Here is a 56,485-nt window from a genome sequence, read left to right as displayed (position 1 = left end):
AAGGAAGCATAATGACCGGCCAGAATTTATAGGTAAATAAAACATAATCGTAAAATCCATGGAGCGTGACAGGCAGGATGATGCTTAACAGAAGCCATTTCATTTTATAGCCTGAATGGTTTGTAAACTTGGTCTTTCCAAGATAATAGCCCATGATGACTCCAAATAGCGCGTGACTGGATACGGGGAGCAAAGCTCTTCCGATCGCAAACTCCAAGCCGTTTGAAAACAAAAAAAGAATATTTTCGAGAGTTGCAAAGCCCAGTGAAACAGCACTTCCATAAACAATCCCATCATAATGCTCATCAAAATGCACATGGGGGTAAATAGCCACGATAAAAATAAACCACTTGAAAAATTCCTCAAGCAGGCCGTAAGAAAAGAAGATCCGGTTAAAGTCGTTCGCAAATACCTTTTCCGTCTCAATTATGTATTGGATAAACATTAGAGGAAATACGAGGATCATTCCAAAAACAAACGCGCGAATCACCATATATACCGGCTCTGATTCGTATTGATCCTTCAAGTAAAAATAGCATAGTATTGCCAATCCAGGGGCAATTCCTGCCGATATTGCCGCTAGCATAAAGTAAGCCTCTTTTCAATTTTTGTCAATTGTCTCTTTTAATATCCTACCACGGAAAGGGACAATTGAACATGCCTTAGCCCTTTAGAAATTCTCAAAATCTTCCTGATCAGCACCACCCTTGCCTGCCAACAGAACACTAAGCTTGATCCTTGCTTTTTTACTGTCATAATCACCGCCAAGCAGGACTCCTTTTCTTTGAAGATCTTCAGCACTGCCTGCATAGCTGTAAGTCGGATGGACCTTCCCTTCTTCTGCGCTTGTCGTGACCACAATGGTGACACCTTTATCAAGTGCCTGTTCGATGGAAGGCATCATAAAGGGTGTGACCTGCCCTCTCCCAACCCCTTCAATTACGATTCCTTTCGCCCCCGCTTGAAGGGCAGCATGAATAAACAAACCGTCCTGTCCGGTATGCGATTTAATAATATCCACCCTCGGCAATGGATGAGCCAGTTCATGCTGATCTCTGCGGATTGGCTTTTGATAAACAAACACCCTGTCATTATCAATGATTCCCATATAGCCGTAGCCGAAGGATTCAAATCCCTGCAGGTTTGAAGCGTGCACTTTTTTTACGTATTTTGCGGAATAAATCCGCTCATTAAAAACTACTACGGCCCCCGCATCACAAAGTGCATCACTCGCAGCTGCATATATTGAGTTGCGCAGATTAGAATACACGTCTGTTCCAACATCATGGGGGGCTCTTTGAGAACCGGTTATAACGACCGGACGCTGATCTTTGATCGTTAAATCCAGGAAATAGGAAGTTTCCTCCAGACTGTCAGTACCGTGGGTTACAACAATCCCTGATACGTCCGGATCTTCAAATTCATCTTCAATGACTTCCTTTAAATCCATCATCTTTTCCAGCGTGATATGCATGCTCGGAAGCCTCATGACGTCGATGACTTTCACTTCAATGTCCTCGGGCAGCCTGCATAACGCCGCCAGTTCTTCACCAGAGAGCTCACCAGAAGAAAGCAGGCCTGCTGAAATCTCTTTGCTTGCAATGGTTCCTCCCGTTGTCAGAAGAAGTACTTTTTTCTTCATTTCCTAATCCTCCCTCTTAATGATTCTGCTATTAAGCCGCCGTGAAACCGGCCGTTTTCGATAAATATTTCATTTGCATTGTTTCCGGCAGCAAGTACACCCGCTATAAAGATCCCTTTCACGTTCGTTTCCATTGTATCCGGATCAAAAACCGGCCTTCCTGATTCCGCATCGACTTCCACACCCATGTTCCTCAGAAATTGATGATCAGGATGATACCCTGTCATAGCAAACACGAAGTCATTGGGAATGCGCAGTTTTTTCCCGCCGGCCACATATTCGATTTCGGATTCCGTAATTTCTGTGGCACAGGCTCCAAATTCCATATGGATGGTGCCATTTCGTACGAGCGCATCAAATTCTGGAAGGATCCAGGGTTTTACGCTTTTTGAATATTCGGTCCCCCTGTAAAGAACCGTTACGTTCGCCCCTGCTTTGACTAGCTCCAGGGCCGCATCTACACTTGAATTTTTGCCTCCGATAACCGCTACATCCTGGTCAAAATATGGATGTCCTTCAGAAAAATAATGAAAAACTTTCGGGAGATTTTCCCCTGGAATGTTCATGTAGTTTGGGTGGTCATAGTAGCCTGTTGCTATAATGACGGATTGGGCATTGTATTTATCTTTGGACGTAGATATAACAAAGGAGCCATTTTCCATCTTCTTAATCTCTTCTGCCTTTTCAAAAGGGTGAATCCGAATCTCTTTTCTTTTGACAACAGATCTGTAATAGGCAAGGGCCTGGTTCCTGACCGGCTTGCGGTTCTCTGTAATAAATGCGACATCTCCTATCTCAAGCTTTTCACTTGAACTAAAAAATGTCTGATGGGTAGGATAGCGGTAAATGGCATTTACGATATTTCCTTTTTCAATGACCAGCGGGTCCAATCCGATATTTTGCATGGCGATTGCTGCTGCCAGGCCGCATGGTCCGCCGCCGACAACAATCACATCTTCATTTCTCATCCTTTTCACTCCAGTGCTATACCTTTAGCGATACGTAATTGCTGAAAACAGCTGTCATAAAACATTACTGTTTTCCTTTTAATCCTCCCTGATTTCGACGCCGGCATATTCTTATTTGCTGGGGGAACCCCTCAGATGTAAATCTGCAGCCAGACGTTTAAAAATCTCCTATCTAATGATAGGAGATTTTTAAACCGTGTGCAACGGATTATATCCAGCCTCTGAATCTGCTCGCTTCAGCGGTCTTACGAACCCCGACCATATAAGCAGCCAGCCTCATGTCCACCCGCCTGTTCTGAGACGTTTCATAAATATTATTAAATGATTTCACCATTACTTTCTCAAGCTTCTGTTCTACTTCTTCTTCTGTCCAGTAATAACCCTGATTGTTTTGCACCCACTCAAAATAGGAGACGGTCACTCCTCCGGCGCTCGCCAGCACATCGGGCACGAGCAAAATTCCCCGGTCATTTAAAATCTGCGTTGCTTCCAGTGTAGTCGGGCCGTTTGCAGCTTCTACCACTATGGAGGCCCGGATATTATGGGCATTCTCTTCTGTAATCTGGTTTTCAATGGCTGCCGGAACGAGAATATCGCAGTCCAGCTCAAGCAATTCTTTGTTCGTGATGGTATCGTTGAATAATTTGGTCACTGTCCCAAAGCTGTCTCTGCGGTCAAGCAAATAGTCAATATCCAGCCCGTCCGGATCATACAGACCGCCATAAGCATCGGAAATTCCCACAACGACAGCTCCGGCGTCATGCATGAACTTAGAGAGGAAGCTTCCGGCGTTTCCAAACCCCTGTACAACGACACGCGCTCCCTGCAGGGAAATGCCTTTCCTTTTTGCTGCTTCATGTATACAAATGGTTACCCCTTTTGCTGTAGCAGACTCCCGTCCGTGAGATCCTCCGAGAACCAGAGGTTTTCCTGTAATGAAACCGGGTGAGTTAAATTCATCAATACGGCTGTACTCGTCCATCATCCAAGCCATGATCTGCGAGTTTGTAAATACATCCGGTGCCGGAATATCCTTAGTTGGCCCGACTATCTGGCTGATTGCCCTTACATACCCTCTGCTCAGGCGCTCAAGCTCCCGGAATGACATGTCTCGCGGATCGCAGATAATGCCGCCTTTTCCTCCGCCGTATGGAAGGTCCACAATTCCGCATTTAAGGCTCATCCAAATTGAAAGCGCTTTAACTTCTGTTTCTGTTACGTTTGGGTGAAAACGTATGCCGCCCTTTGTCGGACCAACCGCATCATTATGCTGAGCCCGGTAACCGGTGAAAATCTTGACGGATCCGTCGTCCATGCGTACTGGAATTTTTACAGTCATCATTCGAATCGGTTCTTTAAGCAGTTCATAAACTTCTTCAGGATAGCCCAGTTTCTCAAGGGCTTTATGTATCACCGTTTGGGTCGCTATTAACACATCATGTTTCCCATGATTGTTCTCGGTGTTTTTCTCGGCTACCATTAGTAAACCTCCTAATGTCAATCAATTGATATAGACGGCCTTTCAGACAATAGTATACACCTTCAATGTTGTTATGCAAAGCCATAATGGCTGTTTTAAGGGTAAAATTTGACACAGTGTGAAATGGGCCTTAATCAACAAATCAGGCTGCGTTTTTAAAAGATATCGTATGGATCTCATTCGGCCGGAGAGAGTGGCCGCTGATAAGGCTGTCTATACTTTTAAAAGAAAATCTTCCGCGCTGCCAGCGACTGTGCGGGCCGCAGCGTTAACTTGTTTTCTGCCGCACCTCCCTCAGCTGCAAAGGTTTGTTTTGAGCGCTTTCAGGCTTACCCCTTTAACAATCTGTCAAATCCATATAATCCCCTGTCTGCAGAGCAAGCAGTACGATAAAGTAAAACCGGGAAAATCCTATTAGGATTTTCCCGGCAGAATCTTAATGAAAATAAGAAGTAAGCTGCTGAATGGCATCTTCCTTCATAATTGGTTTTCCATATTCCTGAAGTCTGTGAAGAGTAAGGGTTGTAGAACTGCCGAACTCAGCCAGGACTGCGATGAGCGTCTCAATCGGCGCTGGAGAGTAGTCATCCATGTGAAGAAAATACTTCTGGTTAAAGAAATAGACCGATCCCTGGGTCAGTCCCATCTGCTTGAGGGCCTTAGATAATTGAATCAAATCTTCAAATGATTGAAATTCATAAACAACATCTATGCTTTCGTCCAGTTTGACCTGCATTTCAATGTAGTCATCTGTGTAATCTTCTTCTTCTTCATCCATCTCTTCATTGCTTTTAGTTACAATAACTACCATCCCTTGTGCCTGGAGAGAAAACACTTCCACAGCAAGAGATCCGTGAGCCTCAAAGCCTAGTTCAAGGCTAGCTTCATTCATCATATCCTTGAAGAGCTGATGCACCTTGAATGAATCTTTCCAGAGGTCTTCTTTCGTAAGACCGCGATCCATAAGATCGTCAATCGTTAGAAATATCTTGATTTTATTATAATTAAGGCGCTCCAAACGCATCTCTTTCCCTCCTGCCGTAAAACCCTTACCATGTAATTATTGTATGATTTACAAGTAAGATGGTTCGTTATTTTGTTAACAGTTTACAACGGCAGATGAAAATAGACAAGCTTATTACACTGCTACATGGCGAGCTTTTCCTTAAGCCAGATTTCCCATTCATGGTTGGACGCGCCAAGAAGTGCATTTTGATATAAGCGCTTTCTCTCCTCTTCCATATCCATAAATGCTCCCCCTCCGAGGCCAACCTGGAGCTCCGGGAACCTTTCATTAAGCTCGTCAACCGCTTTGAGAGTCTTATCAATATTATCCTGAAGCGTACATGACATAAACAAAAATTTGGGATGGACCTCATCAAGCACAACCGGCAGATCGCTGTCTGCTATGCTTGATCCAAGGTAGATTACTTCAAAGCCTCTTCTTCTCAGGAAAAGAGTAAAGATCAGCAAACCCATTTCATGCCATTCACCTGGACCGCACACGGCTACAGCCTTGGGAAGAAGGCCGTTGACAGGCAAAGTATGAAGAATCATTCCAATTCTTGACCTTAAAAACGAGGTGGCGAAATGCTCATGTGCCGTTGTAATTTTTCCTTGTTCCCATAAATCCCCTACTTTAGAAAGAACCTGGCCTAGAATATCAATCATCACTTTGTCAATCGAATACAGACTAAAAGCCCGGTTCATCAATTCATGAGCAAGATTCTCATCAAATGAAAGCAGCGCCTTCAGCAAATCGTCCATTAATTCAGCAGAACGGTCTCCCGTCTGAGCAGCTTCTACCGGCCCATCATCCACATTCAGTCCTGTATCTTCAAGCAAATGAACTGCCTGACTAATTGAGAATCCTTTATTTACTTTGTTTATCAGCCACTTTAAGATCCGGACATGATCCTCGGTGTATAATCTGTGCCCTGATTCATTCCGTACAGGGGCAATCATCTGGTATCGTCTTTCCCATGCCCGTAATGTGCCGGGCTGGATTCCCAGCATTTTTGAAACTGCCTTAATATTGTATTTACCTTCTTCAGCATTCGGCATTGTCTTTATCCTCCATCGCAAGCCATTAAACCTGCATGCAAAAAGCTTCTTTTTTAAATTATATCGAATTGAACACCTTGTGTAAACTTTGTATAAGTATTGTTAATCATTTTTTACTAGAAGTGATGGTTAGAAAATGAGCTTCTGCAGGTGCGCCAAGCCTTAATGGAAGCTGCGTTGTTCCAAAGCCGTTGCTGATCAGCAAATCTCCAAATGGTTTTTTATGAATTTTTCCTTTCTCATACAATCCGAAACCCAGCATGCGTATTTGTCCGCCGTGAGTGTGCCCGGACAAAACAAGTCGTATTCCGGTTTCAGGAGTGAGCTTCTTCGCGATCTCAGGATTATGGCACAATAGAATCCGGAAGTCTGATTCTTGAGATTCCCGCAGGACTAGATCCAGCCTGTCCCACCCAAATTTCATCTCATCAACTCCAAGGAGGCTGATTTGTTTGCCGGAACGGGAGGGAATAGGAAAGGTTTTATTTTTTAAAAGGGCTGCACCTTCTTCCTCCAGCAGGTGCTCAAGGGAAGACAGGCCTGCTTCAGGGTCGTTATTGCCTAAAACCATTACAGTCCGGGCTGTTTCGCATAATCTTTTTACATTCTCCCTTGTTCTTTCAATGGGCACCCCTTTTTCGGTCAAGTCCCCTCCGATGCAAATAATGTCCGGGGCAGCCGGCAGGTTAGCCAGCAGGTTATCGGAAATTTTTCTTCTATGAATATCCGATATAAAGAATATTTTGAGTTTCCCGTGATCAGGGGGGAAATCGGAATAGGAAAGATTTTGAATGGTAATTCTAGAGCGAAACGCGCTGGAGAGCATGTATGCCGCTAAACATAGCGCTCCCAAAACAGCTCCAATTAAGAAAATTGTCAATGGATCACCTTATTTCTGTTCATTTGCTTTCATAAAAAAGATTAATATCAAACTCAGCCTTCATCATTTGATAGACTGAAATCCTTTTTTTCCAGTGATAGGGCTGTGGCCATAATTCACCGCTTTTGCGGATGACTTCGCAGCGCAATGTATGAAATTCAGTTTCCGCTTTTGTCTCTTTCTTTTTGTAATATAAAGCAGTTGCATATGTCCCTGCAATGGCAATAATGAAGTATAAATGAAACGACACATCTACAAAACGGGAAAGTACAATGGATAAGCTATTATCACTGGTAAGAACAATCCATTTGTAAAAATAAAGCATAAATGCCAGCATACAGACAAAGGATACAAGCTGCAAAGTCAAAACCTTGCGCTTAAACCGGTCATATTTTCTTTTTTTATCCACCAGCCCCTGAAGCATTCTCTTCGTTGGTTCATCTGTAGCCGAATTCAGATGCTCAATCGCTTTTTCCAAATTTATCACCCTGCCTTAACCCTTTATTCATTTATATTCTGAAAAAGGACAGGGTATGTAAAAGGATACAAAAAATCTCCGTTCTCTTGAACGAAGATTATCACTGCTTTAATGGAATTTCAAGTACTTGTCCGGCGTAGACCTCATTAGCTGAAAGCTGATTATGGTCTTTGATGATTTCTTCTCCAACTCTGCTTTTAAAATACTTTAAAGATATACGGTATAAGTTCTCTTTCGGTTTTACGACATGCTTTACTACTTGTACAGACGGCTTAGGAGGTTTGGCCTTTTTATCCTTTTGAAGCCCGGCTTCCGTTTCTTCTTTGCCGGGTGAGTCTTCCTTGGCCGCTGACCGGGATTCATCTTTCTTTTCCGGTGCAGGGGAACCTATTTCTGACTGCTGTTCCACAGCCGCTTCTGCTGAAGAATTATAGCTGCTTTTATCAGGGGAACTTTGTTCCGGCTCTTCCGGACGGATATCCTCCGCTGCATCACTGCCTGTTCCGGATTCTGCAGGTTCCGCTTCCCGGTTATTATCAATAATGATTGATTCATAATCTTTAAGATTTTGCCCGTTGTCCAGCGGGGTGCCATCTTTATCATAGTAATAAGTCACAAAAAGAAACAAAACCGGCAGCAAGATAAAGCACAATGCCAGAAAACTGATCAGCGGATATTTCAGCTTTACTTTTTTCTTTTTATCCTTTGCCCGGTATCTTGATTTATGAACTTCGCTTCTCGATGGGTACTGTCCATACTGTTCTTTATCCGGAATCATCTGGTCTCTCAAATTCTCAGCCTGATCAGGCGGATTTTTTTGATTTCTCATGGGGTCAGGTTTCACCTCGATTTACATACTTTACTCTTATTTGAATGCCAAAAATGAAATCAATAAGAAAGTGAGCTGTCATGACGGCAAAGAGATTATCTGTCATTTCATATAGCAGACCGATAAGCAGGCTTACAGCAGTTACCATTGCAAACAACAGCGGTTTAGTCAAATAACGCAAGTGAAGAATAGAAAAGATGAGGCTGGCAGCGAGCAAACCAAATTCAGTCTGCAGCACTCCTCTGAACAGCCACTCTTCCGTGAACGCGATAATAGCTGCCATAAGAGCGATGTGAGGAATGGAACAGCTTCTAAACAGCTTTTCATTTACGCCTCCATCATCGTACCATCCAGCAGGCACCTTATTCGTTACCGCATAGTCAGCAGCAACAGCCAATCCAGCAAGACCTATGCCTGATAATAGAGCCGGCAGTGTGACAGAAAGCTTTTCTGCAGGAGCCAGAACATCCCCCAAGAACAGCCAGGACCCTGCCAGTCCTGCAGCGGCTAGTACGGTTTGTGTCATATAAAGCTGTTGGATCATTTGCCGGTCGGTCAGACTATGGATCAGATCAATTTGATTTTTGAACAAGAGGTTCACTCACTTTAAACATCGTTTTAAGTTCGTTTTCCCAATCCATCGCTTCATTGATACTTGGAGAATGACCGGTATTTCCGTAATAGCTGCTTTCTTCCATCCCGCAGTAGTCACAGCAATAGCGTGTGAAAGCAGGGGAATCACTTTTTTCACCGAAATGTGCCAGAATTCCGCTTCTTCTGCAACCATCTGTCGAATACCATTTTACCATATCCTTCAGCTTTTCGGACTTAATTTGCTGGCGCTGCTGGATCTTTTTCCATATAGCTTCTGTTTTTTCTTCCGCGTCAACCCCATGCAGACTTGTGGCATAATGATCGATAAACCGCTGATGCGTCTCTTCCAGCTCGAGCCGGTATGGGCTATCTTTCGCCAAAGATCTCAAATATGCGCGAATGTCTTCCCGCTCTGGAAATTCTCTCTCTATCATAAATAAAGGGAGCTGAATATCCGCTGAATCAAATAGAGTAACCGCAATAGCGGGCAGGCCATCACGTCCGGCCCTTCCGATCTCCTGCATATATGAATCCATCCTGGCCGGCATATGGAAATGAAGGACAAACCGGATATCATTCTTGTTTACACCCATTCCAAAAGCATTTGTACAGCACACCAAGTCAAGCTGTCCGTTGAGAAACTGCTGCTGGATCAGCATCCGCTGCTCATTTTCCATGCCCCCATGATAATAAGCGGTTCTGGTAAGTCCATGATCCTTTAAATAAGCGGCTGTCTTTTCAGTCCATTGCCGCCCGGCGCAATAGATCAGGCCCGGTCCTTTTAGATGGCCTGCGAGAGACACCAGTTCTTCAAGCTTTTCGTTTAGTCCACTCATCTTCTTTACAGCCAATGAAATATTCGGTCTGTTAACAGAGTATAAATGATGTTCCGCATTTTCCATTTGCAGAGATTCTTTGATGTCGCGGATTACCTCTATAGTCGCCGTGGCCGTCATTGCAAGACAGGGTGCCTTGTTCAATTGCGCCCTCGCTTTTCCGATCATCGAATAGTCAGGGCGAAAATCATGACCCCACTGAGAGATACAATGGGCTTCATCCACAGCAAACAGAGAAACGTTTACGGATTTTAATGCAGACATGACCCTGCTGTTTCTTAAACTTTCAGGTGAGAGGAAGATAAAACGATATTCGGATAGATGATCAAGAACTGTACTTCTCTCATGAAGGGTTAAAAAGCTGTTCAGGGCAACAGCCTTTTTCTCACCTGCCATTTTCAGCTGGGCCACCTGGTCCTCCATCAGTGCAAGCAGAGGGGTTACAATGATGACCGATCCATCTTTTATATAGCCGGGAAGCTGATAGCACATAGACTTTCCTCCACCCGTAGGCAGCATCGCGATGGTGTCCCGTCCTTTCAGCAAATCTTCGATAATCTCACATTGTCCTTCACGAAAGGAATCAAAGCCAAAATACTTTTTCAGCGCAGCCTTTGCTTCTCCCAAATCCGGTTACCTCCTTGCCGCAGCCATTCCAAGCCGTATTTGAAAATATGTATATTTATGATCCAGATACTCTTTAATTTTTTTCAGCTGTCTTGTTTGCAGCACATGAATCGCCTGAATGATTTCCTCCTTTTCCTCCGGGAGAAAGTAAGGGCTGAAATCAAACCGATGATCATGCATCGCTATTTCTACAATGTGATCTTCAATGGTGCTTTGCTTTAAATTCCTGACCTTCCCTGCCGACTCCCTGTCCATACCCTGCATGAGCAGACGATACGTTTGCCGGGCCGATTGCGTAAGAGGAAGAGAGTCAGTATTGCCGTTTTTCAGATTTGAAAGAACGGAAAATTCATACTCGGCCGATTGTTCTAAAAGCTGGTGCATCATACTCCAGAAGCATACTTCCAGATACACCGCATCGCGGTCAAGCCTCTCCTCCAGCTGAAGATAGGTTAAACCGGCACGGCCTGGAGAGGTTAGCCGAAAAACAAAAAGCTCCGACATCCAATCAGGCTGGTCTGATAAAAACTTATGTAAATCCCGGAACACGTTCTGAGCCAGTCCGCTTCTGCTCCATTCCGCCTGTTTTAAGCATCCTTTAACCCACTTCTGTGCTTCTTCATTTGAGGTAACCGGCAGAAAACGGTTTTTTCCATCAGCAAAATGAGTGGCTGTTTGTACCAATAGTGAAAGCTTCTCCCATGCTTTTCTTGCTTCCTTTCCATGCTTCCAGCTATCCAGATGCAATGGCATCGGCATATCTTTCTTTAACGAGCTCAGCACATTGCCACCTTCCGCCGTCAGTTTTCCTTCCCGGTCAATGTAGTTTTGAGACTCGAGGTGCTTACAGGCCTCCTCAACAGTCTCTCTGCTGATCTGCGGAAATAGGGAGAAAAAATTGGACAGGCTGAAGAGCTGTATATCCTGAAGGGTTTGGGAGGTCTTTTTCCCTCTTAAAAGATGGAAAATCGCCGAGAAAGAACGTTCTCCTTTAAAACGGTCCAGGCACAGGAGAGAAAGATAAGAATATCCTGATACAGTCATTACGAATCACCAGCACTTTTCATAAGCTAATCCATCTGTTTTTATTTTAACAGATTTTTCACAGGAGACAGATGTTTAAAGCCTCACTAAAAGGGTACGGTAAGAACTAGAAACGTTGTTATGATAAGCATTCTCAGTGGATTTTTTTATTGAAAAGTTCAAACAACATCTATACAATAGGTATAAGTTAAGGACTTTACACCAAGCGGGAAAGATTAAATTTGTACATTCATCCGTTCAGTCCTAAGAATGATCAGGAGGTTTTTTTATATGGCTAAGTATACAATCGTTGATAAAGACACTTGCATTGCCTGCGGTGCATGCGGTGCAGCTGCACCCGACATTTACGATTATGATGATGAAGGGATTGCATTCGTAACCCTTGATGAAAACCAGGGAATTGTTGAGATTCCAGAAGTGCTTGAAGAAGATATGATGGATGCCTATGAAGGCTGCCCGACGGATTCCATCAAAGTGGCAGACGAGCCATTCGAAGGCGATGCATTGAAATTTGAATAGCCCAAAAAAATACCCCCGGCCTTGCAGGCAGGGGGTATTTTTTATGGGTTCAGGCGAGCAGACCCCACTTCAAATTTTCGCAAGGAAATTAAGTGGTGGTAATTTAAATGCTTCTGCCGGCTTGAACCGATTTTTGCTCAAACCATGCTTTCATTCTTATATAAACCATTGTAAAGATTACCGAGATCAGAATCCCTTTAATCAGGTTAAACGGGAGAATTCCCAATACAATAAATTGATAAATTTGTTCTGTGTTCATTTGTTCCATTCCAAGGAAAAATGTGTAGGCCGGTAAAATCACATAATAATTAAATATGGACATGATCAGGGCCATTGCAGCCGTACCTGCACCAAGTCCAAGCAGGAGGCCTTTTAACGTTTGGTTTCTTTTATATATTAACCACAATGGCAAAATTAGAACGGCAGCTGAAACAAAGTTTGCTGCTTCGCCAATCGGCACGCCTGTACCGCTTCCCTGGATTAAATAATGAAGCACATTCTTAAGCGCTTCGACAGTCAGGGCCGAACCCGGTCCAAATAAAATAAGAGCCGCGAGCGCTGGAAGATCACTGAAATCAAATTTCAAAAAAACACTTCCCGGATAGGGAATTTCGAGCATCATCAGCAAATAGGCGATGCTGCTCAATACGGCTGTAATAACTCTTTTTCTAATGCTGCTTTGTAGCATAGCTGTTCTCTCCTTTTCATGATCGGTCTCTTGAAAAGAAGGGCTGTCCCGATCTGCCAAAAAACCCTCTGCCATGCTGGCAGAGGGAGTTGATGTGCATTCCGAAGAAACGCAGAAAAAGGATCTTTTCAGCGCTTAGCCACCATCTTCTCCCATCCAGACTATACTGTCGGCTCTGGAATCGCACCAGATCCTGCCCTTACAGGCTCGCGGGCTTAAGGACATTTGCCCTATCACCGCCGGTAGGGAATTCCACCCTGCCCCGAAGAATGATCTATTATTTTGTATTCCAAGTAATTATATAGGGTATTTGGCTTTTTGTATAGAAAAATGCATTTATATCCACCTTTTACCTCATTAAAAAAATTATTAGTCAAGTAACCGCTTTCACCCTTTACCGCACTGAATACTATTGTTAAACTATTCTCAATATGATAAATTATCTAACAAAATTGACTGGAGGGATGTTTGATGTTCAGAGTTCTTGTTTCAGATCCAATCAGCAAAGACGGGCTTGAACCGCTGCTAGAAGCGGAAAATATTGAGATCGTTCAGAAGAATGTTCAAGAGGAGACTGACTTATCAAGCTATGACGCTCTCTTTGTCCGGAGCGCCACGAAGGTTACGGAAGAATTGATGAACACTATGCCTAATTTGAAAATTGTGGCCAGAGCCGGAGTCGGGGTAGATAATATTGATGTCGAGCAGGCCACCCGAAGAGGCATTATCGTAATCAATGCACCTGATGGGAATACCATTTCTACTGCAGAACACACCTTTGCCATGATCGCCTCCCTTGTCAGGCATATCCCCCAGGCCAATATGTCAGTGAAAAACAGGGAATGGAAACGTTCTTCATTCGTCGGAAGTGAGCTGCACGGCAAAATGCTTGGAATTGTAGGTCTTGGAAGGATCGGGACTGAGCTTGCAAAACGAGCGAAAGCTTTTGGAATGAGAGTAGCTGTATTCGACCCGTTTTTGACAAAGGAGCGTTCCGAGAAAATCGGAGTAGAAAAGCATGATTTTGAAGAGCTCCTGTCAAACGCGGATATCATAACGGTACATACCCCGCTGACGGAAGAGACAAAAGGACTGCTGAATGATGAAACGATTGCGAAGACGAAGAAAGGGGTCTATCTGATCAATTGCGCTCGCGGCGGTATCATTGATGAGAGCGCGCTATGTGCACATCTTGAAAATGGGCATGTCCGGGGAGTAGCACTCGACGTTTTTGAGGTAGAGCCCCCTGAACACACCCGTCTTCTTGAATTTGACCAGGTGATCGCAACTCCCCATCTTGGAGCATCAACGAAAGAAGCGCAGCTGAATGTCGCCTATCAAGTATCTAAAGAGGTTCTTCTTTTTATCCAGGGCAAACAGGTTACGACTTCCATCAATCTTCCCGCTATGTCTGATGAAGAGTACCAGGAAGTAGCGCCTTTTGATTCTCTTGCTCAAAAGATTGGGTCTTTTATGTCCCAGTATATGAAAGAGCCGGTTCAGAGCATCACTATTGAATATGAAGGAAAAGCAGCTGAAATTGAATCTTCATATGTAACCAAAAGCATGATTGCTTCCTTTCTGAAACAGCGAATGGATATCAACATAAATACGGTGAACGCCGGAGTGCTTGCCAGGGAGAGAGGCATACAGTTTATTGAAAAAGTATCCGGCCGTAACTCCGGATATTCCAACAGCATCACCGTTTCCATTCAAGGGGAGCAGCGGACTTCTGAAATAAAGGGAACCGTGATTCCGCATTTTGGAGAACGGATCGTAGCTGTTAACGGATTTTCCATCGACTTTAACCCATCAGGCCACCTGCTCTACATTCAGCATACCGATGTTCCCGGAGTAATTGGAAATGTTGGAAGAATATTAGGGAATCACGCTGTAAACATTGCAACAATGCAGGTGGGACGAAAAGAAAAAGGCGGCGAAGCGATCATGATGCTTTCGTTTGACAGGCCGCTCGACCAAGTCATTTTAGGTGCGCTTTCTGAGCTTGAGGAAATTGTGTTTATCCATGCCATTGAGCTCTGAATCAATCGTGCGGATGGATTTGTTCCACAATTAACCTATAATTCTTTTAGGGAAGCCTGTTCATGAGAGGCTTCCCTGTTTTTTAAATCAATCTTTGAGCCGAGAGCCACTGTTTAAATTTTTCAGCTCCATAGTGACTATTAAGCTCGTCCTTATCAATGGAGAAGATCCACATGGCACCGTCTTTAAGCCGGGTCCTTAGAACCGGCTTACTCAAACCGTACTGCTCGAAATCAAAGAAAATGTCCCACGTTTCTTGTGATTGACGTTTATAAGCAATTGCCTCAAAATCCTCCCCGTTTTCATAATAACCTACGTGCAGATGGTACCGGTCATCATATAACACATCTAACCCCTCATCTCATTGTTACTGCAGTGTGCGTTTGAAGAGCTCGCTGCTATTTTCAAGCGCTACTACCGCTGCAGGCTTTGCCCCTTCAGCACCTTGCATTATTAAACCATAAGAAAGTCCGTTTTAATGCTTTTTTTTTGGTTTGTTCTGGCTGATTTTCTTTCCGGGCTGTTCAGCAGCCGGCGGGGCTGGGAGTCTTCTTTCGGCTCAAAAGCTTGGGGTGAAGCAGCATAAACGACATTCACAACGAAAATCCCCGGAATGCCTTGAGCATCCCGAGGGTTTCCATTCCAATATTTTCTCTCAGCATGATTTTCCATACTTCTATCAATAAGTTTATCTTGTGGGTTGATCTAAGGCCGGTTTTTACATAGCCTTTTTAAGGAAACCTCTCTATTATCCAAGGGGAACTGCTTTTCTTTCTCCCTTCGAAAAAGTCATAATGGTTTCATACCCTGTTTTTCTGGCCAAAGAAACAGCTTGACCGTAGTCTGCACCCACATCCCCTGGAATATGGGCATCTGAAGACAGGACGATCGGAACCCCTTTCTGATAGCACATTTTCAGCAGCCTCTCATCTGGATACAGCTCCCCGGTTGGTTTTCTTAAACCGGCCGTACTAATTTCCACGCAAGTCTTGCTTTTGGACAGAGCCTCCGCTGCTCTTTCATATTGCTCCAGCAGGAATTCTTCGTTTTCAGGAATGTAGTTAAAGATCTTTACCAGGTCCAGGTGCCCGACAATATCGAACAGATTGGATTCCGCCAGCGTCACTACCTGATCAAAATACTTTTTATATGTATCATAGACGTCTCTTTTATCCCATTCATGGATAAATTCCTTCAGGTCAATGCCAAAGCCGCCGATCCAGTGAATTGAACCAATCACATAATCAAAGTCATACTGCCGGATAAACCGCTCCATTTCTTTGTGCTTACCGGGGGTGTAATCCATTTCAATCGACATTTTAACATCGATGCCTGCTTTTTCAGCCTGACTGAAAAGAGCCGTGTAATCCTTCATATCATAATACCGTCTCTCTTCCACCCATGAATTGCTCAGGATATCTGCTGTCTGATAAAAGTGATAGGCATGCTCGGAAATTCCAAAATGGTCAATGTTTTTACGCTTCGCTTCATCTGTAAATTCCTTCAAATATTCCAGCGAAAGCGTCCCGCGTTCTAGATGATTATGGTAGTCGGTAAGCATAAATATCCCTCCCTTATCTAGTTAAACTTTATCATATTAAAGCAAGAGAGTTAAGGGAAACGATGAAATTTTTCGACAATTTACAAGGAAGGGCATTTTCTGCCCTTATTTATTTTCAACAGGGACCGGGTTAGGTCCAAAAGGGACCTTTACCGGTTTATTCATCTCAATTTTCCCAATTTTTTCTGCTTTCGCATCCCGGAATGTTACGGTTTCAAAACCAAATTCTTTCGCTGTGAGAAGCAGGCCTTCCAGCATAAAAATAAATTCTTCATCATTTTTCATATCAGCAGGTTTAAATGTAAGAATAAGTTCTTTTCCTTTTTCTTTAACGGATTCAATAGATACCCCCTTGGGAATAATAGAAAGAAGGGTTTCGTCCTGGTCACGGTACATATTTTGGAAAGCTTCACTAACCGTGGAATAGGATTCTTCTGAATAAACAAAAAGAGGCTGGCTGTTTTTTGATACATATTTATAAAAAGCTTTTTTTTCCCTCTTCTTGAGATCCAGTTCTTCAACAAGGCCAAGCGGCCCCATCTCGATTCCCGGTTTTTTTCCGGTAAAAAGCCTGGCTTTTTCAAATCCCTTGCCGCTGAAGGATTCTTTAATCATTTCAGCAAAATGCGCTTCTGATGAGCTTTCGAGCTCTCGTGATTCATCCATATGAATTTCAATTATTTCGGGACTTTCTGATTCTCTGATTTCAATATTTTCAAAGTAGTTTGTTAATCCAAGTTTATCCTCTTGAAAGGCGGTCACCATCCCGCCGTACTGACCGGCTGAAACCGGTCCATTTTCAGAGACAAGGGTTACAGGAATCGTATACCTTACATTAGGATCCGAGTAAGCCATTACCAATGATTGCTCCTGCTTGCTTTCTTCCGCTAAATAGGTCACCGTCTCCCCGTCATTTTCGGGAGCATCGTCTTCAGGCACTGCTTCTTCCTTTGCTGCTTCTGTCTGGTTTTTTTCCTCGGGAGGTGTGTCCGGGGATTCTGTTTGATCGGTCATCTTTTCTCTTGGAGCAGGTGCCTGTGACTCCTCCTCCGGCTGTGCAGCCGGCCGTTCTTCTGCAGATTCCGCAGGTGCCTGATCCGGTTCAGGCAGATCCAGTGCTATGTTTTCTTTCACACTGTTCCCCTCTGGCGTGGTGCCCAATTCTTCCAGCCAGAACGGGGAAATCAGTGTAAGGATCAATAGTGCGGCGAAGCTCGCCAATAGAGGCCCGATCCATATTTTTTTATGTCTTGCCGAACGGCTTCTGGCTAATCCTCTGTAAATTTCCTCACGGGACCGCTTATCTTTTAGAGTGGGAAGCTGTGACAGCAGTTCCTGCAGCTGTTCATCATTATACTCGGACCTTTTCATGCTCTGCTCCCTCCTTCCCGCTGAGATGAGCCATGCTTTTCTTCAAAGCTTTTATCGCTCTGTGCTGAGTTGTTTTCACTTTGCTTTCCGACCATTTCAGTGCCCGGGCTGTTTCCTGAATGGAATAGCCTTGTATGTATCTCATAATCACTACACTTTTCTGATCGATTGTACATGCATCCAGAGACTGATAAATCCACTGAACTTGCTCGTTTTGGAGAGCAATCTCATCCGGCAGCGGAGACTCGTCCCTCACTTGATTCTGATCCCAGTCAAATTTCTCAATCAGGCGCTGCTTAATCGTTTTCTGCTTTCGAAACCAGTCGATGGCCACGTGCCTGGCGATTGAAAACAGCCACGTCTTTTCAGAGCTTCTGCCTTCGAATTTTTCATAGGATTTCAGTACGCGTATATAAACCTCTTGAACAAGGTCTTCTGCCTGTTCGCGGTCTTTCACCATATAAAACAGGAATTGAAATAGATCCTGATGATAGTTTTCATATAAAGTCTGGAAGGCTTCTTCCATGGAAACCCCTCCGTTCATCTGCTTAGTCGTATCAGACTTTTCAAAGGTTACAGATACAGTCCTTTTTTTCTGACCTGCCTTAAGCAAACTGCAGGCTTAATAGAAATTATACCTTCGAACACAAAAAAAAAGGAAGGTGATTCCTTCCTTTTTCACAAAAATTTACGATTCTTTATTTTTTCTTCCAAACACGATGGCACTTCTCTCATATTCTACATCTTTCGTTCCAGAGCGGTAATTAATGACTCTGGCTACGGCAAAAAAGTAGTCGGACAGCCTGTTTACATATTGAAGGATATTTTCATTCACTTCAGAATGCTTCTGAAGCGTGACGATCCTCCGTTCAGCTCTTCTGGCCACCGTTCTTGCGAGATGGATAACGGCTGCTGCCTGAGTCCCTCCCGGAAGGATAAACCGCTCGAGCTCCGGAGCTTCCTTCACATATTCATCAATTCTTTTTTCTAAAAAACCGGTCATTTCCGGAGATGCTTTATCTTTGCGTTTTTCCGGACTCAGCACAGAGGCGAGGTCTCCCCCGCAATCGAACAGCTCATGCTGAATCTTTTCGAGTTCCTGATAAATGTCCCTGTATTTATCATCTTCCAGCAGCGACATCGCCTGACCTGTGATTGCATTCAATTCATCAAGCGTTCCATATGCCTCCACCCTGATGTCATCCTTATCTACCCGGCCTCCGATAAGACTGGTCTGTCCTTTGTCACCGGTTCTTGTATATAAATTCATCATTCTTTACTCCCTTCCATAAGCTTTTCGTCAATCTTAGATAAATAAAACGTAAACGTGGTTCCCTCATGAATTTTGCTGCGGACAGTGATCGTCCCGTGATGAGCTTCTATAATATTCTTTGCTATAGCAAGACCGAGTCCGGTGCCGGATCTGCCTCTTGTCCTTGCTTTATCTGCTTTATAAAACCGCTCAAATACAAACGGAAGGTCTTCCTCCGGAATGCCTGTTCCAGTGTCTGTCACATCGACTTTCAGCCCATTATCTGCTGTACGGACCGTAAAAGTGACCGTTCCGCCTTCATCGGTATGGCGTATGGCATTGTCGACAAGGTTGGTCAGGACTTGCTCGATCTTGTCCGAGTCCATAATGAACCAGTCGTTCTCCACATGGACGGCAGAGGATAGAATGATGGATTTCTCCCTTGCCATTCCCTGGAACTTACGTGATATCTTGGCAATCAGTTCAGAAACCTGAACTCTCTCATAAAGGAGAGTCACATGGCCCGCTTCCATTCTTGCAAGGTCTAGCAATTCATTGACGAGTCTCCCCATTCGGAGAGATTCTTCGTATATGACTTTGGAAATTTCCTTTTTCTCCTCATCCGAGCTTGCAATATCATCGACAATCGCTTCACTGTAGCCCTGCAGCAGGGCAATCGGCGTCCTCAGTTCATGGCTTACATTGGCGATAAAATCCTTTCTGAGTTTATCAAGCCGCCGTTCTTCTGTCATATCTCTTAAAACGGCTACCGCTCCCCGAACATAATCCTGATCATAAAGCGGGCCCATTACCATAACCCAGAAACGGCCCTGCAGCGTCATCTCAATTACCTGTTCTTTCTCAGTGTGAACCACCCTCTGAAAAAGCTCCTTCGCTGCCGGCGGAAGTTCTTCCCCGCTCTTAATATTCATTTCCTGCTCATAATACCAGGCTTGCAGAAATCGCTCAGCAGGAGGATTGGTTACGAGAATGGTTCCATCAATATTAAGCGTAATTACACCGTCAGCCATACTGCTCAAAATACTGGTCAAATGTTCCTTTTCCTGATTTAAAGCATTGATATGATATTTGAGCTGTCTTCCCATCTGATTGAACGCAGCGGCAAGCTCCCCTATTTCATCTCCGGTTAGAATCGGAACTTTTTTATCAAACTTGCCTTTTGTCAATTCGAGGGCAGCTTCTCTCATTTTTCTGAGCGGATACGTGATCCTTGTGGAGAGAAAAAAAGCAAAGATTGTTGTAAGGATCAGCCCGACCGCAGCGCCGATAAACGTATACCGGGTCGTACTGCTTGCCGCTTCTCTGATTGCAGCCAGGGACTGAGAAACAAACACAGCTCCATGTTTACCATTCGATAATTGATAGGGCACTCCCTGAAGGAGAACCTTCTCTTTTTTCGGACCGTTCTTATCATCAGCTGTTATGGTTTTCATGCTCTCTTGCTTGCCATTTAAAACAGCTGCCAGTTCTCTGTCATTCTTAATGGTCTGAAGGCTGATATACGGCTGGCTGCTGCTGGCTCCTTCGGAAGAATACCAGGGCTTTCCGTTTTCATCAACAATCATAATTCCGGTTTTCTCATCTGAAAGCTCTAATGCAATTGAACGGGCTAGTGCAGGAGAGTCGTGAATATCATCGTGGTTTTCAAGGATGCTTGAGATTTTTCCTGCAAGCTGAGAAAGCTCACTCTCTGCCTGATTCGTCTGGTAGTTCTCAATAAATTCAAACCATAGAATGGTGAGAACAAGAAGAACGAATGCTACCAGCAGGAGAATGGTGCCCCAAAGCTTGCCTACTACACTCCGCCAAAGCCTCATTCATTGCCAACCTCAAACTTGTAGCCTACTCCCCATACGGTGACAATCATTTTTGCTGCATCCTGCGAAACTTTATTCAGTTTTTCCCTCAGCCGCTTCACATGAGTATCGACAGTACGGAGATCTCCGAAAAACTCATATTGCCATACTTCCTTAAGCAGCTGCTCCCGGTCGTACACTTTATCAGGAGTTTTTGCCAGGAAATAGAGCAGCTCGTACTCTTTCGGGGTCAAGCTTACTTCTTTTCCATCGGCTGTTACCCGGTGTGCGTCATGATCGATGGTCAGATGCGGGAAAACTATGACGTTTTTTGCTTTCGTTTCAGTTTTCAGGAAGCTTGTGGATGAGGACCTTCGAAGCAGGGCTTTTACCCGCAGGACAACTTCCCTTGGACTGAATGGTTTAATGATGTAATCGTCTGTGCCAACTTCAAATCCCTGTACCCTGTTGGCTTCTTCTCCTTTTGCTGTCAGCATAATGACAGGTGTCGCCTTCTTTTCCCTTAGCTGGCGGCACACTTCTACCCCGTCGATTCCGGGCATCATCAGATCGAGCAAAATCAGATCATAATCATTTGCAAGTGCAAGCTCAAGTGCTTCGTCCCCGTTTTCCGCCTCTTCGGTCGTATAGCCCTCTCTCTCAAGGTACATCTTCAACAGCCTTCTGATTCGGTCTTCATCATCCACAATTAGTATTTTTCCGTTATCCATTTCTTCCATGATCCGTTTCCTCCTTAATAGGTCTGTTCGTTTATGTATGCACTTATCATACAAATAAAAGGGCAGCAACTGCAATGCAAAGGCTGTTTTGACCCGATAAAGATAAAGGGACTGGTTTTCCAGCAAACCGGCCCCTTGTTTGATCACGCGTATGAATGAAGCCCGGCAATGACCATGTTAACAAAAATGAGATTAAACATAATGATGGCAAATCCGATAACCGCAAGCCAGGCAGATCTCTCTCCGTGCCAGCCTCTGGAGAGCCTTAAATGCAAATAAGCGGCATAGAAAAGCCAGGTGATCAAAGCCCAAACCTCTTTTGGGTCCCATCCCCACCATCTGTTCCAGGCAAGCTGTGCCCAAATCATGGCGAAAATCAAGGCTCCCAGTGTAAAAACAGGAAAGCCGATCGTAACGGCCCGGTAGCCGATTTCATCGGTTAGATCCAGGCTGACTCTTTTCGTCAAAGGATGCAGGACGGCTGAGACTCTTTTTCTGGCAATCAGCCTGAACGATCCATATAGTACGATTCCCGCCATCAAAGACCAGATAACCGTATTAAACTTGCTCCCGTGTATGATAGCAGGCAATGAGAAAAATGGCTCCATCGCACCATCCGTCTTGAGCTCCCACTCATTCGGGCCGGCTACAGCCGGAAGATTGTAGACCATTGTATCCGCTTTTCCCCTTTTATCAACCCAGGAAAACTCTGTTTCATAGTTTGCAGCCCTGAATCCGCTCGTCACAAGAATATAGCCAACAGTTAAGATCAGGATAAACATAATTGCTTCAAGCCAGAATGTTTTTTTGGAAGGCTTCGATTGGTCCACGTGTTTTAAAAGATAAATGAGACCTGCAACAAAACTTAAGGCAAGAATCGCCTGTCCGAGTGCGGCTGTCGTAACATGAATGTGAAGCCATTCACTTTGCAAAGCGGGGATCAGTGGAGTGACATTATCCGGAAACATGCTTCCGTAAGCGATAATCAGCAAGGCAATCGGAAGTGTGAACAGTCCCAAAATCGATACTTTGTACAAAAAATAGATAATAATATAGGCGAGAACGAGCATCATCCCAAAGAAGGTCGTGAACTCGTACATATTGCTCACAGGTGCATGACCTGAAGCGATCCACCTCGTTATAAAATAGCCAAGCTGGGCCAAAAATCCAGTAATTGTTACAATTACCGCTGCTTTTGCCCAACGGTCAGGTGCTGATGAGTTCTTGCTTTTGTCCCTGATTGAGCCTCCGAACAGGAACGTTGCGACAAGATATAATATGAATGCTGCAAACAGCAGCCCGCTGCTAATTTCCGCCAACCTCTACCCCTCCACTTCGACCCTCAATGTTTTTTTGATCCCATGCTGCCGGGATGGAAGTTCCTTCAGCTGCATCCTCAATTTCCTTTTTGAGAGAAAACCAGTTTTTATTCGTATGGGCTGCGATAAGGATCATACCGCCTTCCCGCTTCAGCCAAATTCGCCGGTGATTCCAGTACATGCCTTGACAGACCCCGATCATGAATATAAGACCTCCCAATGCGATGACCCACAATGTCAAATCTTTGCGTACAGTCAGGAGCGATTGGTTAACGGTCTCAACACCTGCAAACTTCATGGACATCAGGTTTTCCCCGTTCGGCTCCAAATTCATCTGAATGCCGACAAAGCTTACCTCCCCATCCGGCTTATCCGGTGAAATCATATTAAATACAAAGGCAGGGTTATTCGGGGCCCTTGATTTTGTATCCGGCCGTCCTTCATCATTCATGAAAAAATCCGGTAGATAGCTTAGAATTTCCACTCTATGGCCTTCCCCGAGATTATATTCCGGCTTTGGTTCATCCAGGTTCACTGTAATGGGGCCAAAGGATTTTTCTGTTTCTTTATTAACCAGGTTAAACGTTAATTCTTTAAGCGCTCCTGTGGAATAGCTGTTTTGATACAGCCCGAATGAATCAAACTGCAGTGGCTGATTTACCCTGATTGAATCCTGTTTTACTTCTTTTAGCTCAGGTTTTTCACCAGGCAGTGAATTTCCGCTTCGTTCGTAAAGAATGATGTCAGTTTGAAAATTTTTAGCCACACTTCCCTCTCCCGCTTCAGAAATGGCTTCTTTAAATACCTCTTTTTCTTTACTTGATTCATAGGTTTCTATGATGAACCTCTCGTTTTTCAGAAAATACCTGCCATCTGTACCCGGGATGGCCGCAACCTGTCCCTCTCTCAGCCAAAGGTTTTCATCCACATACATCCCCGGAACAAACCTCAGCATGGCACCGATTAAAACGATGATAAGGCCGACGTGATTTACGTAAGGCCCCCATCTTGAGAAGCGCCCCTTCTCAGCCATCAAGTTCCCGTTCTCGGTCCGCACTTTATACCTTTTTTTCTCAAGTCTTGATTTAAACGCTTCAAAATCACTGTCTTTATCAAGCACCCGGTCCCCATACAAACGCTGTCTCTTCATAAACGCCGTATTTTTTGTCACACCCTGTACGTTTAAAGTTCTGTAAAGGGGGATGACCCTGTCCAGACTGGCTATTACAAGTGAGATGCCGAGGCATGCCACAAGCGTAATAAACCACCATGAACCATAAAGGTCGTGAAGTCCGAGATCATAATAGATTTCTCCAGGCAACCCGAACTCTTCCCTATAATAATCTTCTGGGAGAATATTCGAAGGGATATACTCCAGCTGCGTGAAAATCGTTCCAACCGCTGAGGCAGCCAATACCAGAACAATCAGCCATATCCCTACCTTAACTGAGGAAAAGAAGTTCCACACTTTATCAATGACTGTTTTCCTGTAAGTTTGAGAACGGCGTGCACTTCCGTCATACCGCATATCCAGGAGAGGCCCTGAGTCCGTAACCGGATTCTTGTAATCTGCCTGCTGCTTCCCGCACGATTCACAAAGCAGCGTTCCGGGGGGATTGACGTGTCCGCACTCGCACTTTAATTCTTTCATGTGCATGACTCCCTGTCTCTATGGTTTAATTGATTCCATCATGTCTCTGATATTCCGTTCCGTCAGCTCCCCTTTGACAATCCTGGTCACTTTTCCATCCTGGTTTATTAAAAACGTAGTAGGGAGCGGCTTAACCCCATATTGATCGAGTATTTGCCGGTCCTTATCAATTCCAATCGGAAAGCTTAATCCATGCTGCTTTGCGAAGCTGTTGACGGCCAGATCAGATTCTGCAATATTGACGGCCAGAATTTCTACCCCGAGGTCCTTGTAATGACGGTACTGATTGTCCATATACGGCATTTCTTTTTTGCATGGCTCACACCACGTTCCCCAAAAATTCAGCAAAACTCCTTTGCCCCGGTAATCAGAAAGCTGCCGCCGATCTCCGCTCAAGTCCGTCACGACAAAATCCGGAGCCTCGCTCCCAACCTTCACCCTCTCTTTATCCGCAAAAAAATTCGAATAAAGGGTATAAGCCAAAGCCGTAAGAAGCAGAAATAGTATTGCCCCCCTCATAAAAAGACGCCTTCTTTTCATCCTAACTCCCCTAATATGTAACCATTTCCTATTATTATATCATTACGAAAACGCTCTCAAAATCTTTTGTTTGAAGGTTATGTGAAAAATCCTATTCCTCAAGGGGGGTGACTGGGGTATGAATACGCTAAACAGAAGCCAGAAGGTTAATCATGGAACCCTGTATGCTTTCGGCTGCACGAACCCGGCTCCTCAGGTTATTTTCTGCTGCAATAACAATAGCAAGTCCGAGATGATGGCATGGTCTAGCAGATAAAGGAAGAGTCCATCTCTTTTGATCCTCTATATTGAAAAAAGTGCCCAGAGCAATAGCCCTGAACACTCTTCACCAGTCCTCTTTGCTCCAATTCCCGGAAGAGGACTGGACAGGGGAGAGAACTGCCCGCTCGCTTCCCCCGTGTTGAAGGCTGCCCGTTTCGATAAGCCTTCAGTTTGTGTCGTATTAAAACCCTATTTTTCCTGTTTCCGCCAGCGCACGCAGCTGCTTTACTTCATGCGGGGAAAGTTCTCTTGAATCCCCGGTGCTTAACCCCCGCAAATCAAGAAAAGCATACGTTTCCCGTTTTAGTTTTAAAACAGGGTGACCCATTGCTTCGAACATGCGGCGGACTTGATGGTTTTTGCCTTCATGAATCGTCAGTTCCACGATGCTCGTGTTTTTCTTTTTATCAAGAGAAAGCAATTTCGCCTTTGCCGGTGCAGTCATGCCATCCTCGAGTTTAATGCCTTTTTCCATCGTTCTCAAAATCCCCTTTGGAGGGATTCCCTTTACTTTTGCTACATAGGTTTTATCGATTTCATAGCGAGGGTGCATAAGCACGTTCGCAAATTCTCCATCGTTTGTGAGCAAAATCAACCCTGAAGTATCGTAATCCAGCCGGCCTACCGGATAGATCCGTTCTTTAATTTCCGGGAAAAAGTCCGTCACAATTTTCCTTCCCTTATCATCCTGCGCTGCTGAAATGACACCTCTTGGCTTATATAAAAGAAGATAGACGGGAACCTCTTTCTCCAGAGGAACTCCATTAACTTCAACCCGGTCGTTACCTGAAACTTTAACACCCAGTTCCTTTACGGTTTTTCCATTAACCGTAACTTTCCCTTCTACTATCAGCTGCTCCGCATTACGTCTTGATGCAATACCAGCGTGAGCAATTACCTTCTGCAATCGTTCCATGCTTTTCACCTCTTTGTACATCTTACTTGTTTCCTTTCCATTAAACAAGCACATTAAAAAAAACCCTGATGTACGGGTTTTCTTAACTAAAGCTTTTATGCGGCCTGCCCGCATCCCGGTCTTCTTTTCATAGCAATGAACGGCTGCAGCATGCAATAAGCCTAAAATAAAAGAGAGACAATAACGATGGAAGCAATCACACCGATTAAATCTGCAAAAAGTCCGACCTTTAGCGCGTCTCCCATTTTTTTTATCCCGACAGCCCCAAAATAGACCGTTAAAATATAGAGGGTTGTATCGGTGCTTCCCTGCATAACAGCTGCAAGCCTGCCAATAAAGGAATCGGGCCCGTTAGTAGCAATCAGATCAGTCGTCAGTCCAAGAGCTGCGGTGCCGGAGATAGGACGAATAAAAGCAAGAGGAACAATATCCGAAGGAACGCCAATCATCGCCAATGCAGGTTTAATCAGATCAAGCAAATACCCCATCGCTCCTGAAGCCCGGAAAATTGTAATCGCAGCCAGCATGCCGACTAAATAAGGAATAATAGAAAAAGAAATTTCAATCCCCTCTTTACCGCCTTCGACGAACGCTTCGTATGTCTGAACCTTTTTAAAGGTTCCGTATAAAAGAATAAAGGCGATGATCAGCGGGATGAGCCATAGAGACAAAAGGCTGATCCACTCCATCAGTCTTCCCCCTTCCGCTTTCTCCTATGGTAAAAATAGCGGTCAATCAGCAATGCACCAACAGCTGAGATAATCGTTGCCAGCAAAGTCGGCATGACGATATCCGCCGGATTAGCGGATCCATAGGAAATTCTTACGGCTATAACGGTTGTAGGAATTAATGTAATACTCGATGTGTTCACCGCAAGGAATGTGATCATCGAGCGGCTGGCAGAATCCTTTCCTCCATTTAATTTTTTCAGTTCTTCCATTGCTTTGATTCCCAGCGGAGTAGCGGCATTGCCAAGCCCAAACATGTTAGCCATTGTGTTGGAGAGGATATAACCCATAGCCGGATGGTCCGGAGGCACCTCTGGAAAGACCCTTTTGGCTGCAGGCCGGCAGATTCTTCCCAAAGCCTCCAGAAGCCCCGCTTTTTCTGCTATTTTCATGAGACCGAGCCAAAACACTAAGACACTGATCAGCCCAAACGAAATGGTAACCGCATCTCTTGCTCCCTTGAATATTGCGGCATTCACCTGTTCCATCGTGCCGTTAAACAGGGCAAACACAATGCCAATGATAATCATGCCCACCCATATATAGTTAACCATCCGTTCCAGCCCCTGCCAAAGCGAAGAAAAGCCGTTTCACTGATTCCCAAAGGGATACTTCGGGTTTTTCCATTTGGCCGTTCTCATAATAAATAGGAATATTCAAAACTGGCTCCTCCCCAACCATGACTTTCATCCGCCCTACCAGAGAGGGAGCTTTTTCGGGATCTTTCCAGCTTTTGTCCGGCTTCAGCAAATTGACCTCTGTGCGAAGCGACTTCTTTTCTTCCTCCGTTAGCGGATAAAAAACATCCCTCTGGATAAATGCTTTGTTCTCGTAATAGGGATGATCAAGAGATTTGATCACTCCCTTCCCTTTTATTTTATAAAGATCATATTCATTAAAGCCGTGCTCGTACATGCTGATGTGGTCGTTCCAGTCATCTCCAGCGTTAATTGTAACAGCGATGAGGTTGAGTCCGTCTTTGGAAGCGGTCGTGACAAGCGTTCTTTTGGCGCGTTTCGTGTAACCGGTTTTCCCGCCCGTACAATATTCGTACAGACTTGTCAGAAGTTTATTCTTGTTTTTCCAAACCCGGTCCCACTTTTCGGAAGGATTCGGTGATTTGTGGACTTCCGTTCCTGAAATCTCCGCAAATTCAGGCCTTTTCATCGCATACTTCATAAGCAAAGCCATATCATACGCTGTCGAATAATGATTTTCATGATCATCCAGTCCATGGGGGTTTGCAAATTCAGAATGGCTCATTCCGATTTCCTCTGCCTTTTGATTCATTTTATAAACAAAGCCTTCCAGACTTCCCCCTACATGCTCGGCAATCGCAACAGCCGCATCATTTCCCGATCGCAGCATGAGTCCGTATACAAGTTCGCGCAGCTTAATCTTTTCGCCGGGCTGTAAATAAACGGAAGAACCTTCCGTATAAACCGCTCTTGAACTGACCGTCACCTCTTCATCCAATTGGCCGGACTCTATCGCCAGGATGGCCGTCATGATTTTGGTAATGCTCGCTATCCTTAATTTTTCATGTTCATTTTTTGAAAGCAGGACCCTGCCCGTTTCCTGTTCTATCAGTATCGCGCTTTTGGCGCTTACATTCGCTTCTTTAGACACTTCAGCTCGTGCAAATCCAGGTATGATAAGTGCTGAAATAAGTACAGCCGCCACGATTTTTTTTATCCTTTTCATCCGCCTCCACGTCCCTTGTCCATATTTGTACAAGTTTATGCGGTGGAGGATAAGTTATGACAGATGAAACGAAGGAGGCCGGCTCTGGTTTATGCTAAGGATAAGGTCTATTCCCCTAACGTTGCCTTTCATGGAACCGGTCAGCTCGTTCGAGTGAGTTTTGTTCTCCGGCATGAAAAAAAGCAGCCTGTGAAAGGCTGCTTTAGCATTATCTGGACTGTATGATCTTTGTGCGGTAATCGGTCTCGTAATACTCAAGCTCTTCACGCATTTGCTGAAACTGACTTTCCAGCTCTGCAACAAGCTGCTTGACAGACAGCGGAGCCTCCTGTCTGAATTTGATCGAATTTTTGCCTGTATAGGCGGAGCGGCTGTCTTCGAACCAAATGTCATGCTTTGGCTGAAAAAATTCTTCGATGCACTGGTGATACACGCGGTACAGGATTTTTTCAGCTGCTGCTTTTCTGAACGGCTCGGTCTGCGTAATGATGCTGCACGCTTCGAGACCTTCCTCACAAAAAACGGTCAGCCTTCGGAAGTTACTCAGCAGCTCTTCGTAAAATTGACGGTTTCCAGGCTCTTCTTCAAGCATAGATTGAATGGTTACCGAATTTAAATGAGCAGATAATTTTCCTGCCACTGATTTAAGAAATTCGGCCGTTTCATCGGTTTGCGCTTTTACCATTGAGTTACCCAAGTTTTCCCACGTCCTCTCAAAGCATTCGTTTCGGCAGACTACTGGTGTTCCCGGCTTATCCTTCACTTTATCCATTCATGCTTTTAAACTTTTTTACTGGACCGTTAACTTGAACTATAGCGGGTAAGAGAAAGGCATTCTCCCGTCACCCTTATGATGGTTTTCTAACCGGCAGACTTATTCCAGGACCAAGCCTCTCATTATGTATACCCGGTTTGAGAGGAGATACGCTTGTCAGGTGCTGCTGATGTCTATTTTATAGTATCATATTTTCTGAATTGTTTACCGGTTATTTTATTTCATCCATTGTTTGACTGAACTTTTCAAAAAACAAATCCGCTTCTTCCTGAAGAGGTTCTTCTCCTCCCTCCGGCAGTGGGGGGAGATCCTGAAGAGACTTCATGCCAAAATACTCCAGAAACTCGCTTGTTGTGCCATAGAGGATGGCTCTCCCGGTTCCTTCGGCTCTGCCTACTTCTTTTATTAAGGCTTTAGCTACCAGAGTTTGAAGCGGGCGCTCCGTTTTCACGCCCCGCACCTCTTCTATTTCAATGCGCGTCAGCGGCTGTTTATAAGCCACGATAGCCAGTGTTTCCAAGGCTGCCTGCGAAAGGGACTGGCTGCCCGGCGCTTCTACAAGCTTCTTAAGGTATGGAGCATGTTCTTTCTTGGTTGTCAGCTGATAAACATTCGCTACCTCTGCCATTTCAATCCCTCGTTCAGCCTTTTTATAATCGGCTGCAAGATCACTCATAATGTCTTTTACTGCTGGCTCGTCTATCTCCAGGACATTCATAAGCTGCTTTAATGACAGTCCTTCGTCTCCGGCTGCGAAAAGCAGTGCTTCTGCAATTGATTTCCACTCGATGATGCCTGTCACTGGCTTTTTCCACTCCCTGTTATATACAAATCTGAAAAATTTCCTTCTTGCTCAATTTGAATGGATTTTGTTTTCATTAACTCCAGGACCGCCAAAAAAGTAACGACAAGGTATTCCTTCGACTCCAGAGGAAACAAATCCATAAAATGGCGCCTTCCCGGCCTCATGCGGAGATCTTCCAAAATTTCGCTCATTCGTTTTTCAATGGGTATATCCTGCCTGGATATTCTGGTCTGGAGCGGTTTTTGAAGTTTTTTTCTTCTCAGTACTTTCTGAAAAGCACTCAGCATATCATACACCGAGATATCTAAAGGCGCCTTCTCGGGGGAAGCTTCCTGGGCAAATGCGCTTAAATCGCTTGGCGCTTTAGTGTAGACGAGCGCTCTCTCCTCTTCAAGGCTTTTCAGCTCAGACGCAGCTTCTTTATATTTCCGGTAATCTATGAGTCTTCTCATAAGCTCGTCCCTCGGGTCTTCTTCAGGCTCCAGCCCAAACTCCTCGTCGAAAAGCTCCTCCTCCTGTTTCGGGAGAAGCATTTTGCTTTTTATGGAAAGAAGGGTTGCTGCCATGACGAGATATTCAGACGCGACATCCAGCTCCAGCTCTTTCATTGCATGAACATAAAGCAAGTACTGCTCTGTTATTTGTGAAACCGGAATATCGTATATGTCGATTTCCAGCCGGTTAATTAAGTGCAAAAGAAGGTCCAAAGGTCCTTCAAACGCATCTGTCTTTACTTGATATTCCAAAATGAAACTCACCAACATCCTTCTATAAACTGCGCTATCCCTTAGTATAGAACAATCATCCTTATAGTCCAATAAAAATCAGAAGAGTATTTTCAATTTTTCCTTTTAAACCGGGCGAATGCCCATACAATTACAGGGCCCTTACATATGATACGAATGAAAACAGCATGATTTTGAAGGAGGAAATATAAAATGGGTGATAAAGGATTCGGATACGGCGGCGGCTTTGCACTAATCGTTGTGCTTTTCATTTTATTGATTATTGTAGGAGCAGCTTGGTTGTACTAATTGCTGGAAAGCGCCTGGAAAAGGCGCTTTCTTTTCATTTATGATACAATCTCCCTAACAGAAAATTGGAGTGATCGGAATGTATCCTGAAGCCTACATAGATTATCTTGTTCATTTTCACGGGGACAGGGACTATTTTGAGTGCCATGAAATTTTAGAAGAATACTGGAAGGAAAAACCGCCAGCAGAAAGAGATCCCGTCTGGGTGAGCCTCATTCAGATTGCCGTAGCATTGTACCATCATCGGCGCGGGAATTTTAAGGGGGCGGAGCGGCTGATAAAGAATTCACTGCGTTTCCTTAATGACAGCCCTGGAAAGCTATTAAAGCTTGGTCTGATTGAAAATGAAGTAAAAAGCCTGCTTGAAACCCGGCTTTTGGATATTCAAAGCAGACACCCATACGGCAGCCTTCATCTGCCTATTGGTGACACAGAGCTCGAAAAGGCATGCAGGCACCGCGCCGCCTCCAAAGGAATGAAATGGCAATCTCTGAGTGATTTGAACAATGATGACATTATTCACCGGCATAGGACAAGGGACCGGAGTGAAGTAATTGAGGAACGGCTGAATCAGCTGATGCTAAAAAAAGAAGCCGGCCAAAAAAACGTCGAGTCCCGAAGACTCTTTGACAAAAACGAGTGAGAGCGATAGCCAGGACCCCAGACTGGAAGGTTAATGGAAACCCGCCTTTGCGAGAGGGGTTAAAAGGATACAATACCAGAAGAAATAGGCGAAGAGACAAAGAGTGAGATAATTGGATGCACGAACATCCAGCCAGTCAGCTTTCCATTTTAGGAAGCTGACTGGCTGGTTTTTTTATGCTGATAGCCCGGGATGCGATAGCTGTTGGGTAAGTGGGGGTTCGGGGTTTGTCTGACGTTTTGTCTGACATGTAGGGAATTTGGTGCTTTGTCTGACATCCTTGTCTGACATCGAGGAGATTTGATGCATTGTCTGACATCCTTGTCTGACATTGATGCATTGTCTGACATCCTTGTCTGACATCCTTGTCTGACATCGAGGAGATTTGCTGCTTTGTCTGACATCCTTGTCTGACATCGAGGAGATTTGCTGCTTTGTCTGACATTCTTGTCTGACATCGAGGTGATTTGGTGCATTGTCTGACATCCTTGTCTGACATCGAGAAAATTCGGATGTTTGTCTGACAACCTTGTCTGACATCGAGGAGATTCGGTGCTTTGTCTGACATCCTTGTCTGACATCGAGGAGATTTGCTGCTTTGTCTGACATCCTTGTCTGACATGGTGGAGATTTGGTGCTTTGTCTGACATTCTTGTCTGACATCGAGGTGATTTGGTGCATTGTCTGACATCGAGAAAATTCGGATGTTTGTCTGACATCCTTGTCTGACATGGAGGAGATTTGATGCATTGTCTGACATCCTTGTCTGACATGGAGGAGATTCGGTACATTGTCTGCCATCCTTGTCTGACATCAATAAGATTTGGCGCCCCAACCCTTCGCTCATAAAACCCAAAAAACCGGTTGCGCTCCAGGAGTCCCAGCAATTGCGAATCAGGGGATGGGCCTCGTTTCGCTTCACTTCAACGGCATAAAGAAAACCCCCGTTACCGGGGGTTTTCCATTGCATGGTTGACTCTTAGCAAGACTTTTCAGCCTGCCTTTTACTGTTCTTCCTGTCCCGATTCACGGCATTTTTCAAAAAAAGAAACCGTTTGTTCATTCGGGACCAACGTTTTATTCTTATAAATATCTTTTAGTGCAAAGACCATTTTCTTGCCGATTCCCTGCTGACGATGAGAAGGATTTACACTTACATGCTGAATTTGAACTACATCATTTTCTTTTAGAAGGACACCCAGTGCACCGATGATATCCTCTTCTTCCTTCCATAAAAACAGCTGCCAGTCTTTTTCAGTTTCATATGTTTTAATGGTTTGCTGCAAGGTTTTTAATTCTTTTTCTGCAGGCATGAAAGATAAAAGTCCCATTGCAATCTTTTCAAAGCTTTTCTTAAAGCGAATTAGCATAAGTACCCCTCGATTAGCGAAATGGCCCCATTCGTAAAAGCTTTGTTAAGCCTGGCTCGCTGATTTCTGAATCCCGGTTTCGATTCCGGCATGCGCCAAAGCAGCATAAAGTTTTAACATTGCCTAAACAAAAGAGCGATAGCAATTTAAGAAATCTTATAATGAAATATTAATGATAAAACTACTCCAAATAATATTATAAACAGACTTCCAGCTATTTTAAACACTTTTTGAACAATTTATCCTTTAGCCCAGCCCCTTTCCTTAATCCCTCTAAGGATTTCCTGCTTTTTTGAATGGAGCATTAGCTTGTTAAGGATGCGCCAAATTGTGCATCACCTAAATGGGTTCTGTGCTTTCAAAGGAAAAATGTACTTCTCGGTAAGGGGATTCTACTTGGGAATACCCCCTTCATTGTAAATTTATTCGAATGATTTTAAAAGATTCGCCATTTCGATTGCTGAAACAGCAGCTTCCCAGCCTTTATTTCCAGCTTTTGTGCCTGCCCGTTCAATCGCCTGCTCAATGGTTTCTGTCGTGAGGACGCCAAAAATTACCGGAATTCCGCTGGAAGCTGAGGCGTTCGCTACACCTTTAGCTGCCTCGCTGCACACATAATCGTAATGGGTGGTGGAACCGCGGATGACAGTTCCGAGCGTGATAACGGCATCATATTTTCCGGATTCAGCCATTTTCTTCGCTACAAGCGGAAGTTCAAATGCTCCCGGAACCCAGGCAATTTCGACATTTTCTTCTTCCGCTCCATGGCGTTTCAGGGCATCCTGAGCTCCACCCAGCAATTTGCTTGTTATAAATTCATTAAACCTTCCGACTACTATTCCAACTTTTAATCCTGCTGCTACTAAATGGCCTTCATAAATTTTAGTCATGGTTTCTCCTCCTGGTTTTATTAAAAGTTAAGTAAGTGCCCCAATTTTTGGTGTTTTGTTTTTAAATAGCTTTCATTTTCTTTCCGGTGCGGCATTTGGATGGGAACCCGCCCGGCAATTTTCAGTCCGTAGCCTTCCAGACCTTTGATCTTTTTTGGATTATTCGTCAATAGGCGGAGTTCAGCGAGTCCAAGATCCTTTAATATCTGGGCTCCGATGCCATAGTCCCGAAGGTCGGCTCCAAACCCGAGCTTTTCATTGGCCTCAACTGTGTCATATCCCTCTTCTTGAAGCTTATAGGCCCTCATTTTGTTTAAAAGGCCTATCCCTCTGCCTTCCTGTCTCATATAGAGGAGGACCCCGCTGCCTTCCGCTTCAATTTGGGCGAGAGCCGCGTGGAGCTGTGGTCCGCAGTCGCATCGGTAAGATCCAAATACATCCCCGGTCAGGCACTCTGAGTGAACTCTGACAAGTGTGGGCTTATCAGGATCCAGCGTCCCTTTCACAAGAGCGACATGCTCTTTTCCATCCAGTATATTTGAGTACCCGATAGCCCTGAAGTTTCCGTATTCAGTTGGGAGCTGAATATCCACTTCTTTTTTGACAAGATTATCTGTCAGATTTCGATAGAGAATAAGATCTTCGATGGAAATAATTTTCAGGTCCATTTTTTCTGCCAGCTCCAGCAGTTCAGGAAGGCGGGCCATGGTGCCATCTTCACTCATAATTTCGCATATGACCGCTACCGGTTCGGCTCCGCAGAGCTTAGCCAAATCCACCGACGCTTCTGTATGGCCGGCTCTTCTTAACACTCCGCCCGGTTTCGCAACGAGCGGGAAAACATGGCCGGGCCGTTTAAAGTCCTGCGCCCTCGATTCACGGCTGATCAGTGCCTGAATGGTTTCTGAACGTTCGAAAGCGCTGATTCCCGTTGACGCGGTTTTGTAGTCAACACTGACGGTGAACGCTGTACCGTGCGGGTCTGTGTTTTCATCAACCATCGGCTTTAAATTAAGTTCCGCAGCGCGATCCTCAGTCATGGGCGTGCAGATCAATCCCCTTCCATAGGTAGCCATAAAGTTGATGACATCAGGACTTGCCATTTCACCCAAAGCAACAAAATCCCCTTCATTCTCCCGGTCCTCATCATCTACGACAATGACTGGCTTTCCGTTCTTCAAATCTTTAATCGCCTCTTCAATTGTATGGAACATCCATTGCGCCTCCAGTCGTGTATCGTTATTTAAATCCATGCATAGCAAGAAAATCTGCAGAGATAGGATCTTTTTTAGCATCGGGTGCAGGGGGGGACATAAATTTGCGGACATATTTGCCGATGATGTCACATTCTACATTTACCAGGTCCCCCGCTTCCTTCATGCCCAGTACCGTTTCACTTATCGTATGGGGAATGATGGATACCTGAACGAGACCATCCTGCAGTCCGAAAAGGGTTAAACTGATGCCATCTATTGCAATCGAGCCTTTCATCACAAGGGTATCAGTAATTTCTTTAGAAGTACTAATGTCATAGTAAACAGCATTTTGATCCTTTTTCTTGGATTGGATTAAGCCGGTTCCGTCTATATGACCGCTCACCATATGTCCGCCAAAACGGCCGTCCGCTGCCATAGCTCGCTCAAGGTTCACTTTTGTGCCTCTTTTCCAGCCGCGGATCGTCGAGGCTTTAACGGTTTCCGGCATCACATCTACCGTAAACTCACTGGCAGTGAAATTTGTTACCGTCAAGCAGACTCCGTTAACGGAAATGCTGTCACCAAGGCTGACATCTGTCAGCACTTTGGAAGCTTTTATGGTGTAGGACATCATTCTGCCGCCTGATGTTACCCGTTCTACTGTTCCCAGTTCTTCCACTATACCTGTAAACATTTAAGTTCCCTCCTTTCCCCTTAAAACTGCCGTGATTTTCAAATCGTTTCCAATCACAGACGTTTCTTTAAATTCAAGCTCCTTTGCTTCCCGCATCCAGTTAAAGCCCGGTCCTCCGGATATCGGCAAACTTTTACGGCCGCCCAGCAGCTTAGGAGCCAAATACAAAATCATTTCATTAAGCAGCCCCTCCTTAATGAATGAACCATGAACCTCTGATCCGCCCTCTGCAAAAACAGAGGTAATGCCTCTTTTCCCAAGCTCTATAAGCGTATGCTTTAACGAGGCTTCAGGGTCTGTAAAAATAATCTTTACCCCTCTTTCGACAAATGCAGCAGCCCGTACTTTATCTGCTGTCTGGGATGCAACGATCCAGGTCTCAGCTTCTTTGTCTGTAGCTACCTTTGCATGGAGCGGTGTTCGCAGGTTCCTGTCAAGTACGATGCGGATTGGCTGCTTTTTTGGATTTTTCAGCCGGCATGTCAAACTGGGATTATCGTGGATGACTGTGTTCACACCCACTAAAATAGCATCATGGACTTCCCGGTATTTGTGAACATCTTCTCTTGCAGCTTCTCCTGTAATCCATTTGCTGTCGCCGTTTTCAGCAGCTGTTTTTCCATCTAATGTCGAAGCGGCCTTAAGTGTAATAAAAGGCAATCCGGTTTTGATATAGTAGAAGAAAAAGCGGTTCAGCTCTGCCGCTTCCTTTTCCAGAACCCCGGTCTCTACAGCTATGCCTGCGTCTCTAAGCCTTGCCAAGCCCCCGCCTCCAACGAGAGGATTCGGATCGAGGCTTGCGATAATCACCCGTTTTATTCCGGATTCTATTATCAGCTCTGCACAGGGCGGGGTCTTCCCGTGATGGCTGCAAGGCTCAAGAGTGACATAGATATCCGCACCCTTCGCTTTTTCACCGGCCATACGAATCGCATGCACTTCCGCATGGTGTTCTCCAGCCCTAAGGTGGGCACCGACTCCTGCAACCTTCCCGTCTTTAACGACGACAGCCCCTACAGCTGGATTTGGAGAGGTTTGCCCGATCCCTTGCCGGGCGAGCTCAATCGCAGTTTTCATAAACGATTCCTCACGCAACACCTAATCCCCCTTTCTAAAAAGACAAAAAGCCCCGGAATGGAATCCGGAGCTGGAGTGATCACGAAGGCATATCAAATAAGAGTATGCTATATTCATCTTTTCAGAATTTTTCATACCCGTGTTTGCAATAAGCACGTGCGATCCTTCTCCCATCCAGACTCTAACTGTCGGCTCCAGAATTTCACTGGATCCACCGCCGGCCTGCGGCCGCCGGGTCACGGACTTTGAAGCACATGACTTCATCACCGCCGGTAGGGAATTTCACCCTGCCCCGAAGGATATACAACTATTTAATTGTCTTGAAGCTATTTTAGCCGTTTGAAAGGATTTTTGCAATTCAAATGAAAAAGGGTTGAGGTGATTTGACAAAAAATAAGAAAGTGAGAGAGTAAATTTTCATCAAAGCCGGGTTGCTTTAACATGGATGGCACACTGCTTGACTCAACGGAGAAACGATATGTAAGACGCAAGCATGACAGAGTGATAACGTTCGCGAAAGGAATGGCTGCCGCGGAAATTTATTAAAAAATAAAAACTCCTTAGCCCGTAAGCAAGGAGTCTATTTTTCTTTCTATTTATTTACTGATAAACTGCTGCGTCCAATGATTTCCTTCTTTAACGTATCCGACGCCAATATGAGTGAAGGATTTATTCAGTATATTGGCACGGTGGCCTGAACTGTTCATCCATGCTTTCATAACTGCCTGTGGGGAAGTTTGTCCTTTGGCGATGTTTTCACCGGCTGCTCTATATGAGATCCCGAAGTCCTTCATCATTTGAAAGGGGGATCCGTAAACAGGGCTTGTATGGGAAAAGTACCTGTTTTGATACATATCCTGAGATTTGTATTTTGCAACTCTCGCTAACTCCCAATCAGCAATAAGCGGCTTTAAGCCTGCTTTTGCCCTCTCTTGATTGACAAGAGAAACAACCTGGGCTTCAGCAGAAGCCTCTGCATTGGCAGGAACGTTTAACTTTTGTCCGATTAATATGCGGTCAGGATTTTTCACCTGAGGGTTAGCGTTTATGAGCTCGGAGACACCTGTCTTGGTTTTAACAGCAATTTTCCACATTGTATCTCCTTTTGCAACCGTGTAGGTTCCAGCTGCGGATGCCGCTGCAGGCATAAGTAAGGATAAGGCCAGTGCTGAAGAAATCACTTTCTTGTACAGTTTAATCTCCTCCGATATGTAAGATAAATTTTGCGCAATCAATCTATTGGATGCTCTATTATTTTATATACTTTTGGACTCGAGCGGCAATAACAAAAATGTGGTAATGATCACGGGCCAGCAGTGGGCTCTCCAAGAGGGTTAACATTCGTTCAGCCTTAAAAAAATTCCGCAAAAGCAAGGCTAATACCCATTCACGATGGGAAGCAGCGAGAAGGTCCCTTTCCTGCAATTGGCTCCCCTCTTCTAATGCGATCTTGTTTACAAGAGGTTATTGTCATATAATACCAATTGAAAGTTGAGATTCTAGTGTTAATTACAAGCGACGAGAAACGAAATAGAGGAGGTGCTTCACGTGAGGCCTGACCTGACGAAAAATACGAGAGTACAGGATTTAGAGGATTTTTACTGGTTAAAAGCAGAATTGCAATGTTTTTGCAGAGAAAACGGGTTAAGTGCTTCAGGCCCCAAGGCTGAACTTACCGAAAGGATTAAACGTTTTCTTGTAAATGGAGAAATAATAAAACCCGCAAAAAAAGCAAGATGGAGCACCAATGCAAAGCAGCAGGAGCTGTCTTTAGAAACAGTCATACTGGAAAATCACCGCTGCAGTCAACATGTGAGAGCATTTTTCAAAACTGTCATCCCATCTTTTCATTTTTCAACGTTTATTCAAAGCTACTTTAAAGAGAATATCGGAAAGACTTATCGGAAGGCAGCAGATGCCTGGCTTGAAGAAGAAACACGAAAGAAGGACCCGGGTTACAGAAAAGAAATCCCGCCTCAATTTGAGTACAATCAATTCACCCGTAACTTTTTCGCAGATCCGGATAATGCGGGCAAAAGCCGTTCAGAAGCGATTGAAGCATGGAATTCTGTCAAAACCCAGTCAGGAAGCAACAAGTATAAACCCGGTGTTAGACTGTGACTTGCCATATTAAAAAGGGAGGCTTCAAGGCCTCCCTTTTTCCTTACGCTTCGAACACTTCTACTTTTTCCATTTTATCGCCGTTTTTCATTGCTTTTGCAGCAGCAACGTTAGAGGTTACTTTACCGAAAACGGTATGAACGCCATTTAGATGAGGCTGCGGCTCATGGACGATAAAGAATTGGCTTCCGCCTGTGTTTTTTCCAGCATGTGCCATGGAAAGACTTCCTTCTTCATGCTTATGCGGATTGCCTTCTGTTTCGCAATCGATGCTGTAGCCTGGTCCGCCTGCTCCAGTTCCTGTAGGATCCCCGCCCTGTGATACGAACCCGGGAATTACACGGTGGAAGGTCACTCCATTGTAAAAGCCTTCTTTAGCCAATTTTTCAAAATTAGCTACTGTATTCGGAGCTTCTGCCGGGAATAGATCAAACTCGATCTTCTCTCCGTTTTCCATCAATATGTATCCTTTTTTTGCCATTGTAATCTCTCCTTTAGAGTTAATCAGCCATAATTATAGCATAAAAGCGCCCAAGACATAAAAGCGGCGGATTGGCGGACAGTGAAACTTTCTTCCCCTGCCTTCCGTCTAACCTATCTGAAGCGCCCCAATGAGCCCTGGAGCTGCCTCTGGCAAAAATTATGCTATGACAGTCCATTAATTGCGGCTATAATGGGGTGGTGACCCGCAAGATCTTTTCACCTTTAAAGGAGGGTATTTACTTGAAGAAAGTATTTGCAGCGATGCTTGCCGCGTGCATGATCGCCGTTCCCCAGATCGGCCTGGCTGATGCAGCCGTCGGGGATGTCATTGTAACACTCGGAGAAAATTTAACTCCGCAGCAGAAACAAACCGTTTTGGGGGATTTGAACGCACCTGAAAATGCACAGACGGTTACTGTTTCGAATGAAGAAGAACATAAGTATCTCGGAAAGTATATCCCGAAAAGCCAGATTGGCACAAAGGCGCTTTCCTCTTCTTCCATAACCATTGAAAAAGAAGGCTCAGGCCTCGAAGTGAATACGAAAAACATCAATGTCATTACAGATGAAATGTATTTAAATGCCCTTATGACTGCAGGGGTTAAAGACGCGACAGTTCAGGTTACAGCACCGATTGAGGTTTCCGGAACGGCTGCACTCACAGGACTGATTAAAGCATATGAAGTAAGCTCTGATGAGGCGATTCCAGAGGATGTTAAGCAAGTAGCAAACGAAGAGCTGGTCACAACTTCTGAGCTCGGCCAAAAGCACGGGGAGGAAAATGCTTCCGCTCTGATGGCTAAAATTAAAGAGGAAGTTGCCAAAAACGGTGTTCCTGCCAATGACGAAGAGCTTCGAACGATGATTGAAAATGCGGCAAAAGACTTGGGGATAACGTTAACAGATGAGGAGATTAACAATTTAATTGCTCTCTTCAATAGAATGAAGGATGCCAACATTGACTGGAACCAGGTGGGGCAGCAGCTCGATCAGGCGAAAGAAAAGATTACGAAGTTCCTTGAATCTGAGGAAGGACAGAACTTTTTAGATCAGGTCATTCAGTTCTTTGTGGCAATCTGGAATGCCATTGTTTCGCTATTTAATGGCGGAGGCAGCGGGCAAAATGCCGCAGGGCGTTTCTATTAATCAAAAAAAGCTGCCGATCTGAATCGGCAGCTTTTTTTAGATTGTTCACCCCGCCTTAAAAGCTTTTCACCTTGGCGGACAGTGGAAGATCCAGTTTCAGTAAGTCTTCGTAGGTTTCTCTTTTAATAACAAGCTGGGCTTCCCCTTTTTCTGCAAAAACAACAGGGGGCCGCGCAATCCGGTTGTAGTTGTTGGCCATTGAGTAGCCGTAAGCGCCTGTGCAGAATACTGCTAGTATGTCACCTGCAGATGTTTCCGGAAGCTCGATGTCCCATAGCAGCATATCTCCGCTTTCACAGCATTTTCCTGCAATGGAGACCTCTTTGCTGCAGGCATCGTTCATGCGGTTGGCGAGTGCCGCTTCATACTTGGCCTGGTAGAGAGCCGGCCGGATGTTATCGCTCATCCCGCCATCCACAGCGATATAATCCCGAATGTTCGGAACCTCTTTATGTGAGCCGATGGTATAAAGGGTTGTGCCTGCATCGCCTGCAAGAGATCGGCCCGGTTCGATCCAAATTTCAGGAATCTCCATGGCGAGCAGCTCTGATTGCGCTTTGACTGCTTGAATCATTTGCTCTACGTAGGATGCCGGATGAAGCGGCTGGTCTTCTGCTGTGTAGCGGATTCCGAAACCTCCCCCAAGGTTAACAACCGCCGGAGTATAGCTGAAGGTGTCCCTCCACTCTTTAATTTTTTTGAAAATTTTCTCGGCAGCAAGCACAAACCCCGTTCCATCAAATATTTGCGAACCAATATGGCAGTGCACACCAAGGACATTGAACGAGCTATCTGCAAGAACCAGCTCCATAGCCCGTTCTATTTGGCCATTTTGAAGGTCAAAACCGAATTTGGAATCCTCCTGACCAGTTGTTATGTAATCGTGGGTATGAGCTTCTACTCCAGGTGTCACACGAAGCAGGACAGAAACGATTTGCTTCTGCTCTTTCGCAAGCCTTGAGATGAGATGGATTTCATAAAAGTTGTCGACGACAATGCAGCCGATTCCAGCTTCCATCGCCATAAGCAGTTCTTCTTCACTTTTATTGTTGCCGTGAAAATGAATTTTTTCCGGTGCAAATCCTGCTTTTAGAGCTGTATATAACTCACCTGCCGAAACAACATCTAGAGAGAGCCCTTCCTCCTGTACAAGCTGAAACATCGCTACCGATGAGAATGCTTTACTCGCATAGGCTACCTGAGCTTTTACATTTTCGTTCTCAAAGGCCTGTTTAAACTGCCTTGCTCTTTTACGGATCAGTTCGACATCATATACATAAACAGGAGTACCGTATTGCTTTACGATATCTGTTGTGTCTACCCCGCCTATTTCAAGATGGCCTTGATGATTGATTTTGCTCGTACCATGTAAATACACCGTTCATTCCCTCTTTCTGTCTGCATTAAAGTGACAATGTTCGTCTTGATCAGGCCAAGCCTCCCGGCGATTCTTCAGAATTTTCGTTCACACGGGGTAAAGAAAAAGCAGCTAACAACATACGGTTATTAACTGCTTTTTTTCAGTGACTTTTATGAGGCTGGTTCAGGCTGAATGTATCCCTTTCCCGCTCTCGCCTAATCCTGAGACTGCTGCCTCAGCAGTGGGTTCCATTGCCAAAAGATTAAACATACATTATCACAATTATTGGCATGTTTCAATCCTCATATTACTTTCGCTGCCGGTAGATGTCCTGAGGGTGAACAATGCTCGGCCGCAGCTTCGCGCCGGGCACCGAGGTCCGCACAGCAATTTGCTTAAAGGCCGCAGCGTTGAATGGAAGAAACGGCCATAAGTAGGGGGTATTCAGCGTTCTGGTTGAGGCTAGATAAATGATGAATACGGTAACCCCAATGACCAGTCCCTTCACGTGGAAGATCGCAGTGACGGCAAGAAGCAGAAGTCTGACGATTTTGTTCGCTACGCTAAGCTCGTAGCTCGGAGTTGTAAAGCTGCCAATAGCGGCAACAGACACATACAGGATGACTTCCGGCACGAAAAGCCCGACATCAATGGCAATCTGGCCAATCAAAACGGCAGCGATAAGCCCCATAGCGGTTGAAAGAGCTGTTGGGGTATGAATGGCAGCCATCCTTAAGAATTCAATTCCAAAGTCCGCCAGAAAAATTTGCGCGACAAGCGGGATGTTTGTCTGCTCGTTTGGTCCGATAAACGAGAGACTTTTCGGGAGCAGAGAAGGCTCTAAAATAAACAGGAACCAAAGCGGCAATAAAAATGTGGAGGAAAGAATTCCAAGAAAACGAACCCAGCGGAGAAAGGTTCCAATGGCAGGAGCCTGGCGGTATTCTTCTGCATGCTGAACATGATGGAAAAAGGTTGTCGGTGTAATAATGACACTTGGAGAAGTATCAACGATGATGATGACATGCCCTTCTACGAGATGGTTGGCCGCCACGTCCGCACGCTCAGTGTATCTAACCATCGGAAATGGGTTGAAGCCTTGTTTCACAAGGAATTCTTCTACCGTTTTATCTCCCATTGTGATGCCGTCCACCTGAATTTCCTTTAACTCTTTTTTTAGCAGATCGACTAAATCCTTGCTCGCAATGTCTTCAATATAAGCGACACATACGTCGGTTTTAGAACGCTCGCCAATTCTCATGATTTCATAACGCAGCCGTTCGTCCCGGACTCTTCTTCTAATTAAGGCAGTGTTGACGATAATGTTTTCAACAAATCCGTCTCTGGCGCCTCGTACTACTTTTTCCGTATCCGGCTCTTCAGGGGTTCGTCCGGGATAACTTCTTACATCCACGACCAGAGCATAATCGGCCCCTTCAAGCATAATGGCAACCAGTCCGGATAAAACTTCCGTTACCGCGCGCTGGATCGTTTCCACTTTAAACACCTGCTGGTGGGCCAGACGGTTTTCAACAATTTCCTTAAATTTATCGGGATCCTTCTGCTCTGAATTGTTGATGTCCGCTAATGCGGTTAAAATTAAAATCAGGTATTGGGAATCACAAAGGCCCGTCACATAGTAGAGGTTGACCCCTTTTCCCATGATGGTAAACTTCCTTACCCCCAGGTCAAAGCTCGTACCCATCCCAACGTAATCTTTGAAATAATTTTCGTTTTCATAAAGCTTAGGTGAAACCGGGGACTCACTCTTTGTGTTTACGGGCATTGATTCCATTCCTTTCTAAAATTAATTCCGCAGCTTTCATTGTAATTGGTGCACCTTTTTCAACGTCATCTCTTCTTGCCATTTTCCCAATATCCCCAATCCCGACGATAATCGGGATATTGAGCTGATCCAGACTGTAAACGGTATCCCCGTTGATTCGCCCGTCCTCAAACTCCTGAACTCCGCTTTTATCCACTCCATGACCGGTAAGTTCTCCATCCCGGTCAATGCAGACGTCGACTCTTGACCAATCTGACTGCCTGGTTTTCGCTGCAACCGCTATTACACCCAGAACCTCTATAGAGGGGTGCCCTGCTACGTACACCATCGCTTTTTCGCCCGGACCCTCGCCCGGCATGCCGCAATCATCGAATAGGACAAAAACAGGGTCATACGGTGTTTGCAAAATGAGAGCAACAAGCTCCTGACCTGTCAAAGCAGAAGGATTGCCCTGAGACTGGGAAATCCAGCGGCCCCCTAAGTGAGCAGCAGTATACGCAATGGCTTTTGCTGCATACACATCTCCATCTGTAACCATTATGACCTTCCGCTTCATTTATCCCCCCCTACCCTCTCGGCTTAAAAATGACGGCAACGATAAAGGCGAATAAAATTGCAGAGGAGATACCTGCAGATGTCAGCTCAAAAATCCCCATTGCAATTCCGATAAATCCATGCTCCCGGGACTGCTCCATCGCTCCATGCAGCAGGGAATGACCGAAGGATGTAATTGGCACTGTCGCTCCTGCACCGGCAAAGTCAATAAAATTATCATAAATCCCAAAGCCGTCGAGAATGGCACCTATAACAACAAACGAACTCATAACATGAGCCGGAGTAAGCTTAAATTTATCTAAAAGAATTTGGCCGACTACACAGATAAGGCCTCCGCATACAAAGGCGAGTAAATATTCCATTAAGGCGTCCCTCCTGCCCTCTCAAACACCACTCCGTGAGCAATGGTTGGGATGGATTCCTTTTGCTGGATCATCGTCGGACTTAAAAGAGCCCCGGTAGCGACAACAAGGACACGGTTAAGATTCCCGGCCTTCATTTCATTGAAAATGTGACCATATGTTACGACCGCTGAACAGCCGCAGCCGCTCCCCCCCGCAAACACCCCTTGATCAGGACGGTAAATTAAAAGCCCGCAATCCTGGTGTTTCGAAGAAATCTGAATGCCTTCCTCTTTTAAAAGGTCAATTAATATCGGACTGCCTACCCCGGATAAGTCACCGGTAATGATCAGATCATAGTCCTCAGGAGTCCGGTTCATATCCTCGAGATGACGCTGAATCGTATCTGCAGCAGCCGGAGCCATGGCTGAGCCCATATCATTCGCATCCTTTATTCCATAATCCTGTACCTTTCCTATGGTGGCAGCGGTTATACGAATGTCCGAAGGTTCATTCGTAATCAGCATTGCTCCTGAGCCTGTAACCGTAGCCGTAGAAGTGTCCGGCTTTTGTCCGCCATATTCGGTAGGGTTCCTGAATTGCCGCTCTGCCGTAGCGTTATGGCTGCTTGTGGCAGCAATCACCTTGCTTGCATACCCGCCGTCTACCAGCAGGGATCCAAGGGCTGCGGTTTCCATTGAGGTTGAGCATGCTCCAAACATACATATGAAAGGGATTCCGAGATGACGTGCGGTATAATTAGATGTAACGTTCTGGTTCAGCAGGTCCCCTGCAAGCAGGAAATCGATGTCATCCTCCTGCAAACCTGCTTTGCTTAAAGTGTAGCCAATCGCATCCTCCATTAATTTCCGCTCGGCAAGCTCCCAATTATCCGCTCCGCAATGGAGGTCATCGTAGGTTGTATCGAATAAGCTTCCAAGTGGCCCTTTCGCTTCTTTCGGGCCGACTGCCGTCCCTGCAGAGGTAACATATACGCTATTTTGGAATACCCACGTTTGTTTTCCAGTCAATTTCATTTCATACCCTCCTCAGGATCCTGTCATCATATTGAAAAAGAACCGGATGATTCCGACGATATATGCCGCCACGGTCCCAAACACGATGACACTTCCCGCAAGCTTAAACATATTTGTCGCAACGCCAAGAACGAGCCCCTCGCTTTTATGTTCCAGGGCAGCACTCGTCATCGAGTTTGCAAATCCGGTTACGGGGACAGCCGATCCCGCTCCTGCAAATTGACCGATACGATCATAGACTCCAATGCCTGTAAGGATCGCAGAAATCAAGATTAATGTCGCTACCGTGGGATTCCCGACCGTATCCTCATTAAAGTTAAAGAAAGCCATATAAAAATTACTGATTGCCTGTCCAATTACACAAATCAGTCCTCCTACCGCAAATGCCTTTAAACAATTAAGGAAATAATTTGGTTTCGGCTGATAGGCTTTAATGTTATCTGAATAATGGTCTTTTATTTTTGACATCCCGCTTCCTCCTTTTTATAAATCCACAAAGACGATCCAATGAAAGAGCGATCCGCTAACTTTTCCCAATACGATTGCCATTAAAATAATTAAAATTTGTTCAGCGATTCCAATCCGCTTAGCAAGGATTGGCAGGACATTCAAAACCTCGGTCAGGGCCGCCGCTAAAAGCCCAATAAACATTCCATCCATCAAGCCAATCGGTACGGCAAAAAAGATCGGAGCATGCAATACAGTCGTCCTTAAGCTCATCCATCCTCCCGCAGCCGCCCCGCTCACGACGCTCCATTCATATGCCTGAATGTTTGACATTGTTTTCGTCAGCTGGCTCAGGCGGGGGATAATTCCGAGTACGGCAAGAAAGGCTACAAAACCGGCCCCAACCGCAAATCCCCATGAAAGACCGAGAAAGATAATAAGCAGAACGCTAATGTTCATGCAGCTTTTTCACACTCTCCTTGTTCTCATTCATGGCTACATATTGGTCAAGATCCATTTGGTATTTGAACATCTCTACCTCCAGCGGGCTTGGCTCTTCATTGATCCTCTTCTTGAACACGTGATTGAAAAAAAGAATCATTCCAAGGCCCAGCCCGATTGAATAAGGAATCTGCAGCAGAAGCGGCTTTTCAGCTTCCTTGCCGGTCAGCATAAAATAAAGCTTTTGATGAACTGCCTGCATACTGACATCCTCATGAAAGTTTATTATGGCCATAGCCGCTCCTACAAAAAGCAGCAGCCAGACGGCTATAAAATACACCAATTTTCGTTTCTTTTTCCTGCTTACGATTTCTACTACTGTTTGGGAAGGGCCAATTGTCTGAATCTCCGCATCTGGTTCTGCAGCTCTCAGCAATTTAATGATGTGCATCACATCCACTACCGCTATACTCCGGTCATTCGGTGTTACATGATAAACATTAAGCCGCGAAAGAGACGATTCTTCTTCAGAGTCAATGATTTGAGCAAGATCCCCAAGCCTGATCCATCCTTCGGGAGCCGATTGGATTCTGTGCCTGAGCCTAATGTAAATCGTTTTTGCCATTTCCTTCACATCCCATAACGCAGTGCAGTGTATAAGTAGTATGCAAAGGATAGCTTATAATCATGCAAAACATAAGGATATACACTAATTACCAATTTAATGCCAATACACTTTACCAAAACGCTCTGTTCCACTTGGCTGTAGGTTGCACCCATTCAAGGCGCACAAAAAAAAAGCAAACCCATATTGGATTCGCTTTATCCGGGCTAACCGCCCATCAGATTTTTCATCTGACTCAATATTTTTTTCTCAAGCCTTGAAACCTGTACTTGGGAAATTCCAAGCCTCTCCGCTACTTCAGATTGGGTCTGGTCTTTATAGTACCGCAGATAAACAATTAGTTTTTCTCTCTCATCAAGGCCCTCAAGCGCCTCTTTGAGCACAATTTTATCAAACCACTTCGATTCTGAGCTGTCCGCTATTTGATCAAGCAGGGTGATGGGGTCTCCATCATTCTCATAGACGGTTTCGTGGATGGAGGAAGGAGCCCTGACAGCCTCCTGTGCTAAAACAACCTCTTCGGGTGAAATCTCAAGGTGAGCGGCAATCTCAGCAACGGTCGGCACCTTGCCTAACGTCTTGGACAGTTCATCTTTTGCACGTCTGATTTTATTGCCAAGTTCTTTTAAAGACCTGCTGACCTTTACGGTGCCATCGTCTCTGATAAACCGCTGGATTTCTCCAATGATCATCGGAACAGCATAGGTCGAAAAGCGAACATCGTAGGATAAATCGAATTTATCCACTGATTTCAGCAGACCGATGCATCCAATCTGAAAAAGGTCATCCGGCTCGTAGCCCCGGTTTAAAAATCTTTGAACAACAGACCAGACAAGCCTCATGTTACGCTGAACGATGATATCCCTCGCCTGCTGATCTCCCTGCTGACTTCTTAAAATCAGCTCTTTCACCTCATGGTCTTTTAACTGAACGCTCTTCTGGCCGTTCTTAACCTCCACATCCATAGCTCGTCTCCTTAATTAACCAAAGCTTTACTTTTCGATAAATGCTTTGTCAATTTTATCGATGTCCCTAGGGAAGGGGCTGATTCTACATGAATATCATCCATAAAGTTTTCCATGATCGTAAAGCCCATGCCGGAACGCTCAAGCTCAGGCTTAGTCGTGAATAAAGGGGTTCTCGCCTCATCAAGATCATGAATTCCTTTCCCTTCATCCCGGATTGTCAAATGAACCACCTCATCTTCAAGTGACGCTGTAATATACACAATTCCATTCGGATCATTGTCATATCCATGGATGATCGCGTTCGTAACGGCTTCGGATACAACGGTTTTTATTTCTGTTAATTCATCCATCGTCGGATCCAGCTGCGCAATAAAGGCCGCTACTGTAACCCTCGCAAAGGATTCATTCTGGCTTAGCGCAGAAAACTGCAGTTCCATTGCGTTTTTCATCAGGAAGCCACCCCCAATGTTTGCAAGGCTGCCTCTTCGTTCTCTTCTAAGCGGACGATTTTAAATAAACCTGACATATCAAAGAGCCGCTGAATAGAAGGTGATATCGAACATACAACCATTTCTCCGCCCAGCTGTTTGATTTGCTTGTAGCGGCCCAAAATGACCCCAAGTCCTGAGCTGTCCATAAACATCAGATTGCCGAGGTTTAATATAATATGTTTAACCTGGCCCTCTTCCAATATTTCATTTACTTTTGACCGCAGTTCGTCTGTACTGTGGTGATCCAGTTCACCTGAAAGCCGGATGCACAGCACGGACTCCCGAACGCTAAGTTCAACCGCTAGACTCATCTGTCATTCCTCCTCGATCTGTGCTTGTATGAGTCTTTCGTTTTTCCTTATGCGTTTTCCTGCCGCGTGACAAAACTAGTGGAGATTCGCCACATTCAGCCAGCCTTTGTAAAGTCCGACATCACCCGTTTAAATAAAGACCACCAGCCTGCAGGTTCGATATCCTTTTCAGCGGTAAGCGGACTTTTTGCGACGATATCGCCATCCTTTTTTAGAACAAGCATACCCAGTACATCTCCTTTTTTAAGCGGAGCAGCCAGGTTCTTTTTAGGAATGACTTCCTTGGTAACGTTCTTTGTAGACTCTCCCTTCTTAGTAAGCAAAGAGATCGGCTCGGATGTTACAAGATTGACGGATTGATCACTTCCCTTGCTTACCTTTTCAACCCCGATCACTTCATTTCTTTCATAAAGAGGATGGGTCTGATACTGGCTGAACGCGTAATCGAGCATCTTCGTGACTTGACTGTTCCGGTCTTTAGGTGTTTCCGCTCCCATGACGACTGCAATGACTCTCATGTTTCCTTTTTTCGCCGTAGCCGTCAGGCAGTATTTCGCTTCATTTGTAAACCCGGTTTTTACCCCATCGACTCCGGGATAAAATTTCACCAGCCGGTTCGTATTCACAAGCCAGAATTTTTTATCCGTGTCCGTTCTTAAATAATCCTCGTATTTGCCCGTATAGCTTGTAATACTTTCATATTTCAGCAGCTCTTTCCCCATAATCGCCATGTCATGAGCCGTACTGTAATGACCTTTCTCAGGAAGTCCGGTTGTATTTTCAAAATGGGTGTTTTTAAGGCCCAGTTCCCCGGCTTTTTTATTCATCAAATCAACAAAGCCTTCCTCTGATCCGCCAAGGTGCTCTGCCATTGCAACAGATGCGTCATTCCCTGATCCGATGGCAATTCCTCTCAGCATTTCATCCGCTGTCATTTCCTCACCCGGTTCAAGGAAAATCTGAGAACCGCCCATCGATGCAGCATATTCGCTCGTACGGACTTTATCGGAAAGCTTCAATTTCCCTTCGTCCAATGCTTCCATAATGAGGATCATCGTCATGATTTTCGTCATGCTTGCAGGCGGAAGCTGTTCATCACTGTTTTTTTCATAGAGGATTTTGCCTGTATCCCGTTCTATTAATACTGCCGATTTGGCTTGCGGTGCGAGATCCGGACTGTTTTCTTTTGCATAAGCCCCCTGTGCAATCGAGCAAAGGAAGCAAACCATGAATAGCATGGAAAAACCTTTTTTCATTTCCAAACCCTCCCAATTAAGATACACTCCATTTTCTCCAATTAGGGCGGAAATATACATATGAACATCGCCAGCCAGGGATCTGCACGTTAAACCGGTGCCTCGCTGTTTCCAGGCACCGGTTTGCCGCCTCTGGTAAAACATTTTTTCCCGGCATCCGTATCCAGCGCTGCCGGCATTCCAGCCCGGCTATCCCCTCTATCCGAGCAATGCCTGGAATTCTTGCCAAGCCTTGCTCAACACCACCTCCACGCGGCTGGTCATCATTTCAAGGCATAAAAAAAGAGCCGCCACCTGAAGGATTCTTGCTTTCCTTCTGGTGGCGGTCCTTAAACCCGGGCCTGTTTTATTTTGAAATAATTTCGTAAACATATGGACGTTTCTCAGGTTTATCGCCTGAGTATGAATATGCAGCATGAAGCGTGTCCATTGCCTGCTCGCAATCGTCTTTGTTAGTATGAAGAACAGCGATGACATCGCCTTCCTTCACCTCGTCGCCGGCTTTCTTTTTCAATGAAACGCCTGCTGCGTAATCGATTTGGTCTTCCTTTGTCTGTCTTCCGGCACCAAGAAGAAGAGCCGCTACACCGATTGCTTCGGCCTCGATATCACTTATGTAGCCAGACTGCTTCGCCTTCGCTTCAAAATGGTTTTTTGCCTGCGGCAGGAGATCAGGGGATTCAATCTGCTGTGCGCTTCCATTTTGAGTGGTGATAAACTCTTTAAATTTCTCAAGCGCCTTGCCGGATTGGATGGCTTCCTGCAATCCTTTTCTGGCTTTTTCTTCTGTTTGGTAAATACCTCCGAGCATCGACATTTGAACAGCGATGGCCATTGAAATTTCAATAAGGTCATCAGAACCGCTGCCATTCAGGACTTCAATGACTTCCCTTATTTCATTTGCGTTCCCGACTTCATAGCCAAGAGGCTGGTTCATGTCGGTGATGACAGCAACTGTGTTTCTGTTCAGGTGGCTGCCGATGTCGACCATCGTGCCCGCCAGATCCTTAGCGGTTTCCAGCGTTTTCATGAACGCTCCGGATCCCGTCTTAACATCTAAAACAATAGCATCTGCCCCCATCGCAATTTTCTTGCTCATGATGCTGCTTGCGATAAGCGGAATGGAATCAACAGTTGCTGTAACATCCCTGAGTGCATATATTTTTTTATCCGCCGGAACTAAATCTCCTGATTGGCCGATAATGGAAATGCCGTGTTTGTTGACATTTTCAATAAACTGATTGCCGGTAAGTTCGACACTGAAGCCTTCGACAGCCTCCAGTTTGTCAATGGTTCCGCCTGTATGGCCAAGTCCTCTGCCGGACATTTTTGCTACCGGCACCCCTACGGAAGCGACAAGCGGAGCAACAATCAAGCTGATTTTATCTCCGACTCCACCTGTAGAATGCTTATCCACTTTTATGCCGTTAATTCCGGATAAATCAACGGTTTCTCCAGAATGGACCATCGCATCTGTAAGCCAGGACACTTCTTCCTTCGTCATCCCCTTAAAATAAACAGACATGAGGAAAGAGCTCATTTGATAGTCAGGAATGCGGTCATTTTTATAGCCATTTACGGCAAATTCAATTTCTTCCTTTGTCAGCGGCTTGCCATCGCGCTTTTTTTGAATAATGTCGACCATTCTCATTCTGCTGCACCTGCTTTCCCGATTTGCTCCACTGCACCTTTTACAAGGCCGAGGAAGCTGGATTTCACCTTTTCTGTCGTTTCAATCACTTCATCATGGGATAATGGCTGATTCAAAATCCCCGCTGCCATATTCGAAATGCAGGAGATCCCGAGCACTTCCAGACCAGCATGTCTCGCTGCGATAACTTCAGGAACAGTCGACATGCCGACTGCGTCCCCGCCTAGAATACGAAGCATTTTCACCTCTGCAGGTGTCTCGTAGACAGGACCGGTATTGGCGACATAAACCCCTTCTCTCACTCTTAAACCCAAGCTCGCTGCTGTTTCCTTCGCAATCGACAGGAGCCTTTTGCTGTATGCTTCGGAGAGATCCGGAAAACGCACTCCAAATTCTTTATCATTCGGACCGATTAGAGGATTGGTCCCCATGTTGTTAATATGGTCACGGATCAGCATTAGGTCGCCTGGCTCGAATTCTTCATTGATGCCTCCGGCTGCATTCGTCACAATCAGGGTTTTGATTCCGATTTTCCTTAGAACCCGGACAGGCATGACGACTTTCTGCATACTGTATCCTTCATAAAAATGAAAACGCCCCTGCATCGCGATGACAGTGGCTCCATTCAGTTTTCCATACACGAGCTGTCCGGCATGCCCTTCCACGGTAGAAACAGGGAAGCCCGGAATGGTTTCGTAAGGCATCTTTACCGCATCTTCAATTTCATCTGCCAGAACCCCGAGTCCCGATCCTAATATTAATCCGATTACGGGAGCCTCGCCGATTTTTGACTGAATATACTCAGCAGCCTGGTTAATATCGTTCCTATTCATTTTCCGTTCTCCTCTCCCAGTTCATTTAAGAAGCTGGTTCCAAATTCAGGCATGCTGACCCGGTAATTTTCCGCAACTGTTGCCCCTACGTCAGCAAATGTTTCCCGTACCGGAAGCTCTTTTCCAGCTTTGAAACGCGGACTGTATGCAAGCAGCGGAACAAATTCCCTCGTATGATCGGTTCCATGGTGAATTGGATCGTTCCCGTGATCAGCCGTAATCAGGAGCAGATCCTCTTCTGTGAGCTTTTCAAAAACCTCCGGAAGCCGTGCATCAAACTCCTCCAGCGCTTTCCCATAGCCTTCAGGATCCCTTCTATGGCCAAAAAGCGCATCAAAATCAACCAAATTCAGGAAGCTGATGCCTTGAAATGGGCGGTCCATTACTTGGATAAACTGATCCATTCCATCCATGTTTGATTTGGTCCTGATGGAATCTGTAATGCCTTCCCCATCAAAAATATCAGCTATTTTCCCAATGGCTATAACGTCGAGACCGTCATCCTTCAATTCGTCCATGACCGTTCTGCCAAATGGCTTTAGTGCATAATCATGGCGGTTCGCGGTTCTCTTCCAGCTGCCCGGTTCCCCGATGAACGGTCTTGCAATCACCCGGCCAAGTTTAAACGGCTCTGTCATCGTCATTTCCCTTGCCTTTTTGCAAATATCATAGAGCTCATCGATTGGCACAATCTCCTCATGCGCTGCAATCTGCAGGACAGAATCTGCTGAGGTGTAAACGATCAGGCTTCCTGTTCGGATGTGCTCTTCCCCTAACTCTTCCAGTATTTCAGTGCCCGATGCCGGCTTGTTCCCAATCACTTTTCTTCCAGTCTCTTTTTCGAGCAGATTCATCAGCTCCAGGGGAAAGCCTTCAGGGAAAACTTGAAACGGCTCACGAATGTTTAGTCCCATTAATTCCCAATGACCTGTCATCGTATCTTTTCCGCTTGAAGCCTCCTGCATTTTTGTATAATAAGCCATTGGCCGTTCTTGAACAGGAATGCCTTTGATTTCCCGAATGCTGCTAAGCCCGAGCTTAGCCATATTCGGCATGGTGAGCCCATTCATCTTCTCGGCGATGTGTCCAAGGGTGTCTGCCCCTTCGTCATTGAATTCCTTCGCATCCGGAGCTTCTCCGATGCCTACTGAATCAAGGACGATGATGAACATTCTTTTATATGTATAATCCAATGTAAACCCTCCTAAGATGGGATTTGCTGTAAGGAGCCAGCCTGTCAGAAGTCTGACAACCTCATTATAAACCGGTTACAAACAAACTGACAATCTAATTGACGCAGATGATTCAAGTATTCCTCCGAATCGGATTTCAATGAGTGCTTTTGTTATAGAAGCTCCGCTAATCTCGTGCAAAGAATTCCCATACTGGCGGTATGATCCGGCTCCAAGCCTGATAAAGAGCTATAGCTATGCCACCGCTTCTTAAAACCGAACTCTGCCGCCTCCATGTGAAATCAAAAAAAGACAGCAGCTCCAGGAAAATGCGAATCTTCAACATGTCCGGAGGGCTATCCTTTAATATAGGTAAATTCAGTAACTTAAATCCTTTATGAGCATTCCGCTATCAATTTTTGCTCTGCAAGTCTTAGCGTTCTTATAGCCGAGCTGCAGGAAAAGCACTCCTACGCCCGCGGATGAAATTGCTGGTAGACATCTTTTAGCCGTGATTTCGTTACATGTGTGTAGATTTGAGTAGTTGAAATATCTGCGTGGCCAAGCATTTCCTGAACCGCACGTAAATCCGCTCCATTTTCAAGAAGATGTGTCGCAAAGGAATGCCTTAATGTGTGGGGCGTTAGTTCTTTCTGGATTCCTGCTTCAAGCGCAATCTTTTTCAGGTTTTTCCAAAAACCCTGCCTTGTGATGCGTTTGCCGTGATGATTTAAAAACAGGGCATCGCTTGTCTCTTTCCTGCTGGCGAGTTTGACGCGGCCCTTCTCCAGGTATTCCCGTATAGCACTTGAAGCAGTCCGTCCGATTGGCACAATCCGTTCTTTGCTTCCTTTTCCAAAGCATCGGATAAAACCCATTTCTAAATGGACATCCGCTAAATTCAATTCAGTCATTTCACTGACCCGGATTCCCGTCGCGTAGAGCAGTTCAAGCATCGCCCGGTCCCGGTATCCGTATGGTGAATTCATTAAAGGAGTGTCCATTAATTTTTCCACTTCAGGCAAGGAAAGCACTTTGGGCAAAGTCCGTTCAATCTGAGGTGATTCAATGTGAACAGACGGATCTTGATCAGCTGCCCGTTCCCGAAGGAGAAATTGGTGAAAAGCCCTGAGCGAAGCGACATGCCGGGCAATTGTTTTGCTTGATTTTCCGCTTTCCTTCAACGACTTCAGGAATTGAATGATGTGGATCCGTGCAATTTTATTCACGTTATCCAGATCCTGCCCCTTAAGGAAAAGAAGGTAATTTTTCAAATCTCTTTCATAGGAAACCACTGTGTTTTGAGAAAGTCCCCGTTCTACTACCATGTAATGAATGAAGTCCTTTAATTGATCATTCACATTCTTCTACTCCCCATCCGTATAAAAGAAGATAAGACGGTTCAGCCATTGATCAGGCTCATTTTCTGCCATCTTTGTAACCCTCAGTGCCGATCCCTCAGGCTGGTCATACCGATGATAGTCCTGATACTCTAAGTTAATCCAAATAATAGCATAGTAGAAGAGAATCGTAAATCCAGTAAACACAATGAATACTTTCATCATATCGAATCCCGCTCGAAAATATCGTTTCATGGCATCCTCCGGTGTCCTGTTTTGAATACTTCATTATATGCCCAAAGGATGAACCTTTATACGAAAAAAAGGACAAGAAAAAAAGACCCTCTGCGGAGCAGAAAAGCCTTATGCATTCATTCTATTCGCCGTTTTCCGCTTCAGCATTTTTCTTCTGGCATTTTGTACAGATGCCGTGAAACGTCAGCCGGTGGTCTTTTATCTTAAACTTCCAGTCTCTTTCTACGATCTCTTCAACGTCTTCAAGCAAATCTTCTTCAATTTCAGCCACGGCCCCGCATTCTATGCATACAAGGTGATGATGAAAATGAGCCGCTCCCTCTTTGCGCAGGTCATAGCGGGACACGCCGTCCCCAAAGTTTATTTTATCAATAATTTTAAGTTCAGTAAGTAATTCAAGCGTTCGATAGACCGTTGCCAAGCCAATTTCCGGAGATTTTTCCTTAACGAGGAGGTAAACATCTTCGGCACTCAGATGGTCTGCTTCATTTTCCAGAAGTACCCGAACGGTCGCTTCGCGCTGAGGCGTTAACTTATAGCTTGATGAATGGAGCTGTTTTTTTATCCGGTCAATGCGGTTTTCCATGAACAATTTCCTCCCTCGCCGCTTCCTCAACCATTATAGCAGAAGAAAGAAAGGGTTCCAACTAAAATAATTACAATTAAACGTTTATAATCATTTTAATTTAATAATTAATATCATTTATTAACCAATTGGACGACGGCTTTCATCAGCTCAGGAGAAGCAAAGGCCTCAAGGATGGAAGCCCCGGCAATCAAAACAAAAATGCCGGCAAAAATAAGGGCGTATTTTGAGAAGGATTGCAGCG

The 56,485-nt window shown here is 45.1% G+C and carries 62 protein-coding genes and 2 riboswitches (2 of these 64 running past the window's edge); of the genes, 6 read left to right on the top strand and 56 right to left on the bottom strand.

Features of this window, described 5'->3' with window-relative positions; all coding sequences use genetic code 11:
• From prsW to ACQCVE_RS01435, 12 genes are all read right to left on the bottom strand, one after another.
• Positions 1-586 carry the 5' portion of a glutamic-type intramembrane protease PrsW gene (prsW, locus tag ACQCVE_RS01490; protein WP_426843975.1) on the bottom strand. Its footprint begins 74 nt before the window's first position, so 586 of the gene's 660 nt are visible here — the first part of the coding sequence; it begins with the start codon at positions 584-586; the stop codon falls past the left edge of the window.
• An 84-nt stretch (positions 587-670) separates the two neighbouring features.
• The gene (locus ACQCVE_RS01485) at positions 671-1,642 is read right to left on the bottom strand and encodes an asparaginase (protein WP_426843974.1); all 972 of its coding nucleotides are present in this window, start codon (positions 1,640-1,642) and stop codon (positions 671-673) included.
• Entirely contained in the window at positions 1,639-2,610 is a 972-nt protein-coding gene (locus ACQCVE_RS01480) for a YpdA family putative bacillithiol disulfide reductase (protein WP_426843973.1), read from the bottom strand. The genes ACQCVE_RS01485 and ACQCVE_RS01480 overlap by 4 nt, the downstream gene beginning before the upstream one ends.
• A gap of 208 nt (positions 2,611-2,818) precedes the next feature.
• Positions 2,819-4,090: a Glu/Leu/Phe/Val family dehydrogenase gene (locus ACQCVE_RS01475; RefSeq protein ID WP_426861372.1), complete on the bottom strand. Its 1,272-nt coding sequence runs from the start codon at positions 4,088-4,090 to the stop codon at positions 2,819-2,821.
• Between the two features lie 436 nt (positions 4,091-4,526).
• Complete coding sequence (locus ACQCVE_RS01470; RefSeq protein ID WP_426861370.1) at positions 4,527-5,114, bottom strand: genetic competence negative regulator; 588 nt, start codon at positions 5,112-5,114, stop codon at positions 4,527-4,529.
• A gap of 122 nt (positions 5,115-5,236) precedes the next feature.
• Positions 5,237-6,154 carry a MerR family transcriptional regulator gene (locus ACQCVE_RS01465; protein WP_426843970.1) on the bottom strand — a complete coding sequence of 306 codons (918 nt, stop codon included), beginning with the start codon at positions 6,152-6,154 and terminating at the stop codon, positions 5,237-5,239.
• A gap of 106 nt (positions 6,155-6,260) precedes the next feature.
• A complete protein-coding gene (locus ACQCVE_RS01460; protein ID WP_426861368.1) occupies positions 6,261-7,034 on the bottom strand; it encodes a metallophosphoesterase in 774 nt (257 codons plus the stop codon).
• A 19-nt stretch (positions 7,035-7,053) separates the two neighbouring features.
• Positions 7,054-7,512: a YpbF family protein gene (locus ACQCVE_RS01455; protein ID WP_426861366.1), complete on the bottom strand. Its 459-nt coding sequence runs from the start codon at positions 7,510-7,512 to the stop codon at positions 7,054-7,056.
• A 100-nt stretch (positions 7,513-7,612) separates the two neighbouring features.
• On the bottom strand, positions 7,613-8,341 hold the full coding sequence (locus ACQCVE_RS01450; RefSeq protein ID WP_426861364.1) for a LysM peptidoglycan-binding domain-containing protein: 729 nt from the start codon (positions 8,339-8,341) through the stop codon (positions 7,613-7,615).
• 4 nt (positions 8,342-8,345) lie between these two features.
• Positions 8,346-8,933: a CPBP family intramembrane glutamic endopeptidase gene (locus ACQCVE_RS01445; RefSeq protein ID WP_426861363.1), complete on the bottom strand. Its 588-nt coding sequence runs from the start codon at positions 8,931-8,933 to the stop codon at positions 8,346-8,348.
• A complete protein-coding gene (locus ACQCVE_RS01440; protein ID WP_426843965.1) occupies positions 8,914-10,398 on the bottom strand; it encodes a RecQ family ATP-dependent DNA helicase in 1,485 nt (494 codons plus the stop codon). The genes ACQCVE_RS01445 and ACQCVE_RS01440 overlap by 20 nt, the downstream gene beginning before the upstream one ends.
• A 6-nt stretch (positions 10,399-10,404) precedes the next feature.
• Complete coding sequence (locus ACQCVE_RS01435) at positions 10,405-11,442, bottom strand: helix-turn-helix domain-containing protein (protein ID WP_426843964.1); 1,038 nt, start codon at positions 11,440-11,442, stop codon at positions 10,405-10,407.
• A 270-nt stretch (positions 11,443-11,712) separates the two neighbouring features.
• Here ACQCVE_RS01435 and ACQCVE_RS01430 point away from each other — a divergent pair, with 270 nt between their 5' ends.
• Positions 11,713-11,961, top strand: coding sequence for a ferredoxin (locus ACQCVE_RS01430; RefSeq protein ID WP_123917349.1), 249 nt, complete (start codon positions 11,713-11,715; stop codon positions 11,959-11,961).
• A 103-nt stretch (positions 11,962-12,064) separates the two neighbouring features.
• Here ACQCVE_RS01430 and ACQCVE_RS01425 read toward each other — a convergent pair whose 3' ends face one another.
• Entirely contained in the window at positions 12,065-12,649 is a 585-nt protein-coding gene (locus ACQCVE_RS01425) for an ECF transporter S component (protein ID WP_426843963.1), read from the bottom strand.
• Positions 12,650-12,789: 140 nt separating this feature from the next.
• Positions 12,790-12,923, bottom strand: a riboswitch (FMN riboswitch).
• A 197-nt stretch (positions 12,924-13,120) separates the two neighbouring features.
• On the opposite strand from ACQCVE_RS01425, the gene serA reads away from it, so the two are divergent.
• Positions 13,121-14,692 carry a phosphoglycerate dehydrogenase gene (serA, locus tag ACQCVE_RS01420; RefSeq protein ID WP_426861362.1) on the top strand — a complete coding sequence of 524 codons (1,572 nt, stop codon included), beginning with the start codon at positions 13,121-13,123 and terminating at the stop codon, positions 14,690-14,692.
• 82 nt (positions 14,693-14,774) lie between these two features.
• Here the strand turns inward: serA and ACQCVE_RS01415 are convergent, their stop codons facing one another.
• The 17 genes from ACQCVE_RS01415 to ACQCVE_RS01335 form a co-directional block, all read right to left on the bottom strand.
• Positions 14,775-15,038, bottom strand: coding sequence for a DUF3986 family protein (locus tag ACQCVE_RS01415; RefSeq protein WP_426861360.1), 264 nt, complete (start codon positions 15,036-15,038; stop codon positions 14,775-14,777).
• Positions 15,039-15,440: 402 nt separating this feature from the next.
• Positions 15,441-16,253 (bottom strand): histidinol-phosphatase, encoded by an 813-nt coding sequence (locus ACQCVE_RS01410; RefSeq protein ID WP_426843960.1) that lies wholly within the window; start codon positions 16,251-16,253, stop codon positions 15,441-15,443.
• Positions 16,254-16,358: 105 nt separating this feature from the next.
• A complete protein-coding gene (locus ACQCVE_RS01405) occupies positions 16,359-17,624 on the bottom strand; it encodes a hypothetical protein (protein ID WP_426861358.1) in 1,266 nt (421 codons plus the stop codon).
• Positions 17,605-18,150: an RNA polymerase sigma factor SigX gene (sigX, locus tag ACQCVE_RS01400; protein ID WP_426843957.1), complete on the bottom strand. Its 546-nt coding sequence runs from the start codon at positions 18,148-18,150 to the stop codon at positions 17,605-17,607. Before sigX ends, ACQCVE_RS01405 begins: the two co-directional genes overlap by 20 nt.
• A 162-nt stretch (positions 18,151-18,312) precedes the next feature.
• Positions 18,313-18,894, bottom strand: coding sequence for a cob(I)yrinic acid a,c-diamide adenosyltransferase (locus ACQCVE_RS01395; protein ID WP_426844250.1), 582 nt, complete (start codon positions 18,892-18,894; stop codon positions 18,313-18,315).
• Positions 18,894-20,714 carry an ATP-binding protein gene (locus ACQCVE_RS01390; RefSeq protein WP_426861356.1) on the bottom strand — a complete coding sequence of 607 codons (1,821 nt, stop codon included), beginning with the start codon at positions 20,712-20,714 and terminating at the stop codon, positions 18,894-18,896. Before ACQCVE_RS01390 ends, ACQCVE_RS01395 begins: the two co-directional genes overlap by 1 nt.
• On the bottom strand, positions 20,711-21,424 hold the full coding sequence (locus ACQCVE_RS01385) for a response regulator transcription factor (RefSeq protein WP_426844249.1): 714 nt from the start codon (positions 21,422-21,424) through the stop codon (positions 20,711-20,713). The genes ACQCVE_RS01390 and ACQCVE_RS01385 overlap by 4 nt, the downstream gene beginning before the upstream one ends.
• A 152-nt stretch (positions 21,425-21,576) precedes the next feature.
• Positions 21,577-22,752, bottom strand: coding sequence for a c-type cytochrome biogenesis protein CcsB (ccsB, locus tag ACQCVE_RS01380; RefSeq protein ID WP_426843955.1), 1,176 nt, complete (start codon positions 22,750-22,752; stop codon positions 21,577-21,579).
• Positions 22,739-24,403, bottom strand: coding sequence for a cytochrome c biogenesis protein ResB (resB, locus tag ACQCVE_RS01375; RefSeq protein ID WP_426861354.1), 1,665 nt, complete (start codon positions 24,401-24,403; stop codon positions 22,739-22,741). Before resB ends, ccsB begins: the two co-directional genes overlap by 14 nt.
• Positions 24,404-24,421: 18 nt before the next feature.
• A complete protein-coding gene (gene resA / locus ACQCVE_RS01370; RefSeq protein ID WP_426843953.1) occupies positions 24,422-24,943 on the bottom strand; it encodes a thiol-disulfide oxidoreductase ResA in 522 nt (173 codons plus the stop codon).
• 442 nt (positions 24,944-25,385) lie between these two features.
• Positions 25,386-26,120: a 23S rRNA pseudouridine(2605) synthase RluB gene (rluB, locus tag ACQCVE_RS01365; RefSeq protein ID WP_426861352.1), complete on the bottom strand. Its 735-nt coding sequence runs from the start codon at positions 26,118-26,120 to the stop codon at positions 25,386-25,388.
• A 161-nt stretch (positions 26,121-26,281) separates the two neighbouring features.
• Complete coding sequence (locus ACQCVE_RS01360) at positions 26,282-26,809, bottom strand: spore maturation protein (protein WP_426861351.1); 528 nt, start codon at positions 26,807-26,809, stop codon at positions 26,282-26,284.
• Positions 26,809-27,402: a nucleoside recognition domain-containing protein gene (locus tag ACQCVE_RS01355; protein WP_426843950.1), complete on the bottom strand. Its 594-nt coding sequence runs from the start codon at positions 27,400-27,402 to the stop codon at positions 26,809-26,811. Before ACQCVE_RS01355 ends, ACQCVE_RS01360 begins: the two co-directional genes overlap by 1 nt.
• The gene (locus ACQCVE_RS01350) at positions 27,395-28,552 is read right to left on the bottom strand and encodes a serine hydrolase (protein ID WP_426861349.1); all 1,158 of its coding nucleotides are present in this window, start codon (positions 28,550-28,552) and stop codon (positions 27,395-27,397) included. Before ACQCVE_RS01350 ends, ACQCVE_RS01355 begins: the two co-directional genes overlap by 8 nt.
• Before the next feature lie 208 nt (positions 28,553-28,760).
• Entirely contained in the window at positions 28,761-29,249 is a 489-nt protein-coding gene (locus ACQCVE_RS01345; RefSeq protein WP_426843948.1) for a YpuI family protein, read from the bottom strand.
• Between the two features lie 289 nt (positions 29,250-29,538).
• Positions 29,539-30,129, bottom strand: a complete 591-nt coding sequence (gene scpB / locus ACQCVE_RS01340) for an SMC-Scp complex subunit ScpB (protein ID WP_426843946.1) — start codon at positions 30,127-30,129, stop codon at positions 29,539-29,541.
• Entirely contained in the window at positions 30,126-30,881 is a 756-nt protein-coding gene (locus ACQCVE_RS01335; protein WP_426844248.1) for a segregation/condensation protein A, read from the bottom strand. The genes scpB and ACQCVE_RS01335 overlap by 4 nt, the downstream gene beginning before the upstream one ends.
• A gap of 189 nt (positions 30,882-31,070) precedes the next feature.
• Between ACQCVE_RS01335 and ACQCVE_RS01330 the strand changes: the two genes are divergently transcribed.
• Positions 31,071-31,166, top strand: coding sequence for a YjcZ family sporulation protein (locus tag ACQCVE_RS01330; RefSeq protein ID WP_211558873.1), 96 nt, complete (start codon positions 31,071-31,073; stop codon positions 31,164-31,166).
• Between the two features lie 79 nt (positions 31,167-31,245).
• Entirely contained in the window at positions 31,246-31,809 is a 564-nt protein-coding gene (locus tag ACQCVE_RS01325) for a DUF309 domain-containing protein (protein WP_426843945.1), read from the top strand.
• A gap of 1,004 nt (positions 31,810-32,813) precedes the next feature.
• Here ACQCVE_RS01325 and ACQCVE_RS01320 read toward each other — a convergent pair.
• The 6 genes from ACQCVE_RS01320 to ACQCVE_RS01295 all read right to left on the bottom strand — a co-directional run bounded on the left by ACQCVE_RS01320 (position 32,814) and on the right by ACQCVE_RS01295 (position 38,184).
• Positions 32,814-33,179, bottom strand: a complete 366-nt coding sequence (locus ACQCVE_RS01320; protein WP_426843944.1) for a GNAT family N-acetyltransferase — start codon at positions 33,177-33,179, stop codon at positions 32,814-32,816.
• Between the two features lie 422 nt (positions 33,180-33,601).
• On the bottom strand, positions 33,602-34,069 hold the full coding sequence (ribH, locus tag ACQCVE_RS01315; RefSeq protein ID WP_426843943.1) for a 6,7-dimethyl-8-ribityllumazine synthase: 468 nt from the start codon (positions 34,067-34,069) through the stop codon (positions 33,602-33,604).
• Positions 34,070-34,089: 20 nt separating this feature from the next.
• Positions 34,090-35,283 (bottom strand): bifunctional 3,4-dihydroxy-2-butanone-4-phosphate synthase/GTP cyclohydrolase II, encoded by a 1,194-nt coding sequence (locus tag ACQCVE_RS01310; RefSeq protein WP_426843942.1) that lies wholly within the window; start codon positions 35,281-35,283, stop codon positions 34,090-34,092.
• A 25-nt stretch (positions 35,284-35,308) separates the two neighbouring features.
• Complete coding sequence (gene ribE / locus ACQCVE_RS01305) at positions 35,309-35,959, bottom strand: riboflavin synthase (protein WP_426843941.1); 651 nt, start codon at positions 35,957-35,959, stop codon at positions 35,309-35,311.
• Complete coding sequence (ribD, locus tag ACQCVE_RS01300; RefSeq protein WP_426861347.1) at positions 35,960-37,057, bottom strand: bifunctional diaminohydroxyphosphoribosylaminopyrimidine deaminase/5-amino-6-(5-phosphoribosylamino)uracil reductase RibD; 1,098 nt, start codon at positions 37,055-37,057, stop codon at positions 35,960-35,962.
• A 137-nt stretch (positions 37,058-37,194) separates the two neighbouring features.
• Positions 37,195-37,340, bottom strand: a riboswitch (FMN riboswitch).
• 292 nt (positions 37,341-37,632) lie between these two features.
• Complete coding sequence (locus ACQCVE_RS01295; RefSeq protein WP_426844247.1) at positions 37,633-38,184, bottom strand: CAP domain-containing protein; 552 nt, start codon at positions 38,182-38,184, stop codon at positions 37,633-37,635.
• A gap of 400 nt (positions 38,185-38,584) precedes the next feature.
• On the opposite strand from ACQCVE_RS01295, the gene ACQCVE_RS01290 reads away from it, so the two are divergent.
• On the top strand, positions 38,585-39,157 hold the full coding sequence (locus ACQCVE_RS01290; RefSeq protein ID WP_426861346.1) for a DUF6434 domain-containing protein: 573 nt from the start codon (positions 38,585-38,587) through the stop codon (positions 39,155-39,157).
• A gap of 43 nt (positions 39,158-39,200) precedes the next feature.
• On the opposite strand, the gene ACQCVE_RS01285 is transcribed toward ACQCVE_RS01290, so the two are convergent.
• Positions 39,201-39,638, bottom strand: a complete 438-nt coding sequence (locus tag ACQCVE_RS01285) for a peptidylprolyl isomerase (protein ID WP_426843938.1) — start codon at positions 39,636-39,638, stop codon at positions 39,201-39,203.
• Between the two features lie 242 nt (positions 39,639-39,880).
• On the opposite strand from ACQCVE_RS01285, the gene ACQCVE_RS01280 reads away from it, so the two are divergent.
• The gene (locus tag ACQCVE_RS01280; RefSeq protein WP_426843937.1) at positions 39,881-40,786 is read left to right on the top strand and encodes a DUF1002 domain-containing protein; all 906 of its coding nucleotides are present in this window, start codon (positions 39,881-39,883) and stop codon (positions 40,784-40,786) included.
• 55 nt (positions 40,787-40,841) lie between these two features.
• On the opposite strand, the gene lysA is transcribed toward ACQCVE_RS01280, so the two are convergent.
• The 19 genes from lysA to spoIIM all read right to left on the bottom strand — a co-directional run.
• Positions 40,842-42,164, bottom strand: coding sequence for a diaminopimelate decarboxylase (gene lysA, locus ACQCVE_RS01275; RefSeq protein WP_426861344.1), 1,323 nt, complete (start codon positions 42,162-42,164; stop codon positions 40,842-40,844).
• Positions 42,165-42,453: 289 nt separating this feature from the next.
• Complete coding sequence (locus tag ACQCVE_RS01270) at positions 42,454-43,932, bottom strand: spore germination protein (protein WP_426861342.1); 1,479 nt, start codon at positions 43,930-43,932, stop codon at positions 42,454-42,456.
• A complete protein-coding gene (locus ACQCVE_RS01265; RefSeq protein ID WP_426843934.1) occupies positions 43,910-44,488 on the bottom strand; it encodes a stage V sporulation protein AE in 579 nt (192 codons plus the stop codon). The genes ACQCVE_RS01270 and ACQCVE_RS01265 overlap by 23 nt, the downstream gene beginning before the upstream one ends.
• Positions 44,489-44,498: 10 nt before the next feature.
• Positions 44,499-44,849: a stage V sporulation protein AE gene (gene spoVAE, locus ACQCVE_RS01260; protein WP_426843933.1), complete on the bottom strand. Its 351-nt coding sequence runs from the start codon at positions 44,847-44,849 to the stop codon at positions 44,499-44,501.
• Positions 44,849-45,865, bottom strand: a complete 1,017-nt coding sequence (gene spoVAD / locus ACQCVE_RS01255) for a stage V sporulation protein AD (protein ID WP_426843932.1) — start codon at positions 45,863-45,865, stop codon at positions 44,849-44,851. Before spoVAD ends, spoVAE begins: the two co-directional genes overlap by 1 nt.
• A 12-nt stretch (positions 45,866-45,877) precedes the next feature.
• Positions 45,878-46,333, bottom strand: a complete 456-nt coding sequence (gene spoVAC, locus ACQCVE_RS01250; RefSeq protein ID WP_426843931.1) for a stage V sporulation protein AC — start codon at positions 46,331-46,333, stop codon at positions 45,878-45,880.
• Positions 46,334-46,348: 15 nt separating this feature from the next.
• A complete protein-coding gene (locus tag ACQCVE_RS01245) occupies positions 46,349-46,771 on the bottom strand; it encodes a stage V sporulation protein AB (protein ID WP_426843930.1) in 423 nt (140 codons plus the stop codon).
• Entirely contained in the window at positions 46,761-47,378 is a 618-nt protein-coding gene (locus tag ACQCVE_RS01240) for a stage V sporulation protein AA (protein ID WP_426861340.1), read from the bottom strand. The genes ACQCVE_RS01245 and ACQCVE_RS01240 overlap by 11 nt, the downstream gene beginning before the upstream one ends.
• Positions 47,379-47,584: 206 nt before the next feature.
• Complete coding sequence (gene sigF / locus ACQCVE_RS01235; RefSeq protein ID WP_426843927.1) at positions 47,585-48,343, bottom strand: RNA polymerase sporulation sigma factor SigF; 759 nt, start codon at positions 48,341-48,343, stop codon at positions 47,585-47,587.
• Between the two features lie 11 nt (positions 48,344-48,354).
• A complete protein-coding gene (spoIIAB, locus tag ACQCVE_RS01230) occupies positions 48,355-48,795 on the bottom strand; it encodes an anti-sigma F factor (RefSeq protein WP_426843926.1) in 441 nt (146 codons plus the stop codon).
• A complete protein-coding gene (gene spoIIAA, locus ACQCVE_RS01225; protein ID WP_426843925.1) occupies positions 48,795-49,148 on the bottom strand; it encodes an anti-sigma F factor antagonist in 354 nt (117 codons plus the stop codon). Before spoIIAA ends, spoIIAB begins: the two co-directional genes overlap by 1 nt.
• A gap of 95 nt (positions 49,149-49,243) precedes the next feature.
• Positions 49,244-50,404 (bottom strand): D-alanyl-D-alanine carboxypeptidase family protein, encoded by a 1,161-nt coding sequence (locus tag ACQCVE_RS01220; RefSeq protein WP_426861339.1) that lies wholly within the window; start codon positions 50,402-50,404, stop codon positions 49,244-49,246.
• Positions 50,405-50,750: 346 nt separating this feature from the next.
• Positions 50,751-52,055 carry a pyrimidine-nucleoside phosphorylase gene (locus ACQCVE_RS01215; RefSeq protein WP_426843923.1) on the bottom strand — a complete coding sequence of 435 codons (1,305 nt, stop codon included), beginning with the start codon at positions 52,053-52,055 and terminating at the stop codon, positions 50,751-50,753.
• The gene (locus ACQCVE_RS01210; protein ID WP_426843922.1) at positions 52,052-52,888 is read right to left on the bottom strand and encodes a purine-nucleoside phosphorylase; all 837 of its coding nucleotides are present in this window, start codon (positions 52,886-52,888) and stop codon (positions 52,052-52,054) included. Before ACQCVE_RS01210 ends, ACQCVE_RS01215 begins: the two co-directional genes overlap by 4 nt.
• Complete coding sequence (deoB, locus tag ACQCVE_RS01205) at positions 52,885-54,060, bottom strand: phosphopentomutase (protein WP_426861760.1); 1,176 nt, start codon at positions 54,058-54,060, stop codon at positions 52,885-52,887. Before deoB ends, ACQCVE_RS01210 begins: the two co-directional genes overlap by 4 nt.
• 470 nt (positions 54,061-54,530) lie before the next feature.
• Entirely contained in the window at positions 54,531-55,421 is an 891-nt protein-coding gene (gene xerD, locus ACQCVE_RS01200; protein ID WP_426861337.1) for a site-specific tyrosine recombinase XerD, read from the bottom strand.
• Between the two features lie 6 nt (positions 55,422-55,427).
• Positions 55,428-55,655: a YqzK family protein gene (locus ACQCVE_RS01195; RefSeq protein WP_426861335.1), complete on the bottom strand. Its 228-nt coding sequence runs from the start codon at positions 55,653-55,655 to the stop codon at positions 55,428-55,430.
• A gap of 121 nt (positions 55,656-55,776) precedes the next feature.
• Complete coding sequence (locus ACQCVE_RS01190) at positions 55,777-56,241, bottom strand: Fur family transcriptional regulator (protein WP_426843919.1); 465 nt, start codon at positions 56,239-56,241, stop codon at positions 55,777-55,779.
• A 113-nt stretch (positions 56,242-56,354) separates the two neighbouring features.
• Positions 56,355-56,485, bottom strand: the 3' end of a protein-coding gene (gene spoIIM, locus ACQCVE_RS01185) for a stage II sporulation protein M (RefSeq protein ID WP_426861759.1). Its footprint extends 496 nt past the window's final position; only the last 131 of its 627 coding nucleotides appear in the window; its start codon lies beyond the right edge, outside the window; the stop codon is at positions 56,355-56,357.

The organism is Metabacillus sp. 113a, assembly GCF_050107635.1.
Lineage (GTDB): Bacteria > Bacillota > Bacilli > Bacillales > Bacillaceae > Metabacillus_B.
Note: the sequence above shows the minus strand (reverse complement) of the source record. Positions and strands in the feature narration are given on the sequence as shown.

What these genes read in the sequence shown, in the direction of transcription:
- ACQCVE_RS01485 (WP_426843974.1), bottom strand. Translation starts at nt 1,642, where the DNA reads ATGAAGAAAAAAGTACTTCTTCTGACAACGGGAGGAACCATTGCAAGC.
- ACQCVE_RS01480 (WP_426843973.1), bottom strand. Translation starts at nt 2,610, where the DNA reads ATGAGAAATGAAGATGTGATTGTTGTCGGCGGCGGACCATGCGGCCTG.
- ACQCVE_RS01475 (WP_426861372.1), bottom strand. Translation starts at nt 4,090, where the DNA reads ATGGTAGCCGAGAAAAACACCGAGAACAATCATGGGAAACATGATGTG.
- ACQCVE_RS01470 (WP_426861370.1), bottom strand. Translation starts at nt 5,114, where the DNA reads ATGCGTTTGGAGCGCCTTAATTATAATAAAATCAAGATATTTCTAACG.
- ACQCVE_RS01465 (WP_426843970.1), bottom strand. Translation starts at nt 6,154, where the DNA reads ATGCCGAATGCTGAAGAAGGTAAATACAATATTAAGGCAGTTTCAAAA.
- ACQCVE_RS01450 (WP_426861364.1), bottom strand. Translation starts at nt 8,341, where the DNA reads ATGAGAAATCAAAAAAATCCGCCTGATCAGGCTGAGAATTTGAGAGAC.
- ACQCVE_RS01435 (WP_426843964.1), bottom strand. Translation starts at nt 11,442, where the DNA reads ATGACTGTATCAGGATATTCTTATCTTTCTCTCCTGTGCCTGGACCGT.
- ACQCVE_RS01430 (WP_123917349.1), top strand. Translation starts at nt 11,713, where the DNA reads ATGGCTAAGTATACAATCGTTGATAAAGACACTTGCATTGCCTGCGGT.
- ACQCVE_RS01425 (WP_426843963.1), bottom strand. Translation starts at nt 12,649, where the DNA reads ATGCTACAAAGCAGCATTAGAAAAAGAGTTATTACAGCCGTATTGAGC.
- serA (WP_426861362.1), top strand. Translation starts at nt 13,121, where the DNA reads ATGTTCAGAGTTCTTGTTTCAGATCCAATCAGCAAAGACGGGCTTGAA.
- ACQCVE_RS01410 (WP_426843960.1), bottom strand. Translation starts at nt 16,253, where the DNA reads ATGCTTACCGACTACCATAATCATCTAGAACGCGGGACGCTTTCGCTG.
- ACQCVE_RS01405 (WP_426861358.1), bottom strand. Translation starts at nt 17,624, where the DNA reads ATGAAAAGGTCCGAGTATAATGATGAACAGCTGCAGGAACTGCTGTCA.
- sigX (WP_426843957.1), bottom strand. Translation starts at nt 18,150, where the DNA reads ATGGAAGAAGCCTTCCAGACTTTATATGAAAACTATCATCAGGATCTA.
- ACQCVE_RS01395 (WP_426844250.1), bottom strand. Translation starts at nt 18,894, where the DNA reads ATGAATTTATATACAAGAACCGGTGACAAAGGACAGACCAGTCTTATC.
- ACQCVE_RS01390 (WP_426861356.1), bottom strand. Translation starts at nt 20,714, where the DNA reads ATGAGGCTTTGGCGGAGTGTAGTAGGCAAGCTTTGGGGCACCATTCTC.
- ACQCVE_RS01385 (WP_426844249.1), bottom strand. Translation starts at nt 21,424, where the DNA reads ATGGATAACGGAAAAATACTAATTGTGGATGATGAAGACCGAATCAGA.
- resB (WP_426861354.1), bottom strand. Translation starts at nt 24,403, where the DNA reads ATGAAAGAATTAAAGTGCGAGTGCGGACACGTCAATCCCCCCGGAACG.
- resA (WP_426843953.1), bottom strand. Translation starts at nt 24,943, where the DNA reads ATGAAAAGAAGGCGTCTTTTTATGAGGGGGGCAATACTATTTCTGCTT.
- rluB (WP_426861352.1), bottom strand. Translation starts at nt 26,120, where the DNA reads ATGGAACGATTGCAGAAGGTAATTGCTCACGCTGGTATTGCATCAAGA.
- ACQCVE_RS01360 (WP_426861351.1), bottom strand. Translation starts at nt 26,809, where the DNA reads ATGGAGTGGATCAGCCTTTTGTCTCTATGGCTCATCCCGCTGATCATC.
- ACQCVE_RS01355 (WP_426843950.1), bottom strand. Translation starts at nt 27,402, where the DNA reads ATGGTTAACTATATATGGGTGGGCATGATTATCATTGGCATTGTGTTT.
- ACQCVE_RS01350 (WP_426861349.1), bottom strand. Translation starts at nt 28,552, where the DNA reads ATGAAAAGGATAAAAAAAATCGTGGCGGCTGTACTTATTTCAGCACTT.
- ACQCVE_RS01330 (WP_211558873.1), top strand. Translation starts at nt 31,071, where the DNA reads ATGGGTGATAAAGGATTCGGATACGGCGGCGGCTTTGCACTAATCGTT.
- ACQCVE_RS01325 (WP_426843945.1), top strand. Translation starts at nt 31,246, where the DNA reads ATGTATCCTGAAGCCTACATAGATTATCTTGTTCATTTTCACGGGGAC.
- ACQCVE_RS01320 (WP_426843944.1), bottom strand. Translation starts at nt 33,179, where the DNA reads ATGCTAATTCGCTTTAAGAAAAGCTTTGAAAAGATTGCAATGGGACTT.
- ribH (WP_426843943.1), bottom strand. Translation starts at nt 34,069, where the DNA reads ATGACTAAAATTTATGAAGGCCATTTAGTAGCAGCAGGATTAAAAGTT.
- ACQCVE_RS01310 (WP_426843942.1), bottom strand. Translation starts at nt 35,283, where the DNA reads ATGTTCCATACAATTGAAGAGGCGATTAAAGATTTGAAGAACGGAAAG.
- ribE (WP_426843941.1), bottom strand. Translation starts at nt 35,959, where the DNA reads ATGTTTACAGGTATAGTGGAAGAACTGGGAACAGTAGAACGGGTAACA.
- ACQCVE_RS01295 (WP_426844247.1), bottom strand. Translation starts at nt 38,184, where the DNA reads ATGCCTGCAGCGGCATCCGCAGCTGGAACCTACACGGTTGCAAAAGGA.
- ACQCVE_RS01285 (WP_426843938.1), bottom strand. Translation starts at nt 39,638, where the DNA reads ATGGCAAAAAAAGGATACATATTGATGGAAAACGGAGAGAAGATCGAG.
- ACQCVE_RS01270 (WP_426861342.1), bottom strand. Translation starts at nt 43,932, where the DNA reads ATGCCCGTAAACACAAAGAGTGAGTCCCCGGTTTCACCTAAGCTTTAT.
- ACQCVE_RS01265 (WP_426843934.1), bottom strand. Translation starts at nt 44,488, where the DNA reads ATGAAGCGGAAGGTCATAATGGTTACAGATGGAGATGTGTATGCAGCA.
- spoVAE (WP_426843933.1), bottom strand. Translation starts at nt 44,849, where the DNA reads ATGGAATATTTACTCGCCTTTGTATGCGGAGGCCTTATCTGTGTAGTC.
- spoVAD (WP_426843932.1), bottom strand. Translation starts at nt 45,865, where the DNA reads ATGAAATTGACTGGAAAACAAACGTGGGTATTCCAAAATAGCGTATAT.
- spoVAC (WP_426843931.1), bottom strand. Translation starts at nt 46,333, where the DNA reads ATGTCAAAAATAAAAGACCATTATTCAGATAACATTAAAGCCTATCAG.
- ACQCVE_RS01245 (WP_426843930.1), bottom strand. Translation starts at nt 46,771, where the DNA reads ATGAACATTAGCGTTCTGCTTATTATCTTTCTCGGTCTTTCATGGGGA.
- ACQCVE_RS01240 (WP_426861340.1), bottom strand. Translation starts at nt 47,378, where the DNA reads ATGGCAAAAACGATTTACATTAGGCTCAGGCACAGAATCCAATCGGCT.
- sigF (WP_426843927.1), bottom strand. Translation starts at nt 48,343, where the DNA reads ATGGATGTGGAGGTTAAGAACGGCCAGAAGAGCGTTCAGTTAAAAGAC.
- spoIIAB (WP_426843926.1), bottom strand. Translation starts at nt 48,795, where the DNA reads ATGAAAAACGCAATGGAACTGCAGTTTTCTGCGCTAAGCCAGAATGAA.
- spoIIAA (WP_426843925.1), bottom strand. Translation starts at nt 49,148, where the DNA reads ATGAGTCTAGCGGTTGAACTTAGCGTTCGGGAGTCCGTGCTGTGCATC.
- ACQCVE_RS01220 (WP_426861339.1), bottom strand. Translation starts at nt 50,404, where the DNA reads ATGAAAAAAGGTTTTTCCATGCTATTCATGGTTTGCTTCCTTTGCTCG.
- ACQCVE_RS01215 (WP_426843923.1), bottom strand. Translation starts at nt 52,055, where the DNA reads ATGAGAATGGTCGACATTATTCAAAAAAAGCGCGATGGCAAGCCGCTG.
- ACQCVE_RS01210 (WP_426843922.1), bottom strand. Translation starts at nt 52,888, where the DNA reads ATGAATAGGAACGATATTAACCAGGCTGCTGAGTATATTCAGTCAAAA.
- deoB (WP_426861760.1), bottom strand. Translation starts at nt 54,060, where the DNA reads ATGTTCATCATCGTCCTTGATTCAGTAGGCATCGGAGAAGCTCCGGAT.
- ACQCVE_RS01195 (WP_426861335.1), bottom strand. Translation starts at nt 55,655, where the DNA reads ATGAAACGATATTTTCGAGCGGGATTCGATATGATGAAAGTATTCATT.
- ACQCVE_RS01190 (WP_426843919.1), bottom strand. Translation starts at nt 56,241, where the DNA reads ATGGAAAACCGCATTGACCGGATAAAAAAACAGCTCCATTCATCAAGC.